This is a genomic window from Pseudomonas sp. S60 (genome assembly GCF_016647865.1).
GTDB classification, from domain to species: domain Bacteria; phylum Pseudomonadota; class Gammaproteobacteria; order Pseudomonadales; family Pseudomonadaceae; genus Aquipseudomonas; species Aquipseudomonas parafulva.
Genome location: NZ_JACVVH010000022.1, coordinates 1 through 56468 on the forward strand (window position 1 = coordinate 1; position 56468 = coordinate 56468).

General features: G+C 62.7%; 49 protein-coding genes and 2 pseudogenes. 25 read left to right on the plus strand and 26 right to left on the minus strand.

Annotation, left to right across the window (positions count from 1 at the left end):
- Nucleotides 1-91: 91 nt before the first annotated feature.
- On the minus strand, nucleotides 92-1681 hold the full coding sequence (locus IAE33_RS12875) for an ABC transporter substrate-binding protein (protein WP_201163774.1): 1590 nt from the start codon (nucleotides 1679-1681) through the stop codon (nucleotides 92-94).
- A 361-nt stretch (nucleotides 1682-2042) separates the two neighbouring features.
- On the opposite strand from IAE33_RS12875, the gene rpmB reads away from it, so the two are divergent.
- Both rpmB and rpmG read left to right on the plus strand, forming a co-directional pair.
- The gene (rpmB, locus tag IAE33_RS12880; protein ID WP_028632900.1) at nucleotides 2043-2279 is read left to right on the plus strand and encodes a 50S ribosomal protein L28; all 237 of its coding nucleotides are present in this window, start codon (nucleotides 2043-2045) and stop codon (nucleotides 2277-2279) included.
- A gap of 10 nt (nucleotides 2280-2289) precedes the next feature.
- Nucleotides 2290-2445: a 50S ribosomal protein L33 gene (rpmG, locus tag IAE33_RS12885; RefSeq protein WP_003253507.1), complete on the plus strand. Its 156-nt coding sequence runs from the start codon at nucleotides 2290-2292 to the stop codon at nucleotides 2443-2445.
- Between the two features lie 78 nt (nucleotides 2446-2523).
- Here the strand turns inward: rpmG and IAE33_RS12890 are convergent, their stop codons facing one another.
- Complete coding sequence (locus IAE33_RS12890) at nucleotides 2524-2883, minus strand: cupin domain-containing protein (RefSeq protein ID WP_028632901.1); 360 nt, start codon at nucleotides 2881-2883, stop codon at nucleotides 2524-2526.
- 195 nt (nucleotides 2884-3078) lie between these two features.
- Here IAE33_RS12890 and IAE33_RS12895 point away from each other — a divergent pair, with 195 nt between their 5' ends.
- Both IAE33_RS12895 and IAE33_RS12900 read left to right on the plus strand, forming a co-directional pair.
- Entirely contained in the window at nucleotides 3079-4572 is a 1494-nt protein-coding gene (locus tag IAE33_RS12895; RefSeq protein ID WP_201163775.1) for an aldehyde dehydrogenase, read from the plus strand.
- Between the two features lie 14 nt (nucleotides 4573-4586).
- Nucleotides 4587-5726 (plus strand): MFS transporter, encoded by a 1140-nt coding sequence (locus IAE33_RS12900; protein ID WP_201163776.1) that lies wholly within the window; start codon nucleotides 4587-4589, stop codon nucleotides 5724-5726.
- 12 nt (nucleotides 5727-5738) lie between these two features.
- Here the strand turns inward: IAE33_RS12900 and IAE33_RS12905 are convergent, their stop codons facing one another.
- Entirely contained in the window at nucleotides 5739-7265 is a 1527-nt protein-coding gene (locus tag IAE33_RS12905) for a phospholipase D family protein (RefSeq protein ID WP_442967372.1), read from the minus strand.
- A gap of 81 nt (nucleotides 7266-7346) precedes the next feature.
- Nucleotides 7347-8777, minus strand: a complete 1431-nt coding sequence (locus IAE33_RS12910; protein WP_201163778.1) for an aminotransferase-like domain-containing protein — start codon at nucleotides 8775-8777, stop codon at nucleotides 7347-7349.
- Nucleotides 8778-8955: 178 nt separating this feature from the next.
- Here IAE33_RS12910 and IAE33_RS12915 point away from each other — a divergent pair, with 178 nt between their 5' ends.
- Nucleotides 8956-9186, plus strand: coding sequence for a DUF1127 domain-containing protein (locus IAE33_RS12915; protein WP_028632906.1), 231 nt, complete (start codon nucleotides 8956-8958; stop codon nucleotides 9184-9186).
- Nucleotides 9187-9203: 17 nt separating this feature from the next.
- Here the strand turns inward: IAE33_RS12915 and IAE33_RS12920 are convergent, their stop codons facing one another.
- Nucleotides 9204-10496 (minus strand): NAD(P)/FAD-dependent oxidoreductase, encoded by a 1293-nt coding sequence (locus tag IAE33_RS12920; RefSeq protein WP_201163779.1) that lies wholly within the window; start codon nucleotides 10494-10496, stop codon nucleotides 9204-9206.
- A gap of 177 nt (nucleotides 10497-10673) precedes the next feature.
- Here IAE33_RS12920 and IAE33_RS12925 point away from each other — a divergent pair, with 177 nt between their 5' ends.
- Nucleotides 10674-11027, plus strand: coding sequence for a YkgJ family cysteine cluster protein (locus tag IAE33_RS12925; RefSeq protein WP_028632908.1), 354 nt, complete (start codon nucleotides 10674-10676; stop codon nucleotides 11025-11027).
- 2 nt (nucleotides 11028-11029) lie between these two features.
- Here the strand turns inward: IAE33_RS12925 and dadR are convergent, their stop codons facing one another.
- Entirely contained in the window at nucleotides 11030-11518 is a 489-nt protein-coding gene (gene dadR / locus IAE33_RS12930) for a transcriptional regulator DadR (protein WP_003258963.1), read from the minus strand.
- A 75-nt stretch (nucleotides 11519-11593) separates the two neighbouring features.
- Here dadR and dadA point away from each other — a divergent pair, with 75 nt between their 5' ends.
- The 5 genes from dadA (at nucleotide 11594) to IAE33_RS12955 (ending at nucleotide 17412) form a co-directional block, all read left to right on the plus strand.
- Nucleotides 11594-12979, plus strand: coding sequence for a D-amino acid dehydrogenase (gene dadA / locus IAE33_RS12935; protein ID WP_201163830.1), 1386 nt, complete (start codon nucleotides 11594-11596; stop codon nucleotides 12977-12979).
- A 146-nt stretch (nucleotides 12980-13125) separates the two neighbouring features.
- Nucleotides 13126-14199 carry an alanine racemase gene (gene alr, locus IAE33_RS12940; RefSeq protein ID WP_201163780.1) on the plus strand — a complete coding sequence of 358 codons (1074 nt, stop codon included), beginning with the start codon at nucleotides 13126-13128 and terminating at the stop codon, nucleotides 14197-14199.
- Between the two features lie 107 nt (nucleotides 14200-14306).
- The gene (locus IAE33_RS12945; protein ID WP_028632911.1) at nucleotides 14307-14855 is read left to right on the plus strand and encodes a cupin domain-containing protein; all 549 of its coding nucleotides are present in this window, start codon (nucleotides 14307-14309) and stop codon (nucleotides 14853-14855) included.
- A 136-nt stretch (nucleotides 14856-14991) separates the two neighbouring features.
- Entirely contained in the window at nucleotides 14992-15414 is a 423-nt protein-coding gene (locus IAE33_RS12950; RefSeq protein ID WP_028632912.1) for a c-type cytochrome, read from the plus strand.
- 135 nt (nucleotides 15415-15549) lie between these two features.
- Nucleotides 15550-17412 (plus strand): acetyl-CoA hydrolase/transferase family protein, encoded by a 1863-nt coding sequence (locus IAE33_RS12955; RefSeq protein ID WP_201163781.1) that lies wholly within the window; start codon nucleotides 15550-15552, stop codon nucleotides 17410-17412.
- Between the two features lie 79 nt (nucleotides 17413-17491).
- On the opposite strand, the gene IAE33_RS12960 is transcribed toward IAE33_RS12955, so the two are convergent.
- Together IAE33_RS12960 and rep are read right to left on the minus strand one after the other, a co-directional pair.
- On the minus strand, nucleotides 17492-18064 hold the full coding sequence (locus IAE33_RS12960) for a xanthine phosphoribosyltransferase (protein WP_028632914.1): 573 nt from the start codon (nucleotides 18062-18064) through the stop codon (nucleotides 17492-17494).
- 65 nt (nucleotides 18065-18129) lie between these two features.
- Complete coding sequence (gene rep / locus IAE33_RS12965) at nucleotides 18130-20139, minus strand: DNA helicase Rep (protein WP_028632915.1); 2010 nt, start codon at nucleotides 20137-20139, stop codon at nucleotides 18130-18132.
- A gap of 291 nt (nucleotides 20140-20430) precedes the next feature.
- Here rep and IAE33_RS12970 point away from each other — a divergent pair, with 291 nt between their 5' ends.
- A complete protein-coding gene (locus tag IAE33_RS12970) occupies nucleotides 20431-22089 on the plus strand; it encodes a putative bifunctional diguanylate cyclase/phosphodiesterase (RefSeq protein WP_201163782.1) in 1659 nt (552 codons plus the stop codon).
- On the opposite strand, the gene IAE33_RS12975 is transcribed toward IAE33_RS12970, so the two are convergent.
- Entirely contained in the window at nucleotides 22086-23447 is a 1362-nt protein-coding gene (locus IAE33_RS12975) for a NorM family multidrug efflux MATE transporter (RefSeq protein WP_201163783.1), read from the minus strand. The two genes, IAE33_RS12970 and IAE33_RS12975, sit on opposite strands and share 4 nt — an antisense overlap.
- A 157-nt stretch (nucleotides 23448-23604) precedes the next feature.
- Here IAE33_RS12975 and IAE33_RS12980 point away from each other — a divergent pair, with 157 nt between their 5' ends.
- The 3 genes and pseudogenes from IAE33_RS12980 (at nucleotide 23605) to IAE33_RS24960 (ending at nucleotide 26585) form a co-directional block, all read left to right on the plus strand.
- Nucleotides 23605-24531, plus strand: coding sequence for a LysR substrate-binding domain-containing protein (locus IAE33_RS12980; RefSeq protein WP_201163784.1), 927 nt, complete (start codon nucleotides 23605-23607; stop codon nucleotides 24529-24531).
- 155 nt (nucleotides 24532-24686) lie between these two features.
- Nucleotides 24687-25730, plus strand: a pseudogene (locus IAE33_RS24955) (Cache 3/Cache 2 fusion domain-containing protein); the annotation flags it as partial.
- Nucleotides 25731-25862: 132 nt separating this feature from the next.
- The gene (locus IAE33_RS24960) at nucleotides 25863-26585 is read left to right on the plus strand and encodes a methyl-accepting chemotaxis protein (protein ID WP_442967374.1); all 723 of its coding nucleotides are present in this window, start codon (nucleotides 25863-25865) and stop codon (nucleotides 26583-26585) included.
- Between the two features lie 40 nt (nucleotides 26586-26625).
- Here IAE33_RS24960 and hglS read toward each other — a convergent pair whose 3' ends face one another.
- On the minus strand, nucleotides 26626-28020 hold the full coding sequence (gene hglS, locus IAE33_RS12990; protein WP_201163786.1) for a 2-oxoadipate dioxygenase/decarboxylase HglS: 1395 nt from the start codon (nucleotides 28018-28020) through the stop codon (nucleotides 26626-26628).
- 129 nt (nucleotides 28021-28149) lie between these two features.
- Entirely contained in the window at nucleotides 28150-29043 is an 894-nt protein-coding gene (locus IAE33_RS12995; protein WP_201163787.1) for a LysR family transcriptional regulator, read from the minus strand.
- Between the two features lie 134 nt (nucleotides 29044-29177).
- Here IAE33_RS12995 and amaB point away from each other — a divergent pair, with 134 nt between their 5' ends.
- Together amaB and amaA are read left to right on the plus strand one after the other, a co-directional pair.
- Nucleotides 29178-30668 carry an L-piperidine-6-carboxylate dehydrogenase gene (gene amaB / locus IAE33_RS13000; RefSeq protein ID WP_201163788.1) on the plus strand — a complete coding sequence of 497 codons (1491 nt, stop codon included), beginning with the start codon at nucleotides 29178-29180 and terminating at the stop codon, nucleotides 30666-30668.
- Between the two features lie 128 nt (nucleotides 30669-30796).
- The gene (gene amaA / locus IAE33_RS13005; protein ID WP_201163789.1) at nucleotides 30797-32083 is read left to right on the plus strand and encodes an L-pipecolate oxidase; all 1287 of its coding nucleotides are present in this window, start codon (nucleotides 30797-30799) and stop codon (nucleotides 32081-32083) included.
- A gap of 343 nt (nucleotides 32084-32426) precedes the next feature.
- On the opposite strand, the gene IAE33_RS13010 is transcribed toward amaA, so the two are convergent.
- The 6 genes and pseudogenes from IAE33_RS13010 to IAE33_RS13035 all read right to left on the minus strand — a co-directional run.
- Nucleotides 32427-33917 (minus strand): YifB family Mg chelatase-like AAA ATPase, encoded by a 1491-nt coding sequence (locus IAE33_RS13010; RefSeq protein ID WP_201163790.1) that lies wholly within the window; start codon nucleotides 33915-33917, stop codon nucleotides 32427-32429.
- 231 nt (nucleotides 33918-34148) lie between these two features.
- On the minus strand, nucleotides 34149-34442 hold the full coding sequence (locus IAE33_RS13015) for a hypothetical protein (protein WP_201163791.1): 294 nt from the start codon (nucleotides 34440-34442) through the stop codon (nucleotides 34149-34151).
- Nucleotides 34443-35072: 630 nt separating this feature from the next.
- On the minus strand, nucleotides 35073-36233 hold the full coding sequence (locus tag IAE33_RS13020; RefSeq protein WP_201163792.1) for a S8 family peptidase: 1161 nt from the start codon (nucleotides 36231-36233) through the stop codon (nucleotides 35073-35075).
- 67 nt (nucleotides 36234-36300) lie between these two features.
- Entirely contained in the window at nucleotides 36301-38511 is a 2211-nt protein-coding gene (locus tag IAE33_RS13025) for a S8 family peptidase (RefSeq protein WP_201163793.1), read from the minus strand.
- The gene (locus tag IAE33_RS13030; protein WP_201163794.1) at nucleotides 38508-39680 is read right to left on the minus strand and encodes an AAA family ATPase; all 1173 of its coding nucleotides are present in this window, start codon (nucleotides 39678-39680) and stop codon (nucleotides 38508-38510) included. The genes IAE33_RS13025 and IAE33_RS13030 overlap by 4 nt, the downstream gene beginning before the upstream one ends.
- 210 nt (nucleotides 39681-39890) lie before the next feature.
- Nucleotides 39891-40742, minus strand: a pseudogene (locus tag IAE33_RS13035) (magnesium chelatase domain-containing protein); the annotation flags it as partial.
- A gap of 885 nt (nucleotides 40743-41627) precedes the next feature.
- On the opposite strand from IAE33_RS13035, the gene IAE33_RS13040 reads away from it, so the two are divergent.
- On the plus strand, nucleotides 41628-43655 hold the full coding sequence (locus IAE33_RS13040) for a DUF4034 domain-containing protein (RefSeq protein ID WP_201163795.1): 2028 nt from the start codon (nucleotides 41628-41630) through the stop codon (nucleotides 43653-43655).
- Here IAE33_RS13040 and IAE33_RS13045 read toward each other — a convergent pair.
- Nucleotides 43652-44080 (minus strand): TOBE domain-containing protein, encoded by a 429-nt coding sequence (locus IAE33_RS13045; RefSeq protein ID WP_028632927.1) that lies wholly within the window; start codon nucleotides 44078-44080, stop codon nucleotides 43652-43654. The genes IAE33_RS13040 and IAE33_RS13045 overlap by 4 nt on opposite strands.
- A gap of 26 nt (nucleotides 44081-44106) precedes the next feature.
- Nucleotides 44107-44370, minus strand: coding sequence for an accessory factor UbiK family protein (locus tag IAE33_RS13050; protein ID WP_201163796.1), 264 nt, complete (start codon nucleotides 44368-44370; stop codon nucleotides 44107-44109).
- Nucleotides 44371-44732: 362 nt separating this feature from the next.
- Here IAE33_RS13050 and glnK point away from each other — a divergent pair, with 362 nt between their 5' ends.
- From glnK to sutA, 3 genes are all read left to right on the plus strand, one after another.
- A complete protein-coding gene (gene glnK / locus IAE33_RS13055; protein WP_002555808.1) occupies nucleotides 44733-45071 on the plus strand; it encodes a P-II family nitrogen regulator in 339 nt (112 codons plus the stop codon).
- Between the two features lie 47 nt (nucleotides 45072-45118).
- A complete protein-coding gene (locus IAE33_RS13060) occupies nucleotides 45119-46450 on the plus strand; it encodes an ammonium transporter (protein ID WP_028632930.1) in 1332 nt (443 codons plus the stop codon).
- Nucleotides 46451-46882: 432 nt separating this feature from the next.
- Nucleotides 46883-47212 (plus strand): transcriptional regulator SutA, encoded by a 330-nt coding sequence (gene sutA, locus IAE33_RS13065; protein WP_201163797.1) that lies wholly within the window; start codon nucleotides 46883-46885, stop codon nucleotides 47210-47212.
- Nucleotides 47213-47291: 79 nt separating this feature from the next.
- On the opposite strand, the gene IAE33_RS13070 is transcribed toward sutA, so the two are convergent.
- The 6 genes from IAE33_RS13070 to lptM are packed head-to-tail and all read right to left on the minus strand — an operon-like array spanning nucleotide 47292 to nucleotide 51914.
- Nucleotides 47292-47987, minus strand: coding sequence for an HAD family hydrolase (locus tag IAE33_RS13070; RefSeq protein ID WP_201163798.1), 696 nt, complete (start codon nucleotides 47985-47987; stop codon nucleotides 47292-47294).
- Entirely contained in the window at nucleotides 47984-48883 is a 900-nt protein-coding gene (gene xerC, locus IAE33_RS13075; protein WP_201163799.1) for a tyrosine recombinase XerC, read from the minus strand. The genes IAE33_RS13070 and xerC overlap by 4 nt, the downstream gene beginning before the upstream one ends.
- A complete protein-coding gene (locus tag IAE33_RS13080; protein ID WP_028632934.1) occupies nucleotides 48883-49593 on the minus strand; it encodes a DUF484 family protein in 711 nt (236 codons plus the stop codon). Before IAE33_RS13080 ends, xerC begins: the two co-directional genes overlap by 1 nt.
- Nucleotides 49594-49606: 13 nt before the next feature.
- Nucleotides 49607-50437, minus strand: coding sequence for a diaminopimelate epimerase (gene dapF, locus IAE33_RS13085; RefSeq protein ID WP_028632935.1), 831 nt, complete (start codon nucleotides 50435-50437; stop codon nucleotides 49607-49609).
- Nucleotides 50438-50441: 4 nt separating this feature from the next.
- Nucleotides 50442-51689: a diaminopimelate decarboxylase gene (gene lysA, locus IAE33_RS13090; protein ID WP_201163800.1), complete on the minus strand. Its 1248-nt coding sequence runs from the start codon at nucleotides 51687-51689 to the stop codon at nucleotides 50442-50444.
- Between the two features lie 9 nt (nucleotides 51690-51698).
- A complete protein-coding gene (gene lptM / locus IAE33_RS13095) occupies nucleotides 51699-51914 on the minus strand; it encodes an LPS translocon maturation chaperone LptM (protein WP_201163801.1) in 216 nt (71 codons plus the stop codon).
- A gap of 301 nt (nucleotides 51915-52215) precedes the next feature.
- Here lptM and cyaY point away from each other — a divergent pair, with 301 nt between their 5' ends.
- The 3 genes from cyaY (at nucleotide 52216) to rnk (ending at nucleotide 53331) form a co-directional block, all read left to right on the plus strand.
- On the plus strand, nucleotides 52216-52548 hold the full coding sequence (cyaY, locus tag IAE33_RS13100) for an iron donor protein CyaY (protein ID WP_028632937.1): 333 nt from the start codon (nucleotides 52216-52218) through the stop codon (nucleotides 52546-52548).
- A gap of 1 nt (nucleotide 52549) precedes the next feature.
- Nucleotides 52550-52774: a DUF1289 domain-containing protein gene (locus IAE33_RS13105; protein WP_028632938.1), complete on the plus strand. Its 225-nt coding sequence runs from the start codon at nucleotides 52550-52552 to the stop codon at nucleotides 52772-52774.
- A 146-nt stretch (nucleotides 52775-52920) separates the two neighbouring features.
- Nucleotides 52921-53331, plus strand: a complete 411-nt coding sequence (gene rnk / locus IAE33_RS13110) for a nucleoside diphosphate kinase regulator (protein WP_028632939.1) — start codon at nucleotides 52921-52923, stop codon at nucleotides 53329-53331.
- Nucleotides 53332-53358: 27 nt separating this feature from the next.
- Here the strand turns inward: rnk and IAE33_RS13115 are convergent, their stop codons facing one another.
- Nucleotides 53359-55812: a class I adenylate cyclase gene (locus tag IAE33_RS13115; protein WP_201163802.1), complete on the minus strand. Its 2454-nt coding sequence runs from the start codon at nucleotides 55810-55812 to the stop codon at nucleotides 53359-53361.
- A gap of 167 nt (nucleotides 55813-55979) precedes the next feature.
- Here IAE33_RS13115 and IAE33_RS13120 point away from each other — a divergent pair, with 167 nt between their 5' ends.
- A complete protein-coding gene (locus IAE33_RS13120) occupies nucleotides 55980-56432 on the plus strand; it encodes a YaiI/YqxD family protein (RefSeq protein ID WP_201163803.1) in 453 nt (150 codons plus the stop codon).
- Nucleotides 56433-56468: the final 36 nt, after the last annotated feature.

Here is a 56468-nt window from a genome sequence, read left to right on the forward strand (position 1 = left end):
GCGAGCGCAGCTCGCGATGCGCCGCGCGGGCGGCGCTCGATCTCACAAGCGCTGCACCCGCCACGGCGAACACCTCGCAGGCCCAACCTGATTACTTGCCCACCGAAACCTTGCTGAAATCCAGCCGCCCGAACGGGCTCACTTGGTACCCCTCCACGTCCTTGCGCAACAACGCAGCCGCAGTAGGGTGCGCCAGGGGTACCCACAGCGCCTGCTGCTGAATCAGCGTTTGTGCCTGCTGGTACAGCCTGCTGCGCACGCTCTGGTCATTGGTAGTGCGGCCAGCGCTGATCAGCTGGTCCAGGCGGTTGTCGCAGAAACGCGCGAAGTTGGTACCCGACTGCACCGCCGCACAGGAAAACTGCGGGGTCAGGAAGTTATCCGGGTCGCCGTTGTCACCTGCCCAGCCCATGAACAGCAGGTCATGTTCGCCAGCCTTGGCGCGGCGGATCAGCTCACCCCACTCGATCACACGGATCTCAGCCTTGATGCCGATCTTGGCCAGGTCCGCCTGCAGCATCTGTGCACCCAGGCTGGGGTTAGGGTTCAGCAAGCTGCCCGACGGCCGGGTCCAGATCGTGGTGCTGAAGCCATCGGCCATACCCGCTTTGGCCAGCAGAGCCTTGGCCTTGTTCAAATCCAGCGGGTAACCCGGCAGGTCCTTGGCGTAGCTCCAGGTGTTGGGCGGGTAGGGCCCGTTGGCGGCTACCGCCGAATCCTCGAACACCGCCTTGAGGTAGGCCTGCTTGTCGAACGCCAGGTTGATGGCCTGCCGCACCTCTGGCTTGTCCAGCGGCGGGTGCTGGCTGTTGATGGCGACGAAGGCTGTCATGAATGCCGGGGTGCTGGCTACCTTCAGGTCAGCGTTGCTGCCCGCCTCGGCAATGTCCAGCGGCTTGGGCGAGAGGGCAACCTGGCATTCGCCACGCTTGAGCTTCTGCAACCGCACATTGGCGTCTGTGGTGATGGCGAAGATCAGCGGGTCCACCGCTGGCTTGCCGGCGAAGTAGTCCGGGTTGGCGCGGTAGCGCACTACCGCATCCTTCTGGAAGCGCTGGAACACGAAGGGCCCGGTGCCAATCGGCTGGCTGTTGAGCTTGTCTGGTGTGCCAGCCTTCATCAGCTTGTCGGCGTACTCGGCGGAATAAATCGAGGCAAAGCCCATGCTCAAGGTGGCCAGGAACGTGGCGTCCGGGTGGCTGAGGTTGAAGCGCACGGTGTTCGGCGCAGGGGCATCGATCGCCTTGATCAGGCTGCCCAGCTGCAGTGATTGGGCGTGCGGATAGCCGCCTGGCGCCGTTTTGTTCCACGCGTGGGCCGGGTAGAGCATGCGCTGGAAGCTGAACAACACGTCATCGGCATTCAGCTCGCGGGTAGGCTTGAAGTAGGGCGTGCTGTGAAACTTCACGCCATCGCGCAAGGTAAAGTCGTACACCAGGCCATCGGCAGATACTTTCCAGCTGGCCGCAAGGCTCGGCACCACCTTGCCTTGGGCGGCATCGAAGTCTACCAGGCGGTTCATCAGCACGTCGGCGGTAGCATTGGTGGTGGTGAGCGAGTTGTACTGCACCACGTCGAAGCCTTCGGGGCTGGCCTCGGTGCAAACGCTGAGCGGCGCGGCCTGGGCGAGGCCTGCGGCGCACAGGCAGGTAAACAATAACGAATAGGCGGTGGCACGCATGGTGGCTCCTTGGCTGTCAGTGGCCCATCTGCCAGTGCAGTCTGGAAAAGGCCTACCCTAGTGCCCCTGCCTGGAAATGACCACACCCTTTTTTGTGCAACTGGCGACGAGCGGTCAACCGCCAGCCAGGCCTGCCGGTATGCTGGCCCGCGGCATTCAGCCTGTTGCCGGCGTGCATCAGATGTTGTTGCAAGCGAGTCTTTCTGGTATAAAGCAGCGCTCTTTTCTAGGGGCTCGGCCTGTCGCATCAGCGAATCCGGTCGATAAGACCTCCAGAATCACGGCGCCCTGGCGCCAAAGACTGAGAGATTAAGCGGCCAACCCATGCCGGGTTGGGCATGTGGTTTTAGAGGGCTGAGTCATGTCGAGAGTCTGTCAAGTTACTGGTAAGGGTCCAGTAACCGGGAACAACATTTCCCACGCAAACAACAAAACCCGTCGTCGTTTCCTGCCGAACCTGCAACACCACCGTTTCTGGGTTGAGTCCGAGAAGCGTTTCGTGCGTCTGCGCGTATCTGCCAAGGGCATGCGTGTCATCGACAAGCGTGGTATCGAAGTAGTGCTGTCCGAGCTGCGTGCTCGCGGCGAAAAGTTCTAAGGAGAACGTCATGCGTGAATTGATCCGTCTGGTTTCGAGTGCTGGCACTGGCCACTTCTACACCACCGACAAGAACAAGCGCACCACCCCGGACAAAATCGAGATCAAGAAATACGATCCCGTTGTTCGCAAGCACGTGGTGTACAAGGAAGCCAAGATCAAGTAATTGATCGGCGACCTGAAAAAAACCCGCATCCGAAAGGACGCGGGTTTTTTTATGCCTGTCAGGCATTGAAGCCACAGGTTACTTCTGCTCGAACAGTGCGTAAATCTTACGGCACGGCTCAAGTACTTCCCATGTGCCCTTGAACCCGGCCGGAATGACGAAACGGTCACCGGCGCGCAGGGTCTTGGCCCCGCCTTCCTGATCGCGCAGCACCGAAACACCCTGCACGATCTCGCAATACTCATGCTCGGTGTAATTCACCACCCATTGCCCCACCTCGCCTTCCCAGACGCCGGCAGCAAACTGCCCGCAAGGGCTGGAGTAATGGTTGTATACCGCCTGGTCAGGCGCGCCTTTGATGATCTTTTCTGCGGCAGGTCGGTAGCGCTCTGCCTCGGTTATGGCCTGGGCGAAGTCGATGATACGGTCGATGCTCATGAGTCGGCTCCTGGGGTTGTTCAATAAAATTAACATGAGTAGGCTTTTGGGCCCTGGGTGTCAAATATATTGATAGTTTGAAGGGGCTGGTTTAGGGTATCGCATGCCAGTGTGCGCGTGTCGCCCGGCCCTATTCCGACAATGCCCGTGAGCCCTCAGAGCGGCATTGCATTTAAACAAGAGGAGGAGTTTCGTATGTCCACCCTGACTCGTGCAGATTGGGAACAGCGTGCCCAGCAACTGAAGATCGAAGGCCGCGCCTTCATCAACGGCGAATACACCGATGCCGCATCCGGTGACACCTTCGAATGCCTGAGCCCGGTTGACGGACGCTTCCTGGCCAAGGTTGCCAGTTGCGACCTGGCCGATGCCAACCGCGCCGTTGAAAATGCCCGCGCCACCTTCAATGCCGGTGTCTGGTCACAGCTGGCCCCGGCCAAGCGTAAAGCCAAGCTGATCCGCTTTGCCGACCTGCTGCGCAAGAACGTCGAAGAGCTGGCACTGCTTGAAACCCTGGACATGGGCAAGCCGATCGGCGACTCCTCCACCATCGATATCCCCGGTGCAGCCAATGCCATCCACTGGACAGCCGAAGCCATCGACAAGGTGTACGACGAGGTTGCCCCCACACCCCACGATCAGCTTGGCCTGGTTACCCGCGAGCCGGTAGGGGTGGTAGGCGCCATCGTCCCCTGGAACTTCCCGCTGATGATGGCCTGCTGGAAGCTGGGCCCAGCCCTGGCCACCGGTAACTCGGTGGTGCTCAAGCCGTCCGAGAAATCACCGCTCACGGCCATTCGTATTGCGCAGCTGGCCATCGAGGCCGGCATTCCGGCCGGTGTACTGAACGTGCTGCCGGGTTACGGCCACACCGTCGGCAAGGCCCTGGCCCTGCATATGGACGTCGATACCCTGGTATTCACAGGCTCCACCAAGATTGCCAAGCAGTTGATGGTGTACGCGGGCGAGTCGAACATGAAGCGCGTCTGGCTGGAAGCCGGTGGCAAAAGCCCGAACATCGTGTTCGCCGACGCGCCAGACCTGCAGGCTGCCGCGCAGGCCGCTGCCAGTGCCATCGCCTTCAACCAGGGTGAGGTGTGCACCGCAGGCTCGCGCCTGCTGGTCGAACGGTCCATCAAGGACAGGTTCCTGCCCATGGTGGTGGAGGCCCTGAAGGGCTGGAAGCCAGGTAACCCGCTGGACCCACAGACCACCGTGGGTGCCCTGGTCGATACCCAGCAGATGAACACCGTGCTGTCGTATATCGAGGCAGGCCACAAGGACGGCGCCAAGCTGCTGACTGGCGGCAAGCGCACTCTGGAAGAAACCGGCGGCACGTATGTAGAGCCGACCATCTTCGATGGCGTAACCAACGCGATGAAGATCGCCCAGGAAGAAATCTTCGGCCCGGTGCTTTCGGTGATCAGCTTCGATACCGCCGAGGAAGCGGTGGCCATTGCCAACGACACCCCGTATGGCCTGGCCGCCGGCATCTGGACTTCGGACATTTCCAAGGCGCACAAAACTGCCCGCGCCGTGCGTGCCGGCAGTGTCTGGGTCAACCAGTACGACGGCGGCGACATGACTGCCCCGTTTGGTGGCTTCAAGCAGTCGGGCAACGGCCGTGACAAGTCGCTGCATGCGCTTGAGAAATACACCGAGCTGAAAGCGACCTGGATCAAGCTGTAAGCCCGGGGGCTGCGATGCGCTGGGGTACCTACTTCGCCGTACTGGCGTCGGTGCTGAGCGTCGGGCTTGCGCTCGGCGTCAGCATGCCGTTGGTGTCCTTGCGCCTGGAAGCCTGGGGCTACGGCAGCTTCGCTATCGGGGTGATGGCGGCCATGCCCGCGCTGGGTGTGCTGGCAGGCGCCAGCCTTGCCAGCCGCCTGGCGGGCTGGGTGGGTGTGCCTTCTGCCATGCGCCTGTGCCTGTGGGGTGGTGCGCTGTCCATCGGCCTGCTGGCACTGCTGCCCAGCTACCCGTTGTGGTTGCTGTTGCGCCTGCTGATCGGCATGGCCCTGACCGTGGTCTTCATCCTTGGCGAAAGCTGGATCAACCAGCTGGTGGTCGAGCAATGGCGGGGCAGGCTGGTAGCGCTGTATGGCAGCAGCTATGCGCTGAGCCAGTTGGCCGGCCCGCTGGTGCTGGGCGTGCTCGGCTCGGATGATGACTTCGGGTTCTGGGCGGCGACCGGGCTGTTGCTGCTGGCGCCGCTGCTTCTGCTGGGGCGCGGTGGAGCACCCTCCACCGAAGCCTGCAGTGTCAAGTTCGGCGACCTGTACGCGTTCTGTAAGCGCTTGCCGGTAATCGCCTGGGCCATTGCCCTGTTCGCTTCGTTCGAAGCGATGATTCTCACGCTGCTGCCGGTCTATTGCCTGCAGCAGGGTTTCAGCACGGAAATCGCCCTGTTCATGGTCAGTACCGTGGTGGTAGGCGATGCAGTGCTGCAGTTGCCCATTGGCGTGCTGGCTGACCATATGTCACGGCAAACCCTCTTCACCGGGTGCGCCACGACCTTGCTGGTGTCCAGCCTGGCGATACCGCTGTTGCTGCACACGCCTGCCATCTGGCCGTTGTGGGTGCTGTTCGGGGCCAGTGCCGGGGGTCTGTTTACCTTGTCACTGGTGCTGATCGGTGAGCGCTACCGGGACGACGCCCTGGTACGCGCCAATGCCCACGTGGCGCAGTTGTGGGGTATCGGTTGCCTGCTCGGGCCGTTGCTGGCGGGGGCGGGGAGCCAATGGATCAGCGGCCACGCGCTGCCATTGCTGATGGCGGCAGGCGCCGCCGGGTTGGTGGTGCTCACCCGACGCCGTGGGGCTTTCGAGCCGGTGCCGGGCTAAACGGGCTTTTCCCTACAGCATCTTCTCCAGGCCAACCGCCTTGCTGATCCAGGCATTGAAGCGCCGCCACAGGCCGCCCGGTTCTGATGTCAGCACCCGGCGCTGGCCGTTTTCCTCCGTCACCCATATCAGCTTGCCGCCCACCAGCTCTGGCTGATAACTCAGGGCCGGGGCCATACCCTGTACGGCCAGCGCCCGGGTGTATTCCGCCAGTTCCGGGCTGTCGACCAGCACGCCGACTTCGGTATTCCACAGTACCGAGCGTGGGTCGAAGTTGAACGAGCCGATGAACGTCTTGTGCCGGTCGAAAACGATGGCCTTGCTGTGCAGGCTGGAATCGGAGCCGCCATGGAAGTTCAGCTTGCCGGCGCTTGGGTCGCCCGGCTGGCGGCGCAGCTCGTACAGCTTCACCCCGTGCTCCAGCAAGGCTTTGCGGTAGGGCGCGTAGCCTCCGTGCACGGCCGGTACGTCGGTGGCCTCAAGTGAGTTGGTCAGCAGTTTCACCGAAATGCCTGCGTCGGCACTGTGGGTGAGGTACAGCAGCCCGGGTTCGCCAGGGACGAAGTAGGCCGACACCAGAATCAGCTCATGGCGCACGTTACGCAGGTCTGGCCCCAGCTGGCGGGTGAGCAAGAGTTGCGGGTCGGGCTCATCGTCGGCCAGTACCTTGCTCGGTGCGTCCCACAGCGCCTGGGCATGGGCCCAGATCAGCTCATTACGCCAGGTGTCCAGGCGTGGCTGGGACTGGTAGGCCATCAGGCGATCGTACAGTTCCTTGCGCTGGGTTCGTGCTTCGGCCAGGGACACTTCCAGGCGGTGCCGGCTGCTGCGCAGATCGTTTTCGTTGGGCTGGTGCCACAGAAAGTCGGTAATCGGCCGGCTCAGTGCGCTGTTCCAGTACTGGTCGAAGCTGTGCCCCAGCTGCTCGGCAATGGGCCCGACGCTCAGCAGATCGATGTCGGTGAAGTTCAGGTTGGGCTCGGCGTCGAAGTACTCGTCACCCAGGTTGCGGCCGCCAACAATGGCCATGCTGTTATCCACCAGGAACAGCTTGTTGTGCATGCGCCGGTGCTGGCGCGACAGGTTGAACAGCCGCCCCATTGCCCGCGTTATCCCTGTACTGCGGCCCAGGTGCAAAGGGTTGAACACGCGGATCTGGATATTGGGGTGGGCGGCGAGGGTGCCCATGATGGCGTCGAGGCCATCGCTGGTGGTGTCGTCCAGCAGGATGCGCACGCGCACACCCCTGTCGGCTGCGCGCAACAGTTCGTGGACCAGGGCGCGGGTACTGAGGCCGTCATGGACGATGTAGTACTGCAGGTCGATGCTGGCCTGAGCATTGCGGATCAGCTCGGCCCGCGCGCGGAATGCCTCGTTGCTGTTGGGCAGCAGGCGAAAGCCCGAGCGCCCTTCATAGGGTGCAGCCTGGCGCAGCACCGAGCGCCCGAAGGCTGAGTCGTTGGCCGGTAGCGCCTGGCTGGTCTCGCGGGGCGTGCTGATGCTGGTGCAGCCGGCAAGGCCAAGCAGCAGCACCAGCATCAGGGCTCGCTGGGTTTTCAAGGGAGGGTCGTCCTGTACGAGGAAAGGCTTGCGGGTTTGACCGTGCCGGGCTGTGCAAAGTTACGTGGCTGCGTATTCTTCATCCAACAGGCGCAGGACGGTTTCCCCCACCTTGCGCACGGCGGCTTCGATCTGCGGCGTGGGGCGGGCGGCGAAGTTCATGCGCAAACAGTGCCGGTACTTGCCCGAGGCCGAAAAGATGCTGCCCACGGCCACCTGTACGTCCTGCTCGAGCAGCGCCCGGTTCAGCCGCAGCGTGTCAAAGTGTTCAGGCAGCTCCACCCACAGCATGAAGCCGCCTTGGGGGCGGCTTACCCGGGTGCCCGGCGGAAAGTACCGGGTTACCCAGTCGCTCATCAGTTCGCGGCTGCGCTGGTACTGGCTGCGCATGCGCCGAACATGGGGCTGGTAGTGCCCCGCAGCGATGAAGTCGGCGATGGCCAGCTGCGGCTGGCTGGCGGTGCTGCCCGTACTGATGTACTTCATGTGCAGCACCCGCTCCAGGTAACGCCCCGGGGCAACCCAGCCCACCCGCAGGCCTGGGGCCAGGGTCTTGGAGAACGAGCTGCACAGCAACACGCGGCCATCGTTGTCGAACGACTTGACCGTACGCGGGCGCGGGTAGGTGTAGGCCAAGTCGCCGTAAACGTCATCTTCCAGAATGGCCACGTCGTAGCGCTGGGCGAGGCTCAGCAAAGCTTTCTTGCGGGCCTCGGGCATGATGTAGCCGAGGGGGTTGTTGCAACTTGGGGTGATCTGGATAAGTTTGATCGGCCACTGCTCAAGGGCCAGTTCCAGCGCTTGCAGGCTGATACCGGTGACCGGGTCGGTGGGGATCTCCAGCGCCTTCATGCCCAGGCCCTTCAGGGTTTGCATGGCGCCATGGAAGCTGGGCGAGTCCACCGCAACGATGTCGCCCGGCTCACACACCGCCCGGATGCTGCAGGACAGCGCCTCGTGGCAACCCGTGGTGATCACCAGGTCGGAGGGTGCCAGCCTGCAGCCCGAGTCCAGCACCAGGCGTGCCACCTGTTCGCGCAGGGCCAGGTTGCCGTGGATGTTGTCGTAATACAGGCCTGGCATGTCCTGGCGCCGGCTCAACTGGGCCAGGCTGCGCAGCAGTGGTTTGAGCGTTGGGGCTTCGATATCGGGCATGCCGCGGCCCAGCTGTATGACGTTCTGGCGCGGAGTGCTGCGCACCAGCTCAAGCACTTGTTCCCACTGGGAGATTTCCACCGGGCGCTGCGCCGGGCGGCTGACGGCCGGTAATGCCGGCAGTTGGCGATGGTCGTTGACGAAATAGCCGGACTTGGGCCTCGGCGAGACCATGCCTCCGTCCTCCAGCATGCGGTACGCCTGCTGCACGGTACTCAGGCTGACCCCATGTTCGGCACTCAAGGCACGTACCGAGGGCAGCCGCTGGCCAGGCTGGTAAAGGCCTTGTTCGATGCGGGCACCGAGCAGCTCGGCGAGGTTCAGGTAAAGGGTCACGGCATACTCCTGCGCTGACTTGGCGTAGCAACCGGTACAGATGAGCGGAAAATACAGCATTCAGTCGGCTTGCGGCCAATTCTGTATGGGAATAATAAGGCTGCATTGGCTCTGTATTGCCATCGCCCCCAACCCCCATGCTTTGCCCATGGATTCGGCACACGTGGAGGGCGCAGTGATGGCTGGGATGACTGATGTACGCTTGCAGCTTTTGGCAAAGGAATTGGAGGCGGGCCAGCAAGCCAGGGTATTCAATGCCCCGCAGGGGCTGGGCCGCTGGGGGCTGATGCTGCACCGCTGGCAGACCCGCAGAACGCTGTTGCAGCTGACCGACGACGAGCTACGCGACGTAGGGCTTAGCTGGGAGCAAGCCCGAACCGAAGGCCGCAAGCCCTTCTGGAAGGCGTGACGCTCCCCGCCCAACCTTCAAACCAGTTCCTTGAGCCGATGCCACAACATCCCCAACGCCAGCAATGGCGAGCGCAGGTGCTTGCCGCCAGGGAAGGTCATGTGCGGCACCTTGGCGAACAGGTCGAAGCGCCCGCTTTCCTGGCCGCTGATGGCCTCGCCCAACAGCCGCGCCGCAAGGTGGGTGGCATTGAGCCCATGGCCCGAATACGCCTGGGCGTAATACACGTTCGGCTGGCCCGCCAGGCGGCCCACTTGGGGCAGGCGATTGGCGCCGATGCCGATCATGCCACCCCACTGGTAGTCGATGCGCACATCGGCCAGTTGAGGGAACACCTTGAGCATCTTGGGGCGCATGTACGCAGCGATATCCCCAGGGTCGCGGCCGGAATAATGGCAGGCGCCGCCAAACAGCAGCCGCTGGTCGGCGCTCAGGCGGTAATAATCCAGTGCCACGCGCTGGTCGCACACCGCCATGTTCTGCGGCAACAAGGCGCGAGCACGTTCTTCACCCAACGGCTCGGTGGCGATGATGTAGCTACCGGCCGGCAGCACCTTGCCAGCCAGTTCGCGGTCCAGCCCGTTCAGGTAGGCGTTGCAGCACAGCACCAGGGTATTGGCACGCACCCGGCCTTGCGCGGTGTGCACCTGCACTTGGGGGCCGTAGTCGATCCGCGTGACTTCGGATTGTTCGTATAGGCGCACGCCCAGGCGGCTGGCCACGGCCGCTTCGCCCAAGGCCAGGTTGAGTGGGTGCAAGTGCCCCGAGCCCATGTCCACCAGCCCCCCCGCGTAGCAGTCGGCGCCTACCACGCTGTGGATATCGTCCTTGCCCACCAGGCGTAGCGCGTGGGCATAGCCCAGGCTGCGCAGATGCTCGGCTTCCTCGGCAAAACCATGCAGTTGCGAAGGTTTGTTCGCCAGGTCGCAGTAGCCCCACCTCAGGTCACAGGCAATGCCGTGCTGCTCCACGCGATCGCGCACGATCTGCACCGCCTCCAGCCCCATCAGTTGCAGGCTGCGCACACCCTGCTCGCCGAGCACCGGCAGAAACTGCTCCAGCCCGTGGCCAACCCCGCGTATCAGCTGCCCGCCGTTGCGCCCACTGGCGCCCCAGCCCAGCTTGCGGGCCTCCAGCAGGATGACCGAAAAGCCGCGCTCGGCCAGTTCGATGGCGGTGTTCAGGCCCGAGTAGCCTCCGCCCACAACGCATACATCGGCGCTGTGTTCGCCCTGCAGGAACGCGTGATCCGGGTGTGGCAAGCGGCTGGCGGCGTAGTAGGAGGCGGCGTGCTGCGCGCTGTGGATCATCGGGCTGGCCCTGAAGCTGGAGAGAGCGGCGAGGATAAGCTGTGCCGCGCAGGCGCGGCAACCAGCCAGGCCATGCCCGGTTTCGCGGTTAAAACTGCGAGGGCGGGGTATTCGGTGGGGCGGGTTTACCCGCGAATGGGCCTATAATCCACCCACTTCGTCAGCCTGTACTTCGCCATGCCCTGCAACCGCCACAAAATCCACTTCCTGCGCGAACTCATCCCCTCGTTCGAATGCGAACCTGGCTGCCACGATTGCTGCGGCCCGGTCACCACCTCCGCCCAGGAGATGGCCCGCCTGCCGCGCAAAACCCAGGCCGAACAGGACGCCGCACTGGAGCGGCTGGACTGCGTGCACCTGGGGCCTCAAGGTTGCACGGTGTACCAGGAGCGCCCGATGATCTGCCGCCTGTTCGGCACCACCCCGCGCCTGGCCTGCCCGCGTGGCCGGGGCCCGGAACCGATGATCGACCCCGCCGCCGAACAGCTGGTTCACCAGTTCATTGCCACCACCCGGCAGGTGCTGGTGTAGGGTCAGTCCGGGATCGGCAGGCAGAGGCTTTCCTTCACTTCTTCCATCACGATGTAGCTCTTGGACTCCCGCACGTGCGGCAGCTTCAGCAGGATATCGCCCAGCAGTTTGCGGTACGACGCCATCTCCGAGATGCGCGCCTTGACCAGGTAGTCGAAGTCGCCGGACACCAGGTGGCACTCCAGTACATGGGGCAGTTTGAGCACGGCGCGGCGGAACTCTTCGAACGTGTCGCCCGACTTGTAGTCCAGGCTGATTTCCACGAACACCAGCAGGCTGCCTTTGAGGTGCTGAGGGTTCAGGCGCGCGTTGTAGCCCATGATGATGCCTTCGCGCTCCAGGCGGCGAACACGCTCCGTGCAGGGGGTGGTCGAGAGCCCGACCTTTTCGCCCAGCTCGGTAAAGGAAATCCGCCCGTCGTTTTGCAGGATGCGCAGAATGTTGCGGTCAATCTTGTCCAGTTCACGCTTGCTCTGGTGCTGGGTTCTCATAGGGGATGCCCCTCCGTCAAAGGCGATTCTGCCGAGAATTCTCGCCAATATTAGGCTTTTATATAGTGAAATGCACTGGTCGCGAATTCCTATACTGCGCTCATCAATGGCCACCCAATAACAACCTGCGGCGTGCCGCGTGTGAGGAACAAGACGATGCGAGTTCTGGTACTTGGTAGCGGCGTGATCGGAACCGCCAGTGCCTATTACCTGGCCCGGCAAGGGTTCGACGTAACGGTGGTCGACCGCCAGCCTGCGGTGGCCATGGAAACCAGTTTTGCCAACGCCGGCCAGATCTCGCCCGGCTATGCCTCGCCCTGGGCTGCCCCGGGGGTGCCACTGAAGGCCATCAAGTGGTTGCTGGAACGCCACGCCCCGCTGGCCATCAAGCTCACTGGCGATGTTGATCAGTACCTGTGGATGGCGCAGATGCTGCGCAACTGCACCGCCAACCGCTATGCGGTGAACAAAGAGCGCATGGTGCGCCTGTCCGAGTACAGCCGCGACTGCCTGGACGAGCTGCGCGCTGAAACCGGCATTGCCTACGAGAACCGCAGCCTCGGTACCACCCAGTTGTTCCGCACCCAGGCCCAGGTGGATGCTGCGGCCAAGGACATCGCGGTGCTTGAGCAGTCTGGCGTGCCCTACGAACTGCTCGACCGCGACGGCATTGCCCGTGTGGAACCTGCGCTGGCCGGCGTAAAGGATATCCTGGCAGGTGCCTTGCGCCTGCCCAACGACCAGACCGGCGACTGCCAGCTGTTCACCAACAAGCTGGCAGAGATAGCCGTGAAGCTGGGCGTGGAGTTCCGCTTCGGCCAGGACATCCAGCGCCTGGATGCCGCCGGCGATCGCATCAACGGTGTGGTGATCGATGGCAAGCTGGAAACGGCCGATCGCTACGTGCTGGCGCTAGGCAGTTATTCGCCGCAGTTGCTCAAGCCGCTGGGTATCAAGGCGCCGGTTTACCCGCTCAAGGGCTACTCGTTGACTGTGCCGATCACCAACGCTGAAATGGCGCCCACATCGACCATTCTGGATGAAACCTACAAAGTGGCGATCACCCGGTTCGATAACCGTATTCGCGTGGGCGGCATGGCCGAAATCGCCGGTTTTGACCTGTCGCTGAACCCGCGTCGGCGCGAAACGCTGGAGATGATCGTCAACGACCTTTATCCTCGCGGCGGTGATCTTGGCCAGGCCAGTTTCTGGACCGGCCTGCGCCCGGCTACGCCGGACGGTACCCCGATTGTGGGCGCGACGGCGTTCCGCAACCTGTTCCTGAACACCGGGCACGGTACGCTGGGCTGGACCATGGCGTGTGGCTCGGGGCGCCTGTTGGCGGACCTGATTGCACGCAAGCAGCCGCAGATCAGCGCCGAAGGGCTGGACATTTCGCGCTACGGCAGTGGCCGGGAAGTGGCCAGGCAGGGGCATGCTGCACCCGCTCACCAGCAGTAAGTGCGCCTGTGCCGGCCTCATCGCCGGCATGCTGGCTCCCGCAGCCACCTTGCATTGCCTGAGGCCGGTGCAACCCGCTGTGGGAGCTGGCTTGCCAGCGCGAAACCAATACCGTTTTCAACCTGAATCACCAGAAGGCAGCCGCCATGCGCCCCGCCCGCGCCCTGATCGACCTCCAGGCCCTGCGCCACAATTACCGTCTGGCCCGTGAACTCACCGGTGCCAGAGCCCTTGCCGTGATCAAGGCTGATGCCTATGGCCATGGCGCCGTGCGCTGCGCCCTGGCACTGGAAGCCGAAGCCGATGGCTTCGCCGTGGCCTGTATCGAAGAGGCCCTGGAACTGCGCGCCGCGGGCATCAAGGCGCCTGTGCTGTTGCTGGAAGGTTTTTTCGAAGCCAGCGAGCTGGCCCTTATCGCCGAGCATGACCTGTGGTGTGCCGTGCATTCGCTGTGGCAGCTGGAGGCCATCGAGAACACCCCGGTGCACAAGCCCATCACCGTCTGGCTCAAGCTGGACAGCGGCATGCACCGCGTTGGCCTGCACGCCAAGGACTACCACGACGCCTACCAGCGGCTGCTGGCCACCGGCAAGGTCGCACGCATCGTGCTGATGACCCACTTCGCCCGGGCCGATGAGCTTGAAGCCGACGCCACTGCCCGCCAGATCGCCGTATTCGAGGCGGCCCGGGAGGGCCTGGCAGCCGAGTGCAGCCTGCGCAACTCGCCAGGTGTTCTGGGTTGGCCGCAGGCTCAGGGCGACTGGGTACGGCCCGGCCTGATGCTGTATGGCGCCACGCCGTTCGACGCCGCCCAGCCTCAGGCGCAGCGCCTGCAGCCGGTCATGACCCTCCAATCGCGGATCATCAGCGTGCGTGAACTGCCTGCAGGCGAGCCGGTGGGCTATGGCGCCAAGTTCGTCAGCAACCGGCCCACACGGGTTGGCGTGGTCGCCATGGGCTACGCCGACGGTTACCCGCGGCAGGCACCCAATGGCACACCTGTGCTGGTGGCCGGCACGCGCGCGCAACTGATTGGCCGGGTGTCGATGGACATGCTCAGCGTGGACCTTACCGACGTGCCCCATGCCAACCTGGGCAGCCCGGTGGAGCTGTGGGGCAAGCAGGTGCTGGCCAGTGAAGTGGCTGGCCATGCGGGCCTGATCCCGTATCAGGTGTTCTGCAACGTCAAGCGCGTGCCGCTGGAATACTGCGGCGAGTAGGGGTGCCGTAATGAATGGCGTTGGGGCGGTGTGTTGTAAATACTGAACGGCGTTGCCATGATATCGTTCACATCCACCCCCCCACACCGTCTCAGGAGGCTCCAGCTTTGGACGTCGGCGAACGACTGCAAGCCATCCGCAAGCTCAAGGGCCTGTCCCAGCGTGAACTCGCCAAGCGTGCCGGGGTGACCAACAGCACGATCTCGATGATCGAGAAGAACAGTGTCAGCCCTTCGATCAGCTCCCTGCGCAAGGTGCTCAGTGGCATACCCATGTCCATGGTCGAGTTCTTTTCCGTGGAGCTCGAGCCTGAAAGCCCGGCACAGATCGTGTACAAGGCCCATGAGCTGATCGACATCTCCGATGGTGCCGTCACCATGAAGCTGGTTGGCAAGTCGCACCCCAACCGTGCCATCGCCTTTCTCACCGAGGTCTACCCGCCAGGTGCCGATACCGGCGCAGAAATGCTGACCCATGACGGCGAAGAAACCGGCATTCTGCTGGAAGGCCGCCTGGAACTGGTCGTTGGCACCGAGCTGTTCATCCTCGAAGCAGGCGACAGCTACTACTTCGAAAGCACCCGCCCGCACCGTTTTCGCAACCCCTACGACCAGCCAGCACGGCTGATCAGCGCGGCAACGCCTTCAAACTTTTGATCCAGCGCAGTGCATTGTTTCGCCAATACCCCTTTCCGGTGTAGGGTCGTTTCCCGCCCTTATGGTTACCGCTATACTTTTCAGCGCTCGAGGATCCGTGGCCGCGAGCATGATTAGCCACCATGAGGGTGTTCGCGTGAACCAAATCAAGAAGATGCTGGCCCTACCAGCCGCCTTACTCGCCCTCTGGGCAATGAGCGCAACCGCTGCAACCAACGACGATATTGCCAAGCGCCTGGCGCCGGTAGGCCAGGTGTGTGTTCAGGGCCAGGAATGCAAAGGCATGGAAGTGGCCGCCACAGCAGGCGGTGGGGCCGCCAAAACGCCGGATGACATCATCGCCAAGCACTGCAACGCCTGCCATGGCACTGGCTTGCTGGGCGCGCCGAAGGTGGGCGATACCGCAGCCTGGAAAGAGCGCGCTGACCACCAGGGTGGGCTGGATGGCATCCTGGCCAAGGCCATCACCGGCATCAACGCCATGCCGCCCAAAGGCACCTGCGCCGATTGCTCGGATGACGACCTGAAAGCCGCCATCAAGAAGATGTCCGGCCTGTAGGGCACCGCGTTATTGCACGAAGCCCGCCGCCGATGGCGGGTTTTGTTTTTGCGGGGTGCTGCAACGCCACGGCAACCAATGCTGCCCGCCTTCTGTCCAACCCCGTGAACCCATGGGTGACTCAGGAGGCCCCCGATGCACCTCTGCTCTGTCGAACATGCCGTCGACCAGGTGCTGTCGCGCCTGCCGGCCCATATCCATATGGGCCTGCCGCTGGGCCTGGGCAAGCCCAACGCGTTCGTCAACGCCCTCTATGCCCGGGTGCGCGAGCTGCCCGAGCGGCAGCTTACCCTCTACACCGCGTTGTCCCTCGGCCGGCCACCGCTGGGCGATGGCCTGCAACGGCGCTTTCTCGAACCCTTCGTCGAGCGTGTCTTCGCCGACTATGAAGAGCTCGATTACCTGGCCGACCTGCGTAACGACAGCCTGCCGCCGAACATTCGTGTGGAGCAGTTCTTCATGCAGCCGGGCAGCCTGCTGCACAGCGAGCCGGCCCAGCAGGACTACGTCAGCAGCAATTACAGCCACGCCGCCCGGGATATCAACGCCAAGGGCCTGAACCTGATCGCGCAACTGGTAGCCGCCACGCCAGAACGGCCTGTGCACCTGAGCCTGGCCTGCAACCCCGACATCACCCTGGACTTGCTGCCCATGGTCGAGCGCCGGCGTGCAGCAGGCGAAACCATCCTCATGCTCGGCCAGGTGCATGCCCAGCTGCCCTACATGCCAGGCGACGCAGAGCTGCCGATGGATGCCTTCGACCTGCTGCTGGATGAGGCCGAGCAGCGGCGCCTGTTTTCCACGCCCAACATGCCGGTCAATACCCAGGACCACTGCATTGGCCTGCACGCCAGCAGCCTGGTGCGCGATGGTGGCACCTTGCAGATTGGTATTGGCGCCATGGGCGACGCGGTAGCGGCGGCGCTGCTGGCGCGTCAGGCCGATAATGTCGCCTATCGTGAGGCGATGGATGCGTTGGGGGCCGGGGCCTGGCAGCCGTTGATCGAGCGAGAAGGCGGTCTGGCCCCGCTCGATGAGGGCCTTTACGGCTGCAGCGAGATGTTCGTCAACGGCCTGCTGGAACTGGCCGATGCGGGCCTGCTGCGACGTACTGCAGACGAGCAGGAGGTGGTGCTGCACGGTGGGTTTTTCCTTGGGCCCCAGTCGTTTTACCAGCGCCTGCGTGACATGCCCCTGGAGCAGCGTGCACGGTTTGCCATGACGGCCATCAGCTTCGTCAACGAACTGTATGGCGATGAAGCCCTGAAGCGTCGCCAGCGCCGTGATGCGCGGTTCATCAACACGGCATTCGGCATGACCCTGCTGGGCGCCGGTGTGGCGGACCAGCTGGAAGACGGGCGCGTGCTCAGCGGGGTAGGCGGGCAGTACAACTTCGTCGCCCAGGGCCATGCGCTGGAGGGCGGCCGCTCGATACTGCTGCTGCGCAGCTGGCGGGAGGCAGGTGGTGAGGTCACCTCTAACCTGTTCTGGCGCTACGGCCACTGCACCATCCCCCGGCACCTGCGCGACATTGTGGTCACCGAGTATGGGGTTGCCGACCTGCGGGGGCAGACCGACAGTGAGGTGATTGCGCGGTTGCTGGCCGTGTGCGACTCACGTTTTCAGCAGGCGCTGATCGAAGAGGCGAAAAGCGCTGGCAAGCTGGCCAAAAGTTTCCAGCTGGACACGCGCTTCACGCACAACACCCCTGAACGCCTGGAGGCGATTCGCGCACAGCACAGCCAGCTGTTTGCCGAGTACCCGCTGGGTACCGACTTCACCGATGTGGAGCAGGACTTGCTGCGGGCACTTGGCTGGTTGAAGAGCAAGTTCAAGCTGAGCGAAGTGCTGGCGCTGGGCAAGGCAACCCTCGATGCGCCCGGGCCGGAAGGTTATGAGGCGCATCTGGCGCGCATGGCGCTGGAGCAGCCCGACGGCCTGAAAGAAGACCTTTACCAGCGCTTGTTGCTGGCCGCCCTCGCCGCCACAGCGCCCTAGAAATGCGCCGTGCCCGGTCGGTGTGGGGGCACCCGCGAACACCGGCGGGGCCGGTGCCAGGCGGCGCCCGTTCAGGCCCTTACTCGATGAACGTCACCACGCCACCGGCCAACGACTTCACCCGCGCCAGCGACTCGACGCGATAGCCCTGGCTGTCCAGTTCGGCACGCCCACCCTGGAACGATTTCTCGATGACGATGCCCAGGCCAGCCACGGTTGCCCCGGCCTGCTTGATGATCGAGATCAGCGCCTGCGACGCCTTGCCATTCGCCAGGAAGTCATCGATTACCAGCACGCGGTCGTTGCTGTTGAGGTGGCGGGGCGAAATGGCCACGGTGTTCTCGGTCTGCTTGGTGAACGAGTAAACCGATGCCGTCAGCAGGTTCTCGGTCAGCGTCAGCGACTGGTGCTTGCGGGCAAAGATCACCGGCACGCCCAGTTTCAAGCCGGTCATCACCGCCGGGGCAATGCCCGAGGCTTCAATGGTGACGATCTTGGTCACACCGGCGTCGGCGAACAGGCGGGCGAACTCGTCACCGATCAGTTGCATCAGCGCGGGGTCGATCTGGTGGTTGAGAAACGCATCGACTTTGAGAACCTGATCGGAAAGCACGATGCCTTCTTCGCGAATCTTCTGATGCAGTGCTTCCACTATGGTATTCCTCGATGTAACAAAGGTGGCCGCAAACAGCGGCAGCGTTTAAGAGTAATGGTTGATCAGCGTTTGAGCATTGCCCGGATGTCGGCCAGGGCATTGTTGCCGCGTGCGGCCTTGACCTCGACCGGGGCATCGTCCAGGCCTTCCCAGGCCAGGTCTTCCGGGGGCAGTTCGTCGAGGAAGCGGCTGGGCGTACAGTCGATGATTTCCCCGTACTGCTTGCGTTTGGCGGCAAAGGTGAAGGCCAGGGTCTGGCGCGCGCGGGTGATGCCCACGTAAGCCAGGCGGCGCTCTTCCTCGATGGTGTCGGCCTCGATGCTGGAGCGGTGCGGGAGGATTTCTTCCTCCATGCCCATGATGAACACGTACGGGAACTCGAGCCCCTTGGACGCGTGCAGGGTCATCATCTGCACCCCTTCGGCGTTTTCTTCCTCTTCCTGCTGGCGCTCGAGCATGTCGCGCAGCACCAGCTTGCCGATGGCGTCCTCGATGGTCATGTCACCCTCTTCGTCCTTCTCGAGGGTGTTTTTCAGTGCGTCGACCAGGAACCAGACGTTGCTGATACGAAACTCGGCCGCCTTGTCGCTGGCGGTCTGCTGGCGAATCCAGTTTTCGTAGTCGATGTCGCGGATCATTTCGTGCAGCGCGGCAATCGGGTCGTCCAGCGCGACCTTCTGGCGCACACCGTCCAGCCAGTGCTTGAAGCGCTGCAGGCGCTCGGTGTAGCGGGCGTCCAGGTGCTCACCCAGGCCAAGCTCCTCGCTGGCAGCGTACATCGACGTGCCGCGCTCGGTGGCGTAGTTGCCAAGCTTTTCCAGGGTGGTGGAACCGATCTCCCGGCGGGGGACGTTGATGACCCGCAGGTAGGCGTTGTCATCGTCCGGGTTCACCAGCAGGCGCAGGTAGGCCATGAGGTCCTTGACCTCCTGGCGACCAAAGAAGCTGTTGCCACCCGACAGGCGATAGGGCACCTGGTGGTGCTGCAGTTTCAGCTCGATCAGCTTGGCCTGGTAGTTGCCACGGTACAGGATGGCAAAGTCGCTGTAGGGGCGGTCGGTGCGCAGGTGCAGCGTGAGGATTTCCATGGCCACGCGCTCGGCTTCGGCTTCCTCGTTCTTGCAGCGGATGACGCGGATCTCGTCACCTACGCCCATTTCGCTCCACAACTGCTTCTCGAACGCATGGGGGTTGTTGGCAATGAGCACGTTGGCGCAGCGCAGGATGCGGCTGGTGGAGCGGTAGTTCTGCTCCAGCATGACCACTTTCAAGGAAGGGTAGTCCTCCTTGAGCAGCATCAGGTTTTCCGGACGCGCGCCGCGCCAGGCGTAGATCGACTGATCGTCGTCGCCCACCACGGTGAACTGGTTGCGCATGCCGATCAGCATCTTCACCAGCAGGTACTGGCTGGCGTTGGTGTCCTGGTATTCGTCCACCAGCAGGTAGCGCACGCGGTTCTGCCAGCGTTCCAGCACCTCGGGGTGCTCCTGGAACAGCTTTACCGGCTGCAGGATAAGGTCGTCGAAATCCACCGCGTTGAACGCCTTGAGCGTGCGCTGGTAGTGGGTATAGACGATGGCGGCGGTTTGTTCACGCGGGTTGCGCGCCTTTTCCAGGGCCTCGGGTGGCAGGATCAGGTCGTTCTTCCAGGCACCGATCATGTTCTTGATCTCGTCGATGCCGTCGTCGCCGGAGTACTCCTTCTGCATGATGTCCGACAGCAATGCCTTGATGTCGGACTCATCGAAGATCGAGAAGCCTGGCTTGTAGCCCAGCTTGCCGTGCTCCTTGCGGATGATGTTCAGGCCCAGGTTGTGGAACGTGCACACCGTGAGCCCGCGGCCTTCCCCCGGGCGCAGCAGGGTCCCGACCCGCTCTTTCATCTCGCGGGCGGCCTTGTTGGTGAAGGTCATCGCCACGATGTACTGGGCACGGATGCCGCAGTTCTGGATGAGGTGGGCAATCTTGCGCGTGATCACGCTGGTCTTGCCCGAGCCTGCACCGGCGAGCACCAATAGAGGGCCGCCGACATAGTCACGGGCTTCCTGCTGCCGGGGATTGAGTCGGGACATGCTAGAAACCGGGGGTCGCCAGAAAATAGCCGCGCATTCTATCAGGCATGGGCCTATTGTGGCGCGACCGTCTGACGCGCGAGTCAGACTTTTGCAGCATCATTAGTGGCACTAATGGTTGCAGCTGAAAAAATCGTATTTGCCGGGTGGTCAGGATTCGCGCACGATGCACGACAAAATACGTCGGAATGACATCACACAAGAACATGTTTAAAAGTGAAAATCATTTTCATTAAATGCAGTAATATGGCCACCGTTCATCGTTGCACCGTAAAGCTTTAAGGAGCCCCCTTGCCTACGCCTGTCGAACCTCTGCGTTTGCTGCTGTTGGCCAATGAGCCGGAATGGGCCACTTTGCTGCACGCGTGCATGCCTGCCTTGCGCGGTACAACCGTGCTGGTAACGGCACCCAGCTGGGAGGCGGTCGACAGCCTGTTCAGCCAGGACCGCCAGGCGATCGTGCTGGCGACCCCGGCCCTGTTGCCGGCGGCGGGCCGGTGCGAGCTGCCCACCATCTTGTTGCTGAACGACGAACCTGAAACGGTGCCAGCGGGTGTCAGCGATTGGCTGGTCAGTGACCAGCTCAGTGCCCACACCCTGCGCCGCTGCCTGCGCCATGTGCGCGAGCGGGGTGTGCTGGTGGCCACCTTGCAGCGCCTGGCAGAGCAGGACCCCCTCACCGGTATAGCCAACCGCCAGGGTTTCCAGGCGCTGCTCACTGCTCGCCTGGCCGAAAACGAAGGCCGCGGCCTGGCCCTGGGCCACCTGGACCTGGACAACTTCCGCCACGTCAACGATGCCCTGGGCCACCAAAGTGGGGACAGGCTGATCCTGCAGGTGGTCAACCGCCTGACCCACCAGCTGGAAGCCGGCGACCAGCTGGCGCGGTTGGGCAGTGACGAGTTCGCCCTGCTCATCGACACCCGCCGCGACCCCAAACGCGCCGAGTGGATGGCCGAACGCATCATCGAGGCGCTGGCCGAACCCTACTGGATCGACGGTGAAAGCCTGCTGCTGGGCTGCAGCCTGGGCCTGGCACATGCCCGCGCCCAAGGTGGGGCCGACCCGCTGATGTGGCACGCCCACATCGCCATGCGCCAGGCCAAAGGCAGCCAGGGCTGCACGTACCATGTCTTCAACGAGCGCATAAACCGCAATGCCCGCAGCCTGGCAGACCTGGAAAGCGAGCTGCGCCGTGCCCTGCGCCGCGATGAGCTGGAGCTGCACTACCAGCCGCGGCTGAACCTGGCGGACGGCCACATCGTCGGCCTGGAGGCCTTGGTGCGCTGGCGTCATGCCGAGCGTGGCCTGTTGCCTCCCAGCGAGTTTGTGCCCCTGGCCGAGCAGAGCGGCCTGATCGTGCCATTGGGCTACTGGGTCATCGCCCGTGCGCTTCGGGACATGCAGGCGCTGCGAGCCGCCGGGCTGGAGCCGCTGCACATGGCCGTCAACCTGAGTTTCCGCCAGTTTCAGGACAGCCAGTTGCTGGCCACCTTGAGCCGGCTCATTCAGGAATATAGCGTCGATGCCCGCTGGCTGGAATTCGAACTGACCGAAACGGCCGTAATGCGCCGCAACGAGCTGGTGCGCCAGACCATGGACGCCTTGGGGCGCCTTGGCGTGCGCTTCTCGCTGGATGACTTCGGCACCGGGTTTTCGTCATTCGTGCACCTCAACAGCCTGCCCATCGCCCTGCTCAAGGTGGACCGCAGCTTCGTCGCCGAGATGGAAATGCGCGAAGAAAACCGCAAGCTGGTGCACGCCATGATCAACCTGGCCCACAACCTCAACCTGGAGGTGGTGGCTGAAGGGGTGGAAAGCGACGAGCAACTCGGCTTGTTGCGGGGCTTTGGCTGTGACCAGGTGCAAGGTTTTCTGGTCAGCAAGCCATTGCCCGTGGACGAACTGATGGCGTTTCTGTCGCAGTGCCAGCAGGCCGAGGCCGGCTAGCCGGCTTTACCCAGCATGCGCTTCATTCGCCATTCAAAGCCGAACGTAAGCGCCACCGCTGCACACGCCAGGCCCAATGCCAGGCCCCACCAGACGCCGACCGCGCCGCCGCCCAGGGTAAAGGTGAACAGCCAGGCGCTTGGCGCGCCCACCAGCCAATAGCACACCAGCCCGATCAGGAACGTGGTCTTGGCGTCTTTCAGCCCGCGGATCGAACCCATGGCGATGGTCTGCATGCCGTCGAACAGCTCGAACCAGGCGGCCACCATCAACAACTGCACGGCCAGCTGGAAGATCGCCGCGAACGCAGGGTCATTCCGGTCGATGAACAGCCCCACCAGGGCGTCGGGCAGCAGCCAGAACAGCGCGGCGAAGGCGAACATGATCAGGCCCCCCAGGCCGATGCCAATCCGCCCGGCGCTGCGGGCTGCCAGCAGGTTGCCCGCACCGAAGTACAGGCCCACACGCATGGTCACGGCGTAGGAAAGGCCGGTCGGCACCATGAACGCGGTGGACACGATCTGCAGGGCGATCTGGTGCGCGGCCAGCTCCGTGCTGCCCAGCACGCCCATGCACAGCGCCGCGAATGCGAACAGCCCCACCTCCACCATGTAGGTGCCACCAATCGGCAGCCCCAGCCGCCACAGCTCGCGCAACGCCGGCAGCGACGGGCGGGACAGGCCTTTGCGCAGTGGGTAGGCGGCGTAGGCCGGGTGCCAGCGGATGTACAGCGCCAGGGCAATGGCCATGCCCATCGACACCACGGCAGTTACCAGCCCGATGCCCATCAGGCCGAGCTTCGGCAGGCCGAACATGCCTTCGATTAAAGCAACGTTCAGCAGGTAGTTGAGCACCGTACCCACCAGGCTGATCACCATCACCGGTGCCGAACGGCCCAGGGCGCTGGTAAACCCGCGCAACGCCATGAATGTGAGGTAGCCGGGCAGGGCCAGGGGTAGCAGGGTCAGGAACTCGGCGGCCGAGGCCACGTTCTCGGGCTTTTGCCCGAACAGCAGCAGCGCCGGCTCCAGGTTCCACAGCACCAGCGCCGCAAACAGCGCCAGGCCCCATGCCAGCCACAGACCGTTCTGGGCCAGGCGCGTGGCCCCTTCGATGTCGTTACCGCCCTTGCGGATGGCCACCAGCGTGCCGACCGCCGCGATCACGCCAAGGCAGAAGATCGACACGAACGAGTAGCTCGCCGCACCCAGGCCGCCACCGGCCAAGGCCTGTGGGCTGATGCGGGCCATCATCAGGGTGTCGGTGAGTACCATCAGCATGTGCGCCAACTGCGAGGTGATCAGCGGGCCTGCCAGGCGCAGCAATGCCTTGAACTCGGTAGTGGGGGCGACGTGCATGGGGCGGTCCTTGGTGATGACAGGCGGGAACGAAGGGCGATTCTGAGGCCTGGGTCAGCTTTGCACAAAAGGATAAATGCGATCATTGGCATGAGTCTGACTCATGCATGTAAGCTTCCTGATCATTTGCCCCAAGGGCCCGTGTGCCAGGAGCCTCATGCAACGCAAGCTGCCTCCCCTCTATGCCCTGCGCGCATTCGAAGCCGCAGCGCGGCTGAACTCGTTCACCCGTGCCGGCGAAGAACTGTCCATTACCCAGAGCGCAGTCAGCCGGCACATTCGCACGCTGGAGGATCACTTTGCCTGCCGCTTGTTCATGCGCAGTGGCCGCAGCCTGCAACTGACCGAAGCTGCACGGGTGTTGCTACCGGGTGTGCGGGAAGGCTTTGCCGCGCTTGAGCGTGCCTGTGACACGTTGCGCGGTGAAGACGACATGCTGCGCATGAAGGCGCCGTCCACCCTGACCATGCGCTGGTTGCTGGCCCGGCTGAGCCGCTTCCGCCGGCTGCAGCCTGGCAACGAAGTGCAACTGACCAGTGCCTGGATGGACGTCGACCATGTGGACTTCAACCAGGAACCCTTCGATTGCGCGGTGCTGCTGGGCGATGGGGTGTTCCCGGCAGAGTGGGAGGTGCGCAAGCTGTTCCCCGAACTGCTGGTGCCGGTGGGCGCACCAGGGCTGCTGGATGACGGGCCCTGGACCGCGGCGCGCCTGGCGAGCAGCGAGCTGCTGCACCCTACGATGGACAAGCGCGACTGGCGGGTATGGCTGGAGCGCCTGGGCCTGGGTGGCAAGGTTTCGCTCAAGGGCGGGCAGGTGTTCGACACCCTTGAACTGGGCATGATTGCGGCGGCCCGTGGCTACGGTGTTTCTATCGGCGACCTGATGATGGTGGCCGAAGATGTGGCGCAGGGGCGCATGAGCCTGCCATGGCCGACAGCGGTACCCAGCGGCATGGACTACTACCTGGTATGGCCGCGCACACGGCCGGGCGGCGAGCGGCTACGCCGCCTGAGCGCCTTTCTGCAAGCAGAGGTGGCTGCCATGGCGCTACCCGAAGTGGCGATCCTGCCAGCCCTCTGATTGCGAGCGGTATATCCCGGCCCGGCACTCAAGTATTCAGCAGCGACGCCGATCAAGTGGCACCAGCGTCCCGGAAGAGGGCGCGCTTCCCGTCGAATAGAAGCGGGCGGTCAGCGTGATCAGGATGATCCCGGCCTCTTGCCAGGAGCTTCCCCATGCCTCAACCGCGTGCACGAATTGCCTCGCAACTCGGTATCGCCCTCGCCATCGTGCTGGCGCTGGTGATTTCCGGCAGTACCCTTTTTGCCCTGCGTTCACTGGACGATGCCAACCTCGCCACGCGCCAGGCCCACCTGGCCAGTGAGGCGCGCTTGCTGGCCGACCAGCTTGACACGTTCCACGGCTCGCTCAAGGACAATACCCAGCGCCTGAGCGGCCTGTTCGAGCGCCGCTTCGCGTCTGGGCTGTCGCTGCATACAGGGCAGACCGTGCAGGTCGCAGGCCAGGCAACGCCGGCCCTGTACCTGGGCGATCAGCTGTTGAACAACGACTTCCAGCAGGTAGACGACTTCCAGCAGATGACTGCCGGTATCGCCACGGTGTTTGTGCGCAGCGGCGACGATTTCGTGCGCATCAGCACCAACCTGAAGAAACAGGACGGCAGCCGCGCTATCGGTACCCAGCTCGACCGCCAGCACCCGGCCTACGCCAAGCTGCTGGCCGGGCAGATGTACGTTGGCCGCGCCGTGTTGTTCGACCGCAACTACATGACGCGCTACGTGCCGATGACCGACGGCAATGGCCGGGTGATCGCGGTGCTGTTCGTGGGTTTCGACTATACCGATGCGCAGAATGCCCAGTTCGCCAACCTCAAACGCTTCCGCATTGGCCAGACCGGTTCGTTGGCACTGCAGGATGAAAAGGGCCAGTGGCTGGTGCCGCCGGCCAATGCCGAGCAACCGCTGTACAGCGCCACCGCGCCCTTTGCCGAAGGGCCCTGGACAGTGGTTGCGAGCATGCCACTGGCGGAGATCCGCGAGGTGACCTGGAGCGTAGGCCTGCGCCTTGCCATCGGCAGCCTGCTGGCCATGCTCATGGCTGTGGTTGCCACGCTGTGGTTGCTCAGGCGCAAGCTGCGCCCGCTGGACGACCTGGTGCGCCAGGCCGAAGCGCTCGGGGCGGGTGACCTGAACGCACGGCTGAACGTGACCAGCCACGATGAAATCGGGCAGTTGGCGCGCAGCTTCAACAAGATGGGTGAAGCCCTCTCGAACATGGTCGAGCATATTCGCAGTGCTTCCGAGCAGGTCAGCACCCGGGCCCGTTCGCTGTCTGGCCTCTCGGCTGGCGCCTGCGAGGGCATGGACCAGCAATCAGGCGAAATCACCAGCATGGCAGGCGCGGTGGAAGAGTTCAGCGCCACCTCCATGAACATCGCCGACAACATGGCGGGCACCGAGCGCATGGCCCGCGACAATGCCCAGCAGACCCGCGTGGGCCGCGGCGCCATGGAAGAAGCGTCGCACTCGCTCACGCAGATTGCCGATGCCCTCGGTGGTACCGCCACGGTGATGAACAGCCTGGGTGCGCGTTCGCAGGAGATCGGCAGCATCATCAGCGTCATCACCGCCATCGCTGAGCAGACCAACCTGCTGGCCTTGAACGCTGCCATCGAAGCGGCCCGTGCCGGTGAGCAGGGGCGCGGCTTTGCAGTGGTGGCTGACGAGGTGCGTGGGTTGGCAGCGCGAACCCGCCAGGCCACGGATGAAATCTCCGGCATGATCACCAGCATCCAGCAGCAGACCGGGCACGCCATCACCACGCTGGAGCAGAGCAACCAGCTGATGCAGGACGGCCTGGCGCGCAACGGCAAAGTCGCGCAGGCACTCGCCCGCATCGACGAACAAAGCCGCGCGGCGGGTGAGCAGTTTGCCGTGATCAGTACGGCGACCCAGGAGCAGAGCAGCACTGCGACCGTGCTGAGCCGCAACTTGCAGAGCATCGCCCAGGCCAACGGTGAACAGCGCGAGGTGGCCAACGAGCTGGCATTCACAGCGCGGGAGCTGGAAGGGCTGGCAGCGCAGCTGCGTCAGGAAGTGGACCGCTTCCGCTGAAACGGTGGGGCGCCCCAGGCGCCCCCTTCGATCTGCTGCCTTACAGCGATGCCAGGCTCAGCGCCTGCGCACACGCCTGCAGCGAGCGGCGCTCGCTTTGCGCGTACAGCGCCAGCTCATCCTGCACCTGCAACCCCAGCGCTGCTTCGAAGGCCGCACGGTTGGCGTTGCTGCCGTACTCGGCCTGGGCATCGTCGCCCAGGTTGGACTGGAAGATCCCGGCGGCGCTTACGGGCAGGAAATCCTCGTACACCAGTGCCTCGAAATGCACGTGGCCTGCGTCGATCAGCCCTTGCAGGGTAGTGGGCCTGCCTTGTTGATCGCGCGCAGCCAGGCCTTTCTCGGTAGCGAAGTAGCGGAAGTACGCCAGGCCCTGCTCACGCATCTGCGCCAGGTCGTCCGGGAAGGCGGCGAAGGTGTCGGTAAGCATTGCCATGTATTGCGCGGCATTGGCCTCGGCGGGGGCGCCACCCAGTGCGGCGCGGGTGGCGTCGAGCAGCTTGTCGTAGAGCTGGCGCCCCTTCGGCGTCAGCGCCGCGCCACGTTGCTCGATTTCCCCAAAGCGCGCGGTGTGGCTGCCTTCGCTACCGTGCTGGCCGCTGAATGCGACCTTTTCCTGCAGGGCCTTGAAGCTGGTCTGGCGCAGCAGAATCGGGTGGCGGCGGGGCGGGGGGCCTTCGACCACCGCCTTGGGCGTGATGCCCTTGGCCGGCATGCCGAGCTGGATGGCATCGATGTCCAGGGTGCGCGGGGTGAGGTGGTTGATATGCGGGCCCTTGAACGCCACCACATCGGCAATCAGGCGGTGCTGGTCGTGCAACTGCTGGTACTGTTCGGCGGTGACGGTGGCGTCCCGGTGCCAGCGGAAGGTGTGCAGGGCTTCCTGTACGAAAGCCTGGGCATCTGCGGTGTTCAGGCCGCCATCGCGTTCATGCTGCTCGATCAGCTGGAGTGCGCGAGGGGTGAAGATCTGGCGTTTGGCCAGGATACCCTGGGCCATTTCGCGCAACTGCAGGTTGTCGATCAGCTCCAGGCGCAGCAGCGAAGTGAAAACGCGGAACGGGCTGACGTGCAGAGACTGCTCATGCACGGCACGGAACGCGGTGGAGTGCACGGGCACCCCGGCACTGCTGAGGTCGTAGTAGCCCACCGGCTGCATGCCCATGACCGCAAAAAGGCGGGCGATGGTCGCCAGCTCCTCGGCCGTACCCACCCGGATGGCACCATGGCGTTCATGGTCCAGCCGCTCGATTTCCCCCGTCCAGCGCAGGGCCTGCGCCACGTCTGGCTGTTGGGCCATGACCTGCTGGTTGATTTCGCTCACCAACGCCAGCAGCGTGCCGTACAGCGGCACTTCCTGTTTGTACATGAGCGACATGGCGGCAGAGAACTGCGCGCGGATGCTGTCGGGGCTGACGAAATCGTGGGCGGGCATCGCTAGCTTCCTGGTTGGGTTTGGACACTTACATGAAAGCTGGGAATGTACCGCGCTCACAAGCGAAAAAAAGTGAATGGGTCATTCCTTTTTTGATCGACCTGGTGGCGCGAGCTTGTCTTCAATCACTCAGCAAGCCTGAAGCTGCTCGCCAATCCACTCCACCAACGCCCGCACCTTGGGCACCTCTGCGGCATGCTCGGCATACGCCAGGTAGTGTGCCCCCGTGCTGCGCATGGCATGGCGCCACGGCACTACCAGGCTACCTTCGGCCAGTTCCTTGGCTGCCAGGTATCGCGGCACCAGCGCCACCCCACACCCTGCCTGCGCTGCGCTCAATGCCATGTAGAACGTGTCGAAACGCGGGCCGTGGTAGGCACTTACACTTTGCAGGCCCAACTCGTCGAACCATTCGTGCCAGGCCTCGGGCCGCGAAGTGCTCTGCAGCAGCACCAGGTCCGCAAGCTGCGCCGCGTGCTCAAGTGTGCGGCCGGCCAGCAGTTCAGGCGCACACACCGGCACCACCTCTTCGCGGAACAGCTCCACGCAGGTGGCCCCCGGCCACGTGCCCTGGCCGTAGAAGAACACCACGTCCGCCGAGCCCTGCAACAGGGCGAACGGTTCCATTTCGTTGCGGATGTCCAGGTGGATGTTGCTGTGCCTTTTGCCAAAGCCCTTGAGGTGAGGGATGAGCCAACGCACGCCAAAACTCGGTTGAGTGGCTACCTTCAATATTTCGGTCTGCTCGCCATAGGTGAGCACGTAGCGGCTGGACATATCCACCTGGGTAAGAATCTTGTTCACTTCGGCCAGGTAAAGGCTGCCCGCCGGCGTGAGCTGCAGGCGCCGGCGGATGCGCAGGAACAGGTGGTGGCGCAACAGGTCTTCGAGCTGCGCCACCTGTTTGCTGACTGCACTCTGGGTCAGGTGCAGCTCTTCGGCAGCGCGGGTGAAGCTGAGGTGACGGGCTGCAGCTTCGAAGCACTGCAGGGCGGTCATGGAAGGCACCAGGCGTTTTGACATAGCGTTCTCAGTGGCTCAGATCATTACCTGGGGGAATGATATGCGGAATAAAGGTCGTTTGTTGCACCGAAGTGATCGGATTAATACTGATCCACATCATTTTCCAACCTGTCATCCGATGTAGGAGTACACCAATGGTTGCCGCACTGCTCAAGCGCCTGGGGGTTGCCGCCGAGGCTCATACCCAGGGCGATTACCCTGTTTACACGCCCATCGATGGCAGCCAGATCGCTTCGGTGAAACTGCTCGGCAAGGCCGAGACCGTGGCCTGCATCGATCATGCCCAGCGTGCCTTCGAAGCCTGGCGCAGCGTCCCGGCCCCACGCCGTGGCGAGCTGGTGCGGCTGTTTGGCGAAGTGCTGCGCGAGCACAAGGCCGACCTGGGTGAGCTGGTATCGATTGAAGCGGGCAAGATTACCCAGGAAGGCCTGGGCGAAGTGCAGGAAATGATCGACATCTGCGACTTCGCCGTGGGCCTGTCGCGCCAGCTGTACGGCCTGACCATCGCCTCCGAGCGCCCGGGCCACCACATGCGCGAAACCTGGCACCCGCTGGGCGTGGTAGGGGTAATCAGTGCCTTCAACTTCCCCGTCGCCGTATGGGCCTGGAACACGGCCCTGGCCCTGGTGGCGGGTAATGCCGTGCTGTGGAAGCCGTCCGAGAAAACTCCGCTCACTGCCCTGGCGTGCCAGGCATTGTTCGACAAAGCCCTGAAGGCCTTTGGCGACGCCCCGTCAGGCCTGGCCCAGTTGGTGATCGGTGGCCGTGAGGCTGGCGAGGCCATGGTCGACGACCCGCGTGTGCCGCTGGTCAGCGCCACCGGCAGTACGCGCATGGGGCGTGAAGTGGGCCCGCGTGTGGCGGCCCGTTTTGGCCGCAGCATTCTCGAGCTGGGTGGCAACAACGCCATGATCCTGGCCCCGAGCGCCGACCTGGACCTGGCGGTGCGCGGTATTCTGTTCTCCGCTGTGGGCACTGCTGGCCAGCGTTGCACCACCCTGCGCCGCCTGATCGTGCACCGCTCGATCAAGGACGAAGTGGTTGCCCGCGTCAAAGCCGCCTACGGCAAGGTGCGCATCGGCGACCCGCGCAAGGACAACCTGGTCGGCCCGCTGATCGACAAGCTGTCGTTCGACGCCATGCAGGGCGCGCTGGCCAAGGCTCGCGACGAGGGTGGCCAGATGTTTGGTGGCGAGCGCCAACTGGCCGACCAGTACCCGAACGCCTACTACGTGTCGCCTGCCATTGCCGAAATGCCGGCGCAAAGCGACGTGGTGCGCCACGAAACCTTCGCCCCGATCCTCTACGTGCTTGCCTATGACGACTTCGAAGAGGCCCTGCGCTTGAACAACGAAGTGCCACAGGGCCTTTCGTCGTGCATTTTCACGACGGATATCCGTGAAGCCGAACGCTTCCAGAGTGCCTCGGGCAGCGACTGCGGCATCGCCAACGTCAACATCGGTACCAGTGGCGCTGAAATTGGCGGTGCATTTGGTGGCGAGAAGGAAACCGGTGGCGGGCGTGAATCGGGTTCTGATGCCTGGAAGGGCTACATGCGTCGCCAGACCAACACGGTCAACTATTCCCGCGAATTGCCGTTGGCCCAGGGGATTGTGTTCGACTGAGGCTGTGATGCAGCGTGGCGGGGGCTTGGCCCCCGTATCGCGGGCAAGCGCGCCCCTGCAGCATCTCTGCTGCCCGCGAATGGGCTGTAAAGCAGCCCCAACAAGAACAACAATGCTGGAGCCGGGCCATGTCCGAACTGCATCAACAATGCTTGTGGGAATCCGTCAGCAAACCGGCCGTCGCCGCCCAGGCCCTGGCAGGTGAGCACAAGGCTGATGTTTGCGTGATCGGTGGTGGCATCACCGGGCTGTCGGCGGCCATTCACTTGCTCGAACAGGGTAAGTCAGTGATCGTGCTGGAGGCCTGGAAAGTGGGCCACGGTGGCTCAGGGCGCAACGTCGGCCTGGTCAACGCCGGCACCTGGATCCGCCCCGACGACGTCGAGGCCACCCTGGGCCAGAAACAGGGCAGCCGCCTGAACAAGGTGCTCGGCGATGCCCCCGGCGAAGTATTCGCCATGATCGAGCGCCTGGGCATCGACTGCCAGGCCCAGCACAAAGGCACGCTGCACATGGCGCACAACGCCACCGGCATCGCCGACCTTGAGGCCCGCCACCAGCAATGGCGCCGCCGCGGTGCCGACGTGGAGCTGCTGACCGGCGCTCAGTGCCAGGCGTATTGCGGCACCGACAAAATTGCCGCTGCGCTGCTCGACCGCCGCGCCGGCACCATCAACCCCATGGGCTACACCCAGGGCCTGGCCGCTGCCGTGGTGCGCCTGGGCGGCAAGCTGTTCCAGCAGTCTTCTGTCGAAGGCCTTGAGCGTGATGGCGATGCCTGGCGGGTAAGGACAGCGCGCGGCTCGGTGCGCGCGGGCAAGGTGGTGATTTCCACGGGCGCCTATACCGAAGGTGACTGGAGCAACCTGCAGAAGCAGTTCTTCCGCGGTTACTACTATCAGGTTGCCTCCAAGCCGCTGCAGGGCGAAGCCGCCGACAAGGTCTTGCCGTATGGGCAAGGCTCCTGGGATACCCGCACTGTGCTCAGCAGCATCCGCCGCGACGACCAGGGCCGCCTGCTGCTCGGTAGCCTTGGGCGGGTCGACAACAAACCGGCGTGGTTTGTGCGTAGTTGGGCTGACCGGATCCAGGGCCACTACTACCCTGGGCTGGGCAAGGTGGAGTGGGAAATGCACTGGACCGGCTGTATCGACTTCACCCCCGACCACCTGATGCGCCTGTTCGAACCGGCGCCGGGCCTGGTGGCGGTGACCGGCTACAACGGCCGGGGCAATACCACCGGTACCGTGATTGGCCGCGCCTTTGCCGAGTTTCTGCTGAAGGGCGAGGCGGGCAGCCTGCCGATACCGTTTTCACCAATGAAGGGGGTGAGTGCGCCTTCGTTGCGCACAGCGTTCTATGAGTCCGGGTTCTCGCTGTATCACGCGGGGCAGTGTTTGCGGGTGGTGTTGTAAGGGTTGGCCTTTAGCGGGCGAATCGGCTTGGTATATCTGCGACAGGTAGTGCAAGTGCGCTGGTGAACGCCTTCCAGTCCCACCGTATTGTTCGGCGAAAGGGCCGGTTTGAGGGCGCGTGAGGGCTGCCAGGTGTTCGCCGCGACAGAGGCTGCGCCTGTGAGACCGAGCGCCGCCCGCGCGGCGCATCGCGAGCTGCGCTCGCTCCTACGCTTGTTTCGGGCCAGTAACGCCTGTGGCAGACCCACGCGACCGCCTGGTTTGTACGACACGATATCGCGCCATGCACCAAGGCGTTCGCGCACCAAAGGTGCACAAACATGTTGGCGGAGAGGGGGTATGCCTAACTGTTTCCCGGTCGGTACTGCAGCGCCTCGGCCAGGTGTGCCCTGCCAATGGCCGGGCACTGGTCGAGGTCGGCCAAGGTGCGCGACACTTTCAGCAACCGGTGCGCGGCACGCAATGACAGGGTAAGCCGCTCGCAGGCGACTTCCAGCCATGCCTGGTCGGCCGCAGCAAGGGTGCAATGTTGGCGTAGCCCATCCAGGTCCAGAAACGCGTTTGCACAGCCTTGCCGCCGTTGCTGGACGTCACGCGCCTGCGCCACCTTGGCGGCGACCGTCGCGCTGGTTTCACCACAAGGCTGACTGTTCAGCGTAGTGCTTTCACGGGCTACGGTCAGGTGCAGGTCGATGCGGTCGAGCAGTGGCCCCGACAACTTGTTGCGATAGCGCGCGATTTGCTCAGTGCTGCAACGGCAGCGGCCTGTGGGGTCGCCCAGGTAGCCGCATGGGCACGGGTTCATGGCAGCAACCAGCTGGAAACGGGCAGGGAAGCGCACCTTGTCCCGGGCCCTGGCGATAACGATCTCGCCCGACTCCAGCGGCTCACGCAGCACCTCCAGCACCCGCCGTTCAAACTCCGGCAGCTCGTCTAGAAACAACACGCCGTGGTGGGCGAGGGTGATTTCCCCCGGTTGAGGGCGGCTGCTGCCACCTACCAGCGCAGGCCCTGAAGCGGAGTGGTGCGGGTGGCGGAAGGGCCGTTGTGGCCAGCTGCTCAGTGGCGCATGGCCGCTGACCGACTGGATGGCAGCCACCTCCAGCGCTTCGTGTTCATCCAGCGGCGGCAACAGCCCCGGCAGGCGGCTGGCGAGCAGTGTCTTGCCCGTACCGGGCGGCCCCGTGAACAGCAGGTTGTGCGCTCCGGCAGCCGCCAGCAACAGTGCGCGCTTGGCGGCCAACTGCCCCTGTACCTCGCTCAGGTCGGGGTAAGGCCGAGGGTTGAATACCAGGCCGTTGGCGGCATAGGGAGGCAACGGCACCTGGCCGTTCAGGTGAGCGACCAGTTCCAGCAGGTGGCCGACCGCATACACCACCAGGCCACTGGCCAGGCTGGCTTCCTCGGCATTTTCCCGCGGCACCACCAACGCCCGGCCAGCTTCGCGCGCGGCCAGCGCCGCAGGCAGCACCCCTTGAACCGCTCGCAATGCCCCAGACAGTGCCAGCTCGCCCAGGCACTCCATATCCGCCAGCATGGCCGCAGGCAGTTGCCCGTCGGCGGCGAGGATGCCCAGTGCGATGGCCAGGTCGTAGCGGCCACCGTCCTTGGGCAGGTCGGCCGGGGCCAGGTTTTGGGTGATGCGCCGGGCAGGGTAGTTCAAGCCTGAGTTGACGATGGCACTGCGAACCCGGTCTTTGCTTTCTTTCACGGTGGTTTCCGGCAGGCCCACCAGGGTGAGGTGCGGCAGGCCGTTGGCCAGGTGGGTTTCGACGCTGACGGCGGGGGCCTGCACGCCAACCTGGGCGCGGCTGTGGACGAGTGCTAAGGACATGGACGCTCCGTGGTCGCTGCAAGGGCCGCTTCCTGCGGCCTGGGGCAAGCATAGAGCGTGAGGCAGAGGCGCGTTCTACAAGTGTGCGTCAGGGTTTTTCCAAACCTGGAAGCCGTTTGGGCTAGCACGTTTTAACTTGGAAGCCTTTAGCGGGCGAATCGCACTGATGTACCCGCGAAAAGGTTAAAACAGGCTGAAGGTGTCACTCCGCTGGGGAAGCTGAATAACCCCTTAAAGTGGCGGTTGCGATTCAATACCATCCAGCAATGCTTCGACCAAGCCTTCTGCCATTTCGACTGCGTTCAGGTTGGCCCAAAACAGGCTCTTCCCCGTTTCGTCCAAATGTTCCAACGCTTTGTAGCCACAATCGTAGGCACCTCGCAAATACTGCGCGACATGCACCAGAGCATCGTGGGCGGAGATGTTTGGGTTAACGCTAAACAGGGGCGGGTGGCCGGCGTCGCAGCGGCTGAAGGCTCGTTGGGTGGTGTCGGGTAAGGGTGGATCAGGAACGATTTTTTTCATTGCAGTAAGCTCTCATGGTTGTACTGCAACCTTTCGTTTCCACGCGAAGGGTGGCAGTTGTACGCGGGGTGGAAAACCGGTGAGAGGCAACCCGGCAGGCCATACGGCCTCCCGCGCACAACTGCCATTGACGACAGCACCTCCAACCGAGACGGGTTTCCACACCCGATCGCTGAACTGACAGCGACCTGGCCAGCCTAGAGAGCAGGCCTTCCCCGGGCAATCAGACGGGCTTCGACACCGCGCGTAGGATAAATCCTCAGGTTATGAGTTCACGTCGGAGATGACTTGCAAGGAAGTAGGACGTTGCTGAAATTTTCGCGTGGTGGGCAGTGCTGTGATGATTTGTGCTCTGATAAGTCAGGAGTCGAGGCTGTTGCGTAGCGCCAACTTAGTCAACTGCCCAGGCAGGTCATTCTCTGCTCGCCATTTGTTGAGTTTTCCGAGCGCATTTCCCAGGCTTCTCTGGCCGTAATTATGTGGTTTTCTAAAGGCATGTGTAAAATTTATCAGTTGAGTTTTATTAAGAGGGATGGACTTGATCCATCTAGCGACCCAGCCATTTGGACATTGACTATAGTCTGGGTCGCATTCAGCATGCGTAGGAAGCGCCAGATGGAATGCCAATGGTTAAATAGGGGAGCTTACTAAGCCGTGGCCAAAGTCGCTCGCATTAAACTCCGGACTGAAGCAGTCCCTACGAGCGCTAGCAACCAAGTTGGAGGCAACGGCTTGGGAGAGCTGAGATGAGCGGAGGTCCCGCAGATGCTCCCACCACAGTGCGGCAACCCCCGCCACGTGAGGGCAAGCCATGCTCGTTCCGCCCATTGACTTAAGGCTACCGCCCGGCCATGCCGACATCACATTGACACCAGGAGCCGTCAAGTGAGGCAAGCTATTGGAGAAGTCTGCAATGGTGTGCAAGGGGTTGGGATATGCTGCGGCAGCTACTGACAGTACACCTTCAGCGGATGCAGGGAGCGAAGCTGAGATCCGGTAATCGTTGTTGATGGCGCGCCGGCTCTCGTTGCCGGCGGCGGCGATGACGAGGGGTGTGGCATTGAAAACTGAGTGGCTTTTAAACACATCCATCAACGAATCGAACAGCCGCAGGTTTCCACAAAATACATCAAGTGCTTCGGAAGTGGCGAGGTCGGCTGGCCAGCCTTTATTGATTTTCTCTTCGACTTCTCCTGGAAAATCGAAGCCGAGGGACATTGAAATGATATTAGCTCGTTGGGCCAGCGCCCAATACATTCCTTGGAAGAGGATGTCAGAGTCCGCGTTGTGCTCTCCAATCACTTTCGCGATGAGAGCATTCTTCACTCCTCGCGCAATGCCAATGCGACGGCCATCGACATTCCGGCCGAAGATAGTTCCTGCGCAATGAGTGCCATGCCCGTCCCAGTCGCCGTTTCCCTCGCCGGTAAAATCTTGCTCCTGCAACTCAACACCTGCGAACGCTGGATGGGTACGATCGATGCCAGTGTCGAGCACAGCCACTCTGACGCCAGCGCCGGTGTAGGGGGAAAGATGTGCGTTAACCGCTGCAACGCCCCATGCATCACCCGCGTCTTCAGGTTCTGCAGCCGAATTCAGCGGACTGATAAGCTTGGTTTTCATAGGTCTCGAGATCGCGAGAATTTCAGGATCTCTACCTAATTCCGCGGCTTCGTGATGCTGCAAACGCTCGGTGACGAGCGATGGTCTCTCGCTACCGGTCTCTGTCACGCTTCGTTTCATCGAGCTAGCGGAAGAGAGCGGCCTTTTCAGGATGATGTACTTATCCATTTGCTTTCCTTGCAAAGCACATTGGGCATTAAGCAGTGGTGGAGCATGAAGCTCCCGAGATGAGCGCTTATACCCTGACTGGCAGCGCAACCTGTGGCTGTATTTCAACCAGGGCTGAGTAGGCCTCTAGAATTTCAGTAAACAGGTTGGGGTGCTTGGGTGCTTCCAAGGTGATGATCATAGCGTACCTGATCTTCTCCGCCTTATCTGCCGTACCGCCTTTGTGCCGTGCGTTGTAATGGATATCGAAGGTTGCATCCTTCAGGCTTGAGCCATACATCGACTTGGAGTCGTGAAGTACTGTCTCCCACTTCCCAGCATCTGAGCGTAGCTCTTCCTCCGTCGCAAACGTCCTTTTTTGAAAGAACGCCTTAGACTTGGCATTGGCTGCACCTTCTTCGATCTTGTCCTTGTGGGGGCGGAAGGTCACTTCAAGCCCGGCTCGCGTATACGAGGCGGAATCTTGAGGGTCCGTTGTCGAGGCGAATGAGAAGGTGGCTTTGACTTTCACTTTGCCTGTGAGCGCTTCCAGAGGAAGGGGAATGGGTGCCCGGATATATTTACCAGGCTTCAGCTCTCCTTGATACACGATGCGGGCTACACCTGATGGGCAAGTGATCACCTGCATGAGGTCTTCAGGGATTTTTCCCCAGCCTACATCGATCGTATCGTGGCCATTGCGATCAGCTGCATGGATCAGTAATGCCTTGATCGCGAGCGGCGACAAGTCCGGCCCCAAAATAGCCCGTACACCCACTGCCGCGCGAAGTACGTAAGGCGCTGCGAAACTGGTTCCTAGCAGTGGGACTAGGGTCGGTTTGATGCCTGGAACAAGCGTGTGGAAGTATTGTTTCCCGCCCCCGAAAGCCATGAGGTCTGGTTTGATGACGCCGGGGCTACGTCCCGGACCGCGTGCGCTGTACGAAGCCCGTGCCCAAGCATCACTGGTGCAGTTGGCAGCGCCTACAGTGACCGCGTTAACGCAGTCTGAGGGTACCAGCACCCTATCCAATTGGACTATTGAGTCGCGAGTGCCGTTGTTCCCTGCGGCGATGGTCATGAACGTACTGCCATCGCTTAGCAGGTGATCAATCACTGAGGTCCATGCGTGAACATCATCGTCTTCGATAGCGACATCGGGGCCGATACTCAGATTGATGAACTCGTACTGTCGAGATAGTAGGACTTCCTCGACATGACCCAGCGTGCGATACAGCTCCAACGGATTTTCGAGGCTGGCTCCCTCATCTAGGACGCGCAGATGATCCACGAATGAGTAGGGCCGATTTGCGCTACCTTCGGGCTCGATCGGGCCAAAGAGAAATGCTGAAGTGGCTGCCAGGCCATGTTCCGGTCCTTCTGGATCGTCACCTGCCTTTTCATCAAGGACTCGATAGCTTTTCAGCCACCTGCCGATGGAGTGCTCCTGCGGAAGCCCCGCATCAAGAATCGCAACCCGTGGATCAGAAGACAACGGTGCTTGTTTAGGAAGCGTGCACCCAACAGCCGGCCCGCTACGCTTTGTGGTCGGCAACAATCCCCGCATCTTGGGGACGGGCCTAATCACTCGCAGGAAGACGAACTCTGCCAGCAACAGTGTGCTTGCTTGCTCCCCTTGCACTGGAACGAACCACAGGTTCCCTACTTCGAATCCCAGATCGCTATGAACGGTTACACTTCGCTCAGTAGCAAACGCTATGAATGCCTGCTGAATGAAGGTGCTGTCTTGGTCGGGCAGCATGTGTAGGCCGCATTCGAAATACGTGTCTTGGGCTGAGCCAGGGTTCACGATCCGACCTTCAGGCTCAAAAGCGAGGATGCTTTCGATCCTGGTTAGCTCGAGAGCTTCACCTGACTCGCGCTCGACGGTTTCCATCCACTGACTGAAGGCCCTAAAGGCTCTGCGTTTACCAGCGACAAAAATCTCGGTGGTCGTCGTTTCTTTTGGTGCTGTCTTCCTCGTCCAGCTTTCAGGAGTGATCTTGACCTTCCGGCTTCCGATAGACTCAAGGCCCACCGCCCGCAACATGTTGGCCGGGTAAAGGGACTTGGCGATATAGCTCGGATTCAGTACTAGCCTAGCAACACCGAAATCCTGAGGGCATGCGGCCGGAGAAAGTTTGTCGAGCGATGCTGCTGCTTCGTTCGCTTGCTCAGAAAGTCGTTCCTTCGCTCGCTGGAAGGTGTACGCATCGGCCTTATCAATTTTCCTACCGACACCCTTAATACTTTGTGTCAGGAGCTCACCCCGACCTATGAGGAAGTTTGTTTGGCTCATGTAGTGGTACTCGTCCGTGATGATCGTTTAAGAGGAGTTGAAGCAACAGAGCGGTGCTTGCGAATCGTGTCCCGGCTCACGCCAGTTATGTCGTGGATAGCGCGTTGCGAGAGAGATGTTTCGTTATCAAGTAGTAGGGCGAACTCGATCTGTTCCGCGCGTTCCAGATGCGGCGTCTTCAAGCGTACGATGTCCTCAACCAGCTTCTCGGCATTACTGCTGCCTAACGCCAGGGACCGACGAAAGCGCTGCATATCACGCTCAATATCACTGAAAGAATGTTTCTGGAAGGCATACGAAAGTACCCCTATCCATTTTTCAAAACGCGGAAGATCCGTCCCTAGGAAGCGCTTGATCGCCACAGCCACCGCCTCCGCATCAGGCGTTTTGAACTCAATCACCAGGTCAAATCTGCGCCATAGAGCGGGGTCAATGAGCTCAGGGTGATTCGTTGCTGCAAGCAGCAGGCTCGATGAAGGCCAGTCATCAACCTCTTGAAGAATGACGGTGACTAGGCGCTTCAATTCGCCGATGTCGCTATCGTCGCTACGCCGTTTCGCAATCGCATCAATTTCATCGAGGAACAAAACCGATGGCGTTCGCTTGGCGTAATCAAGGGCGGCTCTGAGGTTCGCACCGCTTTTGCCAAGGAGGCTGCTCATGACCGCAGTCAGATCAAGCACAAATAGCGGCACGCCAAGTTGGGCTGCTATCCACCGCGCAGTGATGGTTTTCCCTACTCCTGGAGCGCCCACAAATACCGATGATCTAGTGGGTTGCAAGCCCAGAGAAAGCAGTTTATTGGTCTGCTTTCTCTCTTTAATCAGCTGCGCGAGGCTGGTTTGCACAACCTTGTCCAGCATAGGCGCCGGAAACTCGGGTCCATCATTGAAGACCTTGAGGAGCGATAGCTTCGACTCATCGTCTACAGGCAATACGCCCCCTTCGATTTTCGATGGGGCTTCTCGGCGCATAAGGTGGCCATTACCGCTGGGTGCGATGGTGCGAAGAAAGGTTTCCAGTTGATCAGCCAGCTCTGGTTCCATTCCACGGTACTGTCTGACAAGGCGTGCAACGAAGAGCCGTACATCCTCGCTTTTTTCGCTGAGGGCCAGCCTGGCTACCTGGACTAAATCTGATTTTACTTTGGTCAACTCGTCCGTTTTCATCTGATTAGTCTGATTTTAGGGCCTTTGCGGCCATGCATTGAGTGGACTAGATGGTAGCAGATTGCGCGGTATTGTCCTATTGGCAATAGCCGGATCGGCCCTGAATTGCAGGGTGCCGACGACCGGCAGGGCCCTAGCCATTGATTTAGCGAAAGGTGGCCAGATCAACCAGTCGCATCTATTTCGATTTTTTCGTATTTGATTCGATAACCTGCAGCTGCCACCTACCAGCGCAGGCCCTGAAGCGGAGTGGTGCGGGTGGCGGAAGGGCCGTTGTGGCCAGCTGCTCAGTGGCGCATGGCCGCTGACTGACTGGATGGCAGCTACCTCCAGCGCTTCGTGTTCATCCAGCGGCGGCAACAGCCCCGGCAGGCGGCTGGCGAGCAGTGTCTTGCCCGTACCGGGCGGCCCCGTGAACAGCAGGTTGTGCGCTCCGGCAGCCGCCAGCAACAGTGCGCGCTTGGCGGCCAACTGCCCCTGTACCTCGCTCAGGTCGGGGTAAGGCCGAGGGTTGAGTACCAGGCCGTTGGCGGCATAGGGCGGCAGTGGCACCTGGCCGTTCAGGTGAGCGACCAGTTCCAGCAGGTGGCCGACCGCATACACCACCAGGCCACTGGCCAGGCTGGCTTCCTCGGCATTTTCCCGCGGCACCACCAACGCCCGGCCAGCTTCGCGCGCGGCCAGCGCCGCAGGCAGCACCCCTTGAACCGCTCGCAATGCCCCCGACAGTGCCAGCTCGCCCAGGCACTCCATATCCGCCAGCATGGTGGCAGGCAGTTGGCCGTCGGCGGCGAGGATGCCCAGTGCGATGGCCAGGTCGTAGCGGCCACCGTCCTTGGGCAGATCGGCCGGGGCCAGGTTTTGGGTGATGCGCCGGGCAGGGTAGTTCAAGCCTGAGTTGACGATGGCACTGCGCACCCGGTCTTTGCTTTCTTTCACGGTGGTTTCCGGCAGGCCCACCAGGGTAAGGTGCGGCAGGCCGTTGGCCAGGTGGGTTTCGACACTGACGGCGGGGGCCTGCACGCCAACCTGGGCGCGGCTGTGGACGAGTGCTAAGGACATGTACGCTCCGTGGTCGCTGCAAGGGCCGCTTCCTGCGGCTTGGGGCAAGCATAGAGCGTGAGGCAGGGGCGCGTTCTACAAGTGTGCGTCAGGGTTTTTCGGCCGCTAGTGGCGGGCTGTGAAGGAATATGTGGTACTAAAGCGTGGCACGGGGCTAGATATTCAAGCGGTGAGGTGATCGCGGTCCGGTGGCGCGAGCTGGCTGACATGCAGCGGTCTCCATCCATTCTAATCAGGAGTAGGGTATGCCGAGTGAAAAGCGCCTCACCGAGGACGAGATTCGGAACCTTGAGGCTGAGATTCCTTCAGTTGCTGCAGGTGCGACGCGTACGGCCTATATGAGAGCGCTCGCAGCCGGGCACACCGTCGTGAACGTTCAGGGCTGCTACCTTGTAGAGTCGAAGGCGGATGGCTCTGTGACCGTTGTAGGGAATGTTAAGCCTCGCCGCAAAGTTAGCGTTGGGGAAGCAATTCAGGTCCGCCGAGTGAACTCCAGTGCCAACGCCTAGGTTCCGCGTGTTCGCGGGACCAAATGGCTCGGGTAAAAGCACGATCAGAGCGCCAGTTCCACTCAATCTGGTCAACACCTATGTGAACGCAGACCAGATCACGCCACTCCATGCCCACTCCAGGGTCGACGAATCCCGTGACTTCTTTTCTAGACTCACGTAGACAAGGGCATTAACGCCGCCCGCTAGCCGTATTAGCATTCCCGCGCATCAGGCTTTCCAAGCCTGAAAGCCATTTGCACCTGCACGCTTTAACCTACAAGTGGATCCAATTATTTTGCGCGCTCGGCTGCTTTGGCTTACTGTTGCTGGGCAAACCGTCGATGCCATTGGATGGCACCGCTTCTACCTTGAAATGGACTTGAGGTATTGCTCTGTGCAAACGCTCACCCACACGCGGGAGGCGATCCGCGAGCTGGTTCAGGCCAGTGCATTCGTTGAACTCAATCGGTTTTTCGACAGCCTGGAGGCGCGTTGGCGCCAGGCCCTGCCGGGTGAATTCCCCGCCTACATGGCCGCTGTCGAGGGGCACATGCTGGTCGCCCCCGAGCAGGGCGACAGGGCGTTGAGCCAAGTCCTCAAGGCCTGGATCGATGCCTGCCCCAGGGCTTATCACCCCCAGGTAGTCATGGGTTTTCACTGCTTCAACAGGGCTCGCCAGGTGGACCAGAGTGGCACGCGCACAGCGGCGCGCTTTCTGGCTGTGGAGCAGATGTGCGAGACAGCGACGGCGCACCTGTTGCGGGCAATGGCCCATTCCCGTCAACCCGCAACGGCGGCTATCGGCATGCTGCACATCAGCGCTCATTTCCGTGAACCAGGCTGGCTCATCGAGTTGTTCCAGCACCAGCCCGCGCGCTTCAGGCCCAGCGCCAATGCCGATGTTGAAGTCCAGGAGGCAGCAGCGCCGTTTCTGGTCAGGCATGGCGTATTGCCGCTGGCAGAGCTGCCGAAAGTGCTGCCGGCTGGCTTGCAGCCGCGCAACGACGAGCCTCAGGAGGCTCCGCACCACTACTGGATGCGCCATGCCCTGGCCGCCTGGCCCGGCTGCTTCGAGGCCGTCCAGGCGTATGCCCAGTACCTGTTGCCCCGTTGGGGGGGCAGCTTGCAGGCAGTGGAGCTGCTGGCCAGTGGGCCGCTGTGCGAAAACTGGAGTGAGGCGCTGCGCAACGCGCTGCGCTGGATGGCCATCGAAGACCGGCTTGTGTTACCGGCCTTCGACCAGCCGCAAACGGTCGATGATTACCAGGCATTATGCGATGCCTGGGCCAAGCGCCCGCTCAGGCCCAGGGATAACGCCGTGGTGCTGGCCTGGCGTGGCGCGCTGCGAAGCTGCGCCATACCGGCACGTGGCGATGCCTTTGCCGATTTTGTGGCGAGCCTGGCATGTGACGCTGACCTTGGGGCCATTCAGGCGCTGGGCCAGCCATTCAAGCGCCTGGTGCGGGTTGCGCTGGCGAGCGGGGCGGCCAATGAGCAGGCCCTGTTGCACACGGCCATGCTGCGCCTGTGTGAAGGGCGCTCCCATGCTGCTGCCTGCGCCTTGCGGGCTGCTGCCTATCGTTTTGGCCTGTGGGGGATGGCGCGTAATGGCGAGCAGGCTCGGCACTGGCTGCAGGTCGCGGTCAGGCGCCAGCGTGCAGGCCAGGCACCAGGCTTCGAGCTTCTCGACCTGGTGCGCCTGCTGTGGTCGGCAAACCGGCACGAAGTGGCGTGCTACCTGCTGGAGCGCTGCGCCGAACTGAACCTGCGGGGCGCCGCGTTGGCAATGTTCGAGCTGCATCACGGCGACCTGGGCCACACCCCCGAACATTACCTGGACGATGAAGTGGCCGAGCGCTGGTTACAGCGTGCGGTTGAGGCCGGGAGCCGGCAAGCCAAGTACCGGCTGGCTTGCCTGCGCATGCGTGGCGATGCGAACCTGCGTGACCGTACTACCATGCTGGGTGTGCGGCGGTTGTTGATCGACGCGTTGGGCCACCCGCAAACCAACGCTTGTGCACGGCTCCGGCTTGGCATGCTGCTGCGCCAGTTTGGCCACGCACGGGAACGCGCCGAGGCGGTGGCCTACCTGTTGAGCCTGGTGGAACACCCGGACCCGTGGATCGCTGCCCGGGCCAGTGCCGAACTGGGCCTGGCCTGGATGCAGGGGCGTGGCACCCGCAGGCAAAGCCGCTATGCCGCCATCGAGTGGGTCAACCATGCTGCCACCCTGCAGCCGGGCGATTCCGTGATCGAGCACATCCACGCCGAAGTGCTCAATTCGAACAACCGGGTAAAAACCCTGTTCACTCAGTGCGGTGCGGCCCTGTTCCGCGGCAACCTGCGCCCCGGGGAGCTGCCCCCAAAGGCCGCCCCGCACGCCTTCGCCAGGCGCCTTGAGCGGCCCTTCCAGCCACTTTAGGGCTTGGTGCCGAGGATGATGTGCGATGCCTTGATCAACGCGGTCGCTTTCACGCCTGGCGCCAGGCCCAGTTCCTGCACGGCTTCGCGGGTCACGATGGCATACACCTCGGTGCCCCCGGACAGCTTCAGCACCACCTCGGCATTCACGGCACCGTCGCCCACCCGTACCACTTCACCTTCAAGGGCGTTGCGGGCCGACAGTTTGTAACCCGCCGCGTCGGTGAGCAGCACCACCCAAGGGGCTTTTACCAGTGCCACGGCCTGCTTGCCGACGTTGATGTTCAGGTTGTGCAGGCTGGTCATGGTGACCACCGCTACCAGTTTCTCGCCGCCGGCCAGGGTAAGTTCCACTTCAGCGTTGACGGCACCGGGTTGAACACTGCTGACTTTGCCTTCGAACGTATTGCGGGCACTGACTTTCATCGCGTTGACTCTCCTTGGGCGGCGGGTTAATCGGGGCGGTTCGGGGACAGCCTTGCTTCCAGCTCGCTCACCTGTTGCTCAAGGGCCTCCAGACGCGCCCGGGTGCGGGCCAGTACCACCATCTGGCTGTCGAATTCTTCGCGGCTGACCAGGTCAAGCTTGCTGAAGGCACCCTGCATGAGCACCTTGAACTGGCTTTCGAGTTCGGCGCGGGGATGGTTGGTATCGCTGTTGAACAGGCGCGAGGCCTGATCGCTCAGGGCATCGAGGAGGGCTTTGGGCGCGAGCATGAGGCTGTCCGTTGCAATTGAATGATGGCAGCCAGTGTATCACGCAGCCCTCAACGGCCGGACGCGCCCAGCGGCTGCACATTTTTCGCGCAGCGAGCCGGCGCCAAGCGCACCGAAAGGGTGCGCGCCACCCATGCTGGCGACTGGCCAATGCCTGGCATGAGGCATAACGTGCTGTTTTTCCTGGGTTTGCCTGACCTGGCAAGGTTTCTGCAATGACATGATCGAGCCATGCACTGATGCAGTTCCTTGTGACCAGGCGGCGCGCATGCCGACGACGCGTTACAAAGCCAACCGCTGCGCTTAGACTTGAGACGGGTTTGTTTTCCTGGGGCAAGTCCACCAAATCGGGAGAGAGTTTCATGAAGCTAGTCACAGCCATCATCAAGCCGTTCAAGCTGGACGACGTGCGCGAGTCACTGTCGGAAATCGGCGTGCAGGGCATCACCGTCACCGAGGTCAAAGGCTTCGGCCGGCAGAAGGGTCATACCGAGCTGTATCGGGGTGCCGAATATGTGGTCGATTTCCTGCCCAAGGTGAAGATCGATGTCGCCATCGACGACAAGGACCTTGATCGGGTAATCGAAGCCATCACCAAGGCGGCCAACACCGGCAAGATCGGTGACGGCAAGATCTTCGTGGTGAATCTGGAGCAGGCGATCCGTATTCGTACCGGCGAAACCGATACCGACGCGATCTAAAGCAACAACAAAGCCTCACCAAACCCAACGCCCCAGGAGAAAACAACATGACTCTGCGTAAGATCGCAGGGCTAGGAGCCCTTTTGTCCTTCGTAATGCCCGGGCTGGCCCTGGCAGAAGAAGCTGCGCCCGTGCTCAACTCCGGCGACACCGCCTGGATGCTGACCGCCACGGCGCTGGTGCTGTTCATGACCATCCCCGGCCTGGCCCTGTTCTACGGCGGCATGGTGCGTTCCAAGAACCTGCTGTCGGTGATGATGCAGTGCTTTGCAATCACCGGCCTGATGAGCATCCTCTGGGTCGTCTACGGCTACAGCATCGCGTTCGATACCACCGGTATGGAAAAAGGCGTGCTCAACTTCAATTCCTTTGTGGGCGGCCTCTCCAAGGCTTTCCTCAATGGCGTCACACCCGACCACCTGACCTCGGCCACCGCGCTGTTCCCTGAAGCGGTGTTCATCACCTTCCAGATGACCTTCGCCATCATCACCCCGGCGCTGATCGTGGGTGCATTCGCCGAGCGCATGAAGTTCTCCGCCATGCTCGTTTTCATGGCCATCTGGTTCACCCTGGTGTATGCCCCGATCGCCCACATGGTATGGAGCGGTGACGGCGCGCTGATGTGGGACTGGGGCGTACTGGACTTCGCTGGCGGCACGGTCGTGCACATCAATGCGGGTATCGCCGGCCTGGTCTGCTGCCTGGTGCTGGGCAAGCGCAAAGGCTACCCCACCACACCCATGGCGCCGCACAACCTTGGCTATACGCTGATGGGTGCAGCCATGCTGTGGATCGGCTGGTTCGGCTTCAACGCAGGCTCTGCCGCCGCGGCCAATGGCACTGCCGGCATGGCCATGCTGGTTACCCAGATTGCCACCGCTGCTGCAGCGCTGGGCTGGATGTTTGCCGAGTGGGTCGGCCACGGCAAGCCAAGCGCCCTGGGCATCGCGTCGGGCGTGGTGGCGGGCTTGGTAGCCATCACGCCGGCTGCAGGCACCGTGGGCCCAATGGGCGCCCTGGTGATCGGCCTGGCCTCGGGTGTGATCTGCTACTTCTGCGCAACCAGCCTCAAGCGCAAGCTCGGCTATGACGATTCGCTCGACGCCTTTGGCGTCCACGGTATCGGCGGCATTGTTGGCGCCATGCTTACCGGTGTGTTTGCAGCCCCGGCATTGGGTGGCTTCGGCGCTGTGACCGACATCGGCATGCAGGTCTGGATCCAGGCCAAGGGCGTGATCTTCACCGTGGCCTACACCGCCATCGTCACTTACGTGATCCTCAAGGTGCTGGACCTGGTGATGGGCCTGCGGGTCAACGAAGAAGAAGAGTCGGTCGGCCTCGACCTGGCTCAGCACAACGAGCGTGGTTACAACCTGTAACTGCCGCTCTGTAAAAACTTGCCCGGCTTGCCGGGCATTTTTTTGCCAATTTTTTAGCTTTTCCTGCATGGCAAACGGTTTATCTCACACGTTCGCCACGTAGGCATAAAACTTACAGATTAAGGCGCATTCATGGCGCTTTGCTTTTTCTGCGGGCGCGCTAGAATGCGCGCCGAAGGGTGTTGGACGCGAAGCGCCCACGCTTCACCAGCCTTTGCTAGGCTTGCCAGTGGCGGGTAGCCAGCATGGGTTGCAAGTTATGTCGAGGCCTTGCCATCAGCAGGGCCTGCCGGGTACCGCCTTCCCATCAGGGGTGCGGGCCCAAGGGCAGTGGCCCATATCCCACGGCCAGTTGAATTTTCACCAGTGGCTGCCGGTCTACGGCTGCACTGGTCTCTAACTAACCTGCTTTTGCAAGTCATGAGGTAGAACATGAGCGACGACGATCTGGAAAATGATGACCTCGAGGTCGGTGACGAAGAAGAAGGCGATGAAGGCCTTGAAGCAGCCGCTGACGACGTTGCCGAAGATGCAGGCGACGACGACAGCAGCCCGGCACCTGCCGCCAAAGGCAAATCGAAGGCTGCTGTCTCGGTAGACGAGATGCCCAGCCTGGAAGCCAAGCAGAAGGAACGCGATGCCCTGGCCAGGGCCATGGAAGAGTTCCTGGCGCGCGGCGGCAAGGTTCAGGAAGTGGAGGCCAACGTGGTCGCCGACCCCCCCAAGAAGCCAGACAACAAGTACGGTAGCCGCCCTATCTGAGTGGTTGCGTACTCAAAAGCCCGCCGTCGCTGCGGGCTTTTTTGTGGGTGGTCGTTTTTGCGGGAGGGGTTAGGGCCGATCAGGCCCAGCGGGAGAGGATGCCGGGTAGCTGGGACAGCTGCTGGATTTCCGCATCCGGCGCCCGCTCGCCTGCCCAGGGCTTGCCCTGCGGGTTGAACCACACGGCGCGCAACCCCGCGCGCTGGGCACCGGCAATATCGTCGCCAGGGTGGTCGCCGACGTGCACAGTGGCACTGGCCGCCGCCTCGCCCCGGCGCAGGGCCTCCAGAAACGGCGCCGGGTCGGGCTTGCCGATGCCGAGGTCTTCGGCGCACAGGGCAAAGCGGAAGTAGTCCGCCAGCCCAAGCCGGCTGACGTCGGCATTGCCATTGGTCACCACACCCAGGGTGTAGTGCTGGCACAAGGCTTCGAGCATCGGCTGCACCTCCGGGAATATTTCGACCTGGTGCCGGGCATGCAGGAACACCTCGAAACCCTCGTTGGCCAGTGCCAGGGCCTGCTGGTCGCTGTAGCCTACCTCTTGCAGGGCGTGCGTAAGCACCTTTCTGCGCAAGGCACTGATGCGATGCTTCAGGCCAGGTTCGGCCTGCACCAGGTGCTCGCGAATGGCGAACAGATGCTCCACCGGCACGCTGCCCAGGGTTGGGGCGTTGGCTTCCAGCCAGTCGCGCAACACCACTTCTGCGCTGGCGATAACCGGTGCGGTGTCCCACAGGGTGTCGTCGAGGTCGAACGTGATCAGCTTGATGCTCATGAGTCGTTGCCTTTGCTGCGTTTGGCCCTGGGGTGGGCGCTGTCGTACACCGTGGCCAGGTGCTGGAAGTCCAGGTGGGTATAGATCTGCGTGGTGCCGATGTCGGCATGGCCGAGCATCTCCTGCACCGCCCGCAGGTCTTGGGAGGACTCGAGCACATGGCTGGCGAAGGAATGGCGAAGCATGTGCGGGTGCAAGTGCTGGCCCAGCTCGCGCTCACCCGCTGCTTTTACCCGCAGTTGCACCGCCCGGGCGCTGATGCGGTTGCCCTGACGGGTAATGAACACGGCCCGGTCCCGAGGGTTGCCGATGCCGCGCAGGCGATACCAGGCCTGCAATGCCTCGCGGGCCTTGCGCCCCACGGGTAGCACCCGGGCCTTACCCCCTTTGCCCAGTACCTGTACCAGGCCACCGGCAAGGTCGATATGGTCGAGGTCGAGCTGGGTCAGTTCGGAAAGCCGCAGGCCCGAGGAATAGAACAGCTCGAGCATGGCCTGGTCGCGCCGGGCGATGAAATCGTCATCAACCCCGCCATCCAGTAATTGCAGGGCGCGGTCGGTGTCCAGCACCTTGGGCAGCCGGCGCTCGCCCTTGGGGGCACTCAGGCCATTGGCCGGGTCGTGCTGGCAAAGGCCTTCACGGTTGAGGTAGCGGTACAGGCCCCTGACCGCCGACAGCAGGCGTGCCAGGCTGCGAGAAGACTGGCCCTGGTGATGCTGCCTGGCGACCAGCTGGCGCAGTTGCTGGATCTGCAAGGCTTGCCAGCCGGCGATGCCGTGCTGGTTGCAGTAGGCAATGACCTTTTCCAGGTCGCGACGGTAGGCGAGCAACGTGTGCTCGGACACCTGGCGCTCGTTGCGCAGGTGCGCGCAATAAGCCTCCAGCGCAGGGCTCATCAGCGTACCGGGCGCAGGGTCTGGCTGACGCGGGGCACCACCCGGCCCAGCACCTCGGCGATATAGCCAAGGAACAGAGTGCCGACGCTGCTCTTGTAGTGCTGCGGGTCACGGCTGCCGATGGCCAGCACCCCATGCAGGCCCTGGTACTCAAGGGCGGCCACGGCGCTGGAGCCTACTTCGCGGCGTTGTTCCTCACCAAACAGAAACGCCAGTTCGTGTTCGCGCAGGTTGCCGCAGACCGTTTTGCCGCCACCTAGCAGGGCGCCGATGGCCTGCTGGGCCTCGGCATTGCTGACCCAGCGGCCCACCGGTGCGACGTTGTCGCCAAACAGAATAAGGCTGACGAAGGGCACCTGAAATTCCTGGCGCAGGCTGTCTTCGACCACCATCACCACTTCTTCCAGGTTGCCGGCATCGAGCAGGTCGAGAATCAGCCGGCGGGTTTTGTCGAACAGGCGGTCGTTATCGCGTGCCACATCCATCAGCTGCGACAGGCGGTGGCGCATCTCGATATTACGGTCGCGCAGCAGTTTGAGCTGCCGTTCTACCAGCGAAACGCTATCGCCCCGCTGGTGCGGGATGTGCTGCTCCACCAGCAGTTCGTCGTGCTCGGCGAAGAAGGTGGGGTGGTCCCGCAGGTAGGCGACCACCGCTTCGGCATCGAGGTCAGCGGACTGCTTGGGTACAACCTTGGGCTGATCGGTCATGACGGTTACTCGCTTAAAGTCGAACCTGTCCTTCGTAAACCCGCACAGCCGGGCCAGTCATCAGCACGGGCTTGCCTGGGCCTGCCCATTCGATGTGCAAGCGGCCGCCCGGAAGCTCCAGTGATACCGGGGAGTCCATCCAGCCCTGGCTGATGGCGGCTACCGCAGCGGCGCAAGCGCCGGTGCCGCACGCCTGGGTTTCCCCGGCACCGCGTTCCCACACGCGCAGCCTGGCGCGATGGCGGTCGAGCACCTGCAGGAAGCCGGCATTGACCCGCTGCGGGAAGCGTGGGTGGTGCTCGATCTTCGGCCCCAATTGATGCACAGGTGCGGCCTGCACGTCATCCACACGCAGCACGGCATGGGGGTTACCCATGGACACGGCGGCAACGGCATGCACCTGGCCGTCTACTTCCAGCGGGTAGCTCAGGGCCTGCTCATCGGCAATGAACGGGATATCGGCAGGGATGAACCGGGGTGGGCCCATGTCGACGCTTACCTGGCCATCTTGCTGGATGTCCAGCACGATAATGCCGCTCTTGGTTTCCACGCGGATGCGCTTCTTGGCGGTCAGGCGCTTGTCCAGCACGAAGCGGGCGAAGCAGCGCGCACCATTGCCGCACTGTTCCACTTCGGAGCCGTCGGCATTGAAGATGCGGTAGCGGAAATCCACTTCAGGGTTGTTCGGGGCTTCGACGATGAGCAACTGGTCGAAGCCGATACCGGTGTGCCGGTCACCCCACTGCTTGGCGTGTTTGGGCTGAATGTGTGCGTGCTGGCTGACCAGGTCCAGGACCATGAAGTCATTGCCCAGCCCATGCATCTTGGTAAAGCGCAGCAGCATGGGCTTACTCCGGCAGCAGGCTTTCGCCAGCATACAATTCGGCGATGGTTTCGCGGCGGCGTACTTCGAATGCCTGGTCGCCGTCGACCAGGATTTCCGCGCAACGGCCACGGGTGTTGTAGTTGGAGCTCATGACAAAACCATAGGCGCCCGCAGACTGCACCGCCAGCAGGTCACCCTCGGCCAGGTTCAGCATGCGGTCCTTGCCCAGGAAGTCGCCGGTTTCACAGATGGGGCCCACCAGGTCATAGGGGCGGCCTTCACCGTGGCGCGGTTTGACCGCATCGATACCCATCCACGCCTGATACAGGGCCGGGCGGATCAGGTCGTTCATGGCCGCATCGATGATGGCGAAGTCCTTGTGCTCGGTGTGCTTGAGGTACTCCACCCGGGTCAGCAGCACGCCGGCATTGGCCACGATGTAGCGGCCCGGCTCGAACACCAACGCCAGGTCCCGCTGGCCCACGCGTTCGCGAATGGCCTTGATGTAGTCGGCCACCTGTGGCGGCTGCTCATCACGGTAGCGCACGCCCACGCCACCGCCAAGGTCCAGGTGGCGCAAGTGGATGCCGCACTCGGCCAGGCGGTCAACCAGCACCAGCAGGCGGTCCAGCGCGTCGAGGAACGGTTCCACGGTGGTCAGCTGGGAGCCGATGTGGCAGTCGACACCCACCACGTCCAGGTTCGGCAACTGTGCAGCGCGCACGTAGATGGCTTCGGCATCGGCGATGGCGATACCGAACTTGTTTTCCTTGAGGCCGGTGGAGATATACGGGTGGGTGCCCGCGTCCACGTCGGGGTTTACCCGCAATGAAACCGGCGCCACCTTGCCCATCTCGGCCGCCACCACTTGCAGGCGCTCCAGCTCGTCGGTGGACTCCACATTGAAGCAATGCACGCCCACTTCCAGGGCCCGCCGCATGTCTTCGCGGGTTTTGCCGACACCGGAAAACACCACGCGATCAGCCCGCCCGCCCGCAGCCAGTACACGCTCCAGTTCGCCACCGGAAACGATGTCGAAGCCAGCGCCCAGGCGTGCCAGCACGTTCAGCACACCCAGGTTGGAGTTGGCTTTGACCGCGAAGCACACCAGGTGCTCACTGCCTTGCAGGGCATCGGTGTAGCTGCGGTACTGGGCTTCGATGTGCGCCCGCGAGTACACGTAGGTCGGCGTGCCATGGCGTTCGGCGATGGCCGACAGCGACACACCTTCCGCGAACAGCTCACCGTCGCGGTAGTTGAAAGCGTTCATCTGATTCCCTTACTGCTCTGGCGATTGCTCAGGCTCCGACTGCACGTCAGGCTGCTGCTCTTCGGTCTGGGCGGGCTTGGCTTTGCTCTGGTGCTGGTGCGACTTGTGCACATCCTTGCCGTCCTTGCCATCATCTGGCAGGTACAGTGGGCCTTTCTGGCCGCATGCGGAAACGAGGCAGGCAACAGCGACCAGCGCCGCGAGGGAGGAAATCAGGCGCTTCATGGGTGAAATCCTTAAAAATGCAGTATTGCGCCGGAGTATACCGAGCGACCGGCGCCTTGCCTATGCAAGGGCCTGGCAGCCCCAAGCAGCAGGCCACGAGCTACAAGCTGCAAGCTGCAAGCTACAAGCGGCAAGAAAAAGCTGGCCGGTGTACGCTGAGCCTTTTCTTGCCGCTTGCCGCTTGCCGCTTGCAGCTTGTGGCTTGCGGCTTGCCGCTTGCAATCTGCCGCTTGCGGCGGGCGCTTGGCGCCCGTATCTTGCCCGGCTTGCCTGTCATGCAGCCAATTTCGAGGTTCCTGCAATGAGTTTGACTGAAGCGCGTTTCCACGACCTGGTCGATGCGACCCAACAGGCGCTGGAAGACCTGTTCGACGAGAGCGGCATGGACCTGGACATGGAAAACTCCGCAGGCGTGCTGACCATCACGTTCGAAAACGGCAGCCAGCTGATCTTCAGCCGGCAGGAGCCCCTGCGCCAGCTGTGGCTGGCCGACCGCTCCGGCGGTTTCCACTTCGACTACGACGAAGAGAGTGGCAAGTGGGTGTGTGAAAAGAGCGAGGAGCTGCTGGGCGAAATGCTCGAGCGCATCGTCTGGGAGCGGGCGGGCGAGAAGCTGGATTTCGAAGAGATCTGACATGAGCACCCCCCAAGCCCGGCCGCCCAAGCCGCTTTACAGCAACGTCAGCCCCGCCGTGCCGTCGCCGTGCATCAGCGTGTGCCGGCTGGATGAACAGCGCGTCTGCACCGGCTGCCACCGCCACGTGGAGCATATCCGCGAGTGGCGTTCGGCCGACGACCACCGCCGCCGACAGATCTGCCGCGAGGCGCAGAGCCTGCGCGATCAGGCAAAGGCACAGTGACCGCAAGGGCTTGAGTATTTGCCCGGCTGTGGTAGTGTCGGGTTCTGCGTCGGTGACGCCAAAGCCTGTACAAACCCCGCCCTTGGGCGGGGTTTTGCTTTATCTGTGCATCGAAAATTGCCTGTTCAAAGGAGTCTGACTGGATCATGAGCACCAAGCCTTCCCTCATCCTCACCCGTTTGGACGTACAACGTCTGGAGCGTCTTATCGACAGCCTCGACGAAAGTACGCCGGGCGTGCTTGCCCTGATGGGCGAGCTGGACCGCGCCGAACAGGTGGTCGGTCACGAGGACGTACCTGCCGGCGTGGTGACCATGAATTCGCGGGTGCACTGCCGTGAAGAAGCCAGCGGCAAGGACTATCATCTGACGCTGGTGTACCCCAAGGATGCCGGCCCAGATGGCAAGGTCTCGATTCTGGCACCCATTGGTTGCGCCTTGCTGGGGCTTTCTGTTGGCGAACAGATCGACTGGCCCGCGCCCGGGGGCAAAACCCTCAAGCTGAAGCTGCTGGAGGTCGAGTACCAACCCGAAGCAGCAGGTGATTTCGACCTCTGAGCGGGCTGGGGCTTCACGCCCTCATGGCTACAGAGGCACGTAGTGAATGTCGGGCACAGCGTTACGGTCGTGCAACAGTGGATGCAAAACGCGCTGCAGCTCGCGCGGCAGTTCGGCGTCGTCTTGCACTGGCAGGCGGTGGTGCCACAGGGCATTGCACTCATCCAGCACATGCACCTCTACCACGCCGCCCAGCAGCCTGTGGAACACCTGAATGCAGCCAGGGCGACCTTGCTGCAGCGCCAGCGCAAGGTCCGTGCCTTGCAGGGCGTTGGGGTCCAGGTGCAGGGGGCTGTAACGGTTGCGTGGCTGCCCCAGGCAAGCCAGCAGTTCGTCATGCCCGGCCAGGCTAGTGAGGCTGGCGTCACCCGGCAGCAGCTCCAGCACATGGGTGTAGTGCGCTACCTGCAACAGGTAGCGACAGGGCAGCCCCTGCTGATGCAGGCCTTGAACCGTATCGAACACCTCCTGGATGCGCTGGCGAATGGCCTGGGCGCGGTTCTGGCAAAAGCAGTGCACCTGTACACCCGGCCGGTGAAGCGCGCGCGCGGGCCTGGCGAGATGGTCGCGCAAGCAGCGCGCCAGCGCGTGCTCACCTTCGTATCGCGCCACTAGCACTTCGCCCCAGGTGTTGACGGTTACCTGGTCCACCGTCAGCACGAGGTTTTCGCGTACGCCGCCATAGCTGAGCGAATCGGTGCGCTCGGTCGTCAGGGTGATGTCCAGGTCGCGGTGATGGGGCAAGGGGTCCAACCCGACGTTTACCAGCAGCAGAATCTGGTCGGCCACACTGGGTTGCAGCAGGTGTACCTCGCTGGCGGCTGGCATTGGCAGGCTGATGAGTGCCCGCAGGCAGCCCAGTAGCGCGGACAGCTCCGGCTCTGCCAGGTCGCTGGCCCCCGGCTGGATGGCCAGCCGGGTGCTGCTGTCGATCACGCCGTTGCAATGCGCCCAGGCCAGCAGGGGCAATAGGTGCCGGTCGTGCCTGAGAGGGCTGGCGAGTTCCATGTCATAGGTGCTGAGGTTGTCGCGGTAAAGTGCCCAGCGGTGGGTGCCGGGCGCCTTGCCATCGGGTTCGTGGGCCAGTGTCAGGAGGCTCTCGGCAAGGTCCTGCACGCTGCCCGGGTTGATCACTTCTACCTTGCCGGCACGGCGCTCGAAGGCTGCGCGAAGTCGCCGGCCAAGCACGTTGAGGTCGCGCTGGTCGGCACGGCTTGCCGCATTGCGCACACGGGCGAAGTGGCTGAGAAAGCGGTAGCTGCCGCTCAGTTCGGCCACCAGTTCGCGCCGCTCCAGGGTAGCCTGCTGCACCTTCCATAGCGGGCGGCTGTCAAGCAAGGCCAGCTGCCGCTGGCCCCAACCCCATTCGTCGGTCAGGCGCTGCATCAGCCTGCGCTGCCAGCCACTTGCCCGGGATTTGTCGCTGAGTTTTCTGTTTACCTTCAAATACAGGCTGCGCCGTACCAATTCCAGGCGAGCAGGTTGCCCGCGTTGCAGCAGGTAGCGTTCGATGCGTCGGTACATCATCACGTACGGGTCCAGCGCGTCCAGGTCGGTCTGGTTGGCGAACACAGCCGCTTTGTATTCCAGGCTCAGGCAGGGCTGGGTGGCGTGTTCACTGGCGTAGACCTCAATCAACAGCAGCTTGAGCAGCGACTTGTGGGGCGAGTCTATGCCCTTGAACAATTGCCACAGGCCGGCGCCGACGAACTCTTGGGCAGGCAATTGCGCCAGATGGCCAAGGTCGAGGGTTTCCTGGTCGGGGATGAAGCGTTTGCCCAGCAGCGTCTGGGTATAGCGAGCGTAATTGCCTTCCTGGTCCACCGGTACCAGCCACCACACAGGGATGCGCCCAGCCAGCCAGATGGCAGTGCGGTAGAACTCGTCCAGCAGCAGGTAGTGCTGGGTAGTACCGCAATCGTCCGAGCCCAGTTGGCCGGCGCGTTGGCCCTGTGCGAACGCTTGCGTATCGATCAGAAAGCAGTGCGCCTCGGCACCCAGGCTGGCAGCCCAGGCCTCCAGCAATTGGCACTTGCAGCGCAGGGCCTGCAGCGCCTCGAGCTGCAGATCCGCGGCGTGGCATACCCAGAAGTCCATGTCACTTTGCTCGGCCTGGGCCAGCGAGCCCAGGCTGCCGATCAGGAACAGCCCCTGTATCGGGCGTGGCGAAGAGTTTTCACGGGGCTTGGTGCTGAATGAACGGGCCAGGCGCTGGGCCTCGGCCACCTGCGCGGCACTCGGTTCGAAGCCGCACACGCCGGCGGGCGTATTGCCAGAGATGTACCCCGGCAGCAGGGGATGATTGACGTGCAGCAGCAGCGGTAGCAGCGTAAGCACCTGCTGCTGGCGCGTGGACAGGCCCTCTGTTGCGCGCAGTAACCGGCCCTGATTGATGTGCATGAAACGCCCACGCAACGTCGACAAGAGCTTGCGATCAATCCCTTGGTCCAGGTCAAGGCGGATTTCGTGGGGGTGGTTCATGGGGCGCTCGGCAGGCCGGTTGGGCTGCAGCGAGTTTAGCCTCACCCGTGATGCCTCAGCAGCATTATCGGAATATTGGCGTCATTTGCCCGTCGGTTGCTCGGCAATTACTGCTTTGCACAGGCTTGCTGCATGATGGGCGGGTCAAGTTGAGTGTGAGGTTTCTGATGAGAGTGTGGATCGATGCAGACGCCTGCCCCAAGGCAGCCAAGGATCTGATCGTGAAATTTGCCCTCAAACGCAAGTTCGAGGTGGTGATGGTGGCGGGCCAGGCTGTGGCCAAACCGGCGTTTTCGCTGGTGAAGCTGATCGTGGTGCCCAGTGGCCCTGATGCGGCCGACGATTACCTGGTTGAACACGCCACGCCGGGCGAGTTGGTCATCTGCAGCGACGTGCCCTTGGCCGACCGCCTGGTGAAGAAGGGCGTGGCGGCGCTGGACCCGCGTGGGCGCGAGTTCGACGAGCGCAACATGGGCGACCGGTTGGCCGCACGTAACCTGTTCACCGAACTGCGCGAGCAGGGACAGGCGGGGGGAGGGCAGCCGCCCTACGCCGAGCGCGACAAACAGGCATTTGCCAACGCGCTGGACCGCATCATCGCCCGCCTGTACAAGGCCTGAGCCGACGGCGCTGCGCCAGGCCCTGCGAGCCTGGGC

Bases quoted from the DNA above. Each gene is read 5' to 3' on its own strand.
- IAE33_RS12890 (WP_028632901.1), bottom strand. From the start codon at position 2,883: ATGAGCATCGACCGTATCATCGACTTCGCCCAGGCCATAACCGAGGCA.
- IAE33_RS13070 (WP_201163798.1), bottom strand. From the start codon at position 47,987: ATGAGCATCAAGCTGATCACGTTCGACCTCGACGACACCCTGTGGGAC.
- IAE33_RS12980 (WP_201163784.1), top strand. From the start codon at position 23,605: ATGCAACGCAAGCTGCCTCCCCTCTATGCCCTGCGCGCATTCGAAGCC.
- amaB (WP_201163788.1), top strand. From the start codon at position 29,178: ATGGTTGCCGCACTGCTCAAGCGCCTGGGGGTTGCCGCCGAGGCTCAT.
- IAE33_RS13045 (WP_028632927.1), bottom strand. From the start codon at position 44,080: ATGAAAGTCAGTGCCCGCAATACGTTCGAAGGCAAAGTCAGCAGTGTT.
- amaA (WP_201163789.1), top strand. From the start codon at position 30,797: ATGTCCGAACTGCATCAACAATGCTTGTGGGAATCCGTCAGCAAACCG.
- IAE33_RS13030 (WP_201163794.1), bottom strand. From the start codon at position 39,680: ATGAAAACGGACGAGTTGACCAAAGTAAAATCAGATTTAGTCCAGGTA.
- IAE33_RS13015 (WP_201163791.1), bottom strand. From the start codon at position 34,442: ATGAAAAAAATCGTTCCTGATCCACCCTTACCCGACACCACCCAACGA.
- IAE33_RS13105 (WP_028632938.1), top strand. From the start codon at position 52,550: ATGAGCACCCCCCAAGCCCGGCCGCCCAAGCCGCTTTACAGCAACGTC.
- IAE33_RS13080 (WP_028632934.1), bottom strand. From the start codon at position 49,593: ATGACCGATCAGCCCAAGGTTGTACCCAAGCAGTCCGCTGACCTCGAT.
- dapF (WP_028632935.1), bottom strand. From the start codon at position 50,437: ATGCTGCTGCGCTTTACCAAGATGCATGGGCTGGGCAATGACTTCATG.
- IAE33_RS24960 (WP_442967374.1), top strand. From the start codon at position 25,863: ATGGCAGGCGCGGTGGAAGAGTTCAGCGCCACCTCCATGAACATCGCC.
- xerC (WP_201163799.1), bottom strand. From the start codon at position 48,883: ATGAGCCCTGCGCTGGAGGCTTATTGCGCGCACCTGCGCAACGAGCGC.
- IAE33_RS12955 (WP_201163781.1), top strand. From the start codon at position 15,550: ATGCACCTCTGCTCTGTCGAACATGCCGTCGACCAGGTGCTGTCGCGC.
- glnK (WP_002555808.1), top strand. From the start codon at position 44,733: ATGAAGCTAGTCACAGCCATCATCAAGCCGTTCAAGCTGGACGACGTG.
- rpmG (WP_003253507.1), top strand. From the start codon at position 2,290: ATGCGTGAATTGATCCGTCTGGTTTCGAGTGCTGGCACTGGCCACTTC.
- IAE33_RS12920 (WP_201163779.1), bottom strand. From the start codon at position 10,496: ATGATCCACAGCGCGCAGCACGCCGCCTCCTACTACGCCGCCAGCCGC.
- IAE33_RS12915 (WP_028632906.1), top strand. From the start codon at position 8,956: ATGGCTGGGATGACTGATGTACGCTTGCAGCTTTTGGCAAAGGAATTG.
- IAE33_RS13025 (WP_201163793.1), bottom strand. From the start codon at position 38,511: ATGAGCCAAACAAACTTCCTCATAGGTCGGGGTGAGCTCCTGACACAA.
- lysA (WP_201163800.1), bottom strand. From the start codon at position 51,689: ATGAACGCTTTCAACTACCGCGACGGTGAGCTGTTCGCGGAAGGTGTG.
- IAE33_RS13010 (WP_201163790.1), bottom strand. From the start codon at position 33,917: ATGTCCTTAGCACTCGTCCACAGCCGCGCCCAGGTTGGCGTGCAGGCC.
- rep (WP_028632915.1), bottom strand. From the start codon at position 20,139: ATGTCCCGACTCAATCCCCGGCAGCAGGAAGCCCGTGACTATGTCGGC.
- sutA (WP_201163797.1), top strand. From the start codon at position 46,883: ATGAGCGACGACGATCTGGAAAATGATGACCTCGAGGTCGGTGACGAA.
- lptM (WP_201163801.1), bottom strand. From the start codon at position 51,914: ATGAAGCGCCTGATTTCCTCCCTCGCGGCGCTGGTCGCTGTTGCCTGC.
- rnk (WP_028632939.1), top strand. From the start codon at position 52,921: ATGAGCACCAAGCCTTCCCTCATCCTCACCCGTTTGGACGTACAACGT.
- IAE33_RS12905 (WP_442967372.1), bottom strand. From the start codon at position 7,265: ATGCTGGTGCTGCTGCTTGGCCTTGCCGGCTGCACCAGCATCAGCACG.
- IAE33_RS13120 (WP_201163803.1), top strand. From the start codon at position 55,980: ATGAGAGTGTGGATCGATGCAGACGCCTGCCCCAAGGCAGCCAAGGAT.
- IAE33_RS12975 (WP_201163783.1), bottom strand. From the start codon at position 23,447: ATGCACGTCGCCCCCACTACCGAGTTCAAGGCATTGCTGCGCCTGGCA.
- cyaY (WP_028632937.1), top strand. From the start codon at position 52,216: ATGAGTTTGACTGAAGCGCGTTTCCACGACCTGGTCGATGCGACCCAA.
- IAE33_RS13050 (WP_201163796.1), bottom strand. From the start codon at position 44,370: ATGCTCGCGCCCAAAGCCCTCCTCGATGCCCTGAGCGATCAGGCCTCG.
- IAE33_RS12900 (WP_201163776.1), top strand. From the start codon at position 4,587: ATGCGCTGGGGTACCTACTTCGCCGTACTGGCGTCGGTGCTGAGCGTC.
- IAE33_RS13115 (WP_201163802.1), bottom strand. From the start codon at position 55,812: ATGAACCACCCCCACGAAATCCGCCTTGACCTGGACCAAGGGATTGAT.
- IAE33_RS13020 (WP_201163792.1), bottom strand. From the start codon at position 36,233: ATGGATAAGTACATCATCCTGAAAAGGCCGCTCTCTTCCGCTAGCTCG.
- IAE33_RS12895 (WP_201163775.1), top strand. From the start codon at position 3,079: ATGTCCACCCTGACTCGTGCAGATTGGGAACAGCGTGCCCAGCAACTG.
- dadR (WP_003258963.1), bottom strand. From the start codon at position 11,518: ATGAGAACCCAGCACCAGAGCAAGCGTGAACTGGACAAGATTGACCGC.
- hglS (WP_201163786.1), bottom strand. From the start codon at position 28,020: ATGCCCGCCCACGATTTCGTCAGCCCCGACAGCATCCGCGCGCAGTTC.
- rpmB (WP_028632900.1), top strand. From the start codon at position 2,043: ATGTCGAGAGTCTGTCAAGTTACTGGTAAGGGTCCAGTAACCGGGAAC.
- IAE33_RS12875 (WP_201163774.1), bottom strand. From the start codon at position 1,681: ATGCGTGCCACCGCCTATTCGTTATTGTTTACCTGCCTGTGCGCCGCA.
- alr (WP_201163780.1), top strand. From the start codon at position 13,126: ATGCGCCCCGCCCGCGCCCTGATCGACCTCCAGGCCCTGCGCCACAAT.
- IAE33_RS12995 (WP_201163787.1), bottom strand. From the start codon at position 29,043: ATGTCAAAACGCCTGGTGCCTTCCATGACCGCCCTGCAGTGCTTCGAA.
- IAE33_RS12925 (WP_028632908.1), top strand. From the start codon at position 10,674: ATGCCCTGCAACCGCCACAAAATCCACTTCCTGCGCGAACTCATCCCC.
- IAE33_RS13060 (WP_028632930.1), top strand. From the start codon at position 45,119: ATGACTCTGCGTAAGATCGCAGGGCTAGGAGCCCTTTTGTCCTTCGTA.